55 protein-coding genes and 2 pseudogenes (2 of these 57 only partly in view) are annotated in these 54,774 nt (G+C 70.9%); 34 read left to right on the top strand and 23 right to left on the bottom strand.

Annotated features, from left to right (window positions below):
* Together ACZ7L4_RS40520 and ACZ7L4_RS40525 are read right to left on the bottom strand one after the other, a co-directional pair.
* Positions 1-635, bottom strand: the 5' portion of a protein-coding gene (locus tag ACZ7L4_RS40520; RefSeq protein WP_472110081.1) for a hypothetical protein. The gene continues 127 nt to the left of window position 1, outside the view; the window shows 635 of its 762 coding nt (coding positions 1-635); its start codon is at positions 633-635; the stop codon falls past the left edge of the window.
* The gene (locus ACZ7L4_RS40525) at positions 632-1,204 is read right to left on the bottom strand and encodes an RNA polymerase sigma factor (protein ID WP_472110082.1); all 573 of its coding nucleotides are present in this window, start codon (positions 1,202-1,204) and stop codon (positions 632-634) included. The genes ACZ7L4_RS40520 and ACZ7L4_RS40525 overlap by 4 nt, the downstream gene beginning before the upstream one ends.
* 392 nt (positions 1,205-1,596) lie before the next feature.
* On the opposite strand from ACZ7L4_RS40525, the gene ACZ7L4_RS40530 reads away from it, so the two are divergent.
* A complete protein-coding gene (locus ACZ7L4_RS40530) occupies positions 1,597-2,745 on the top strand; it encodes a serine/threonine-protein kinase (RefSeq protein ID WP_472110083.1) in 1,149 nt (382 codons plus the stop codon).
* On the opposite strand, the gene ACZ7L4_RS40535 is transcribed toward ACZ7L4_RS40530, so the two are convergent.
* Together ACZ7L4_RS40535 and ACZ7L4_RS40540 are read right to left on the bottom strand one after the other, a co-directional pair.
* Positions 2,729-3,037, bottom strand: coding sequence for a hypothetical protein (locus tag ACZ7L4_RS40535; protein ID WP_472110084.1), 309 nt, complete (start codon positions 3,035-3,037; stop codon positions 2,729-2,731). The two genes, ACZ7L4_RS40530 and ACZ7L4_RS40535, sit on opposite strands and share 17 nt — an antisense overlap.
* A gap of 142 nt (positions 3,038-3,179) precedes the next feature.
* Positions 3,180-4,301, bottom strand: a complete 1,122-nt coding sequence (locus tag ACZ7L4_RS40540) for an LCP family protein (RefSeq protein WP_472110085.1) — start codon at positions 4,299-4,301, stop codon at positions 3,180-3,182.
* Positions 4,302-4,547: 246 nt separating this feature from the next.
* Between ACZ7L4_RS40540 and ACZ7L4_RS40545 the strand changes: the two genes are divergently transcribed.
* Positions 4,548-4,880 (top strand): glyoxalase superfamily protein, encoded by a 333-nt coding sequence (locus tag ACZ7L4_RS40545; protein ID WP_472110086.1) that lies wholly within the window; start codon positions 4,548-4,550, stop codon positions 4,878-4,880.
* A gap of 167 nt (positions 4,881-5,047) precedes the next feature.
* On the opposite strand, the gene ACZ7L4_RS40550 is transcribed toward ACZ7L4_RS40545, so the two are convergent.
* Entirely contained in the window at positions 5,048-5,251 is a 204-nt protein-coding gene (locus ACZ7L4_RS40550; protein WP_472110087.1) for a DUF1214 domain-containing protein, read from the bottom strand.
* A 182-nt stretch (positions 5,252-5,433) separates the two neighbouring features.
* Here ACZ7L4_RS40550 and ACZ7L4_RS40555 point away from each other — a divergent pair, with 182 nt between their 5' ends.
* Positions 5,434-5,574 (top strand): hypothetical protein, encoded by a 141-nt coding sequence (locus tag ACZ7L4_RS40555; RefSeq protein ID WP_472110088.1) that lies wholly within the window; start codon positions 5,434-5,436, stop codon positions 5,572-5,574.
* Between the two features lie 114 nt (positions 5,575-5,688).
* On the opposite strand, the gene ACZ7L4_RS40560 is transcribed toward ACZ7L4_RS40555, so the two are convergent.
* Complete coding sequence (locus ACZ7L4_RS40560) at positions 5,689-6,264, bottom strand: DUF4352 domain-containing protein (protein ID WP_472110089.1); 576 nt, start codon at positions 6,262-6,264, stop codon at positions 5,689-5,691.
* A gap of 735 nt (positions 6,265-6,999) precedes the next feature.
* On the opposite strand from ACZ7L4_RS40560, the gene ACZ7L4_RS40565 reads away from it, so the two are divergent.
* The 6 genes and pseudogenes from ACZ7L4_RS40565 to ACZ7L4_RS40590 all read left to right on the top strand — a co-directional run bounded on the left by ACZ7L4_RS40565 (position 7,000) and on the right by ACZ7L4_RS40590 (position 11,538).
* On the top strand, positions 7,000-8,190 hold the full coding sequence (locus ACZ7L4_RS40565) for a hypothetical protein (protein WP_472110090.1): 1,191 nt from the start codon (positions 7,000-7,002) through the stop codon (positions 8,188-8,190).
* Positions 8,191-8,241: 51 nt separating this feature from the next.
* The gene (locus ACZ7L4_RS40570) at positions 8,242-8,640 is read left to right on the top strand and encodes a hypothetical protein (protein ID WP_472110091.1); all 399 of its coding nucleotides are present in this window, start codon (positions 8,242-8,244) and stop codon (positions 8,638-8,640) included.
* Between the two features lie 526 nt (positions 8,641-9,166).
* Positions 9,167-10,060, top strand: a complete 894-nt coding sequence (locus ACZ7L4_RS40575; protein ID WP_472110092.1) for a hypothetical protein — start codon at positions 9,167-9,169, stop codon at positions 10,058-10,060.
* A gap of 290 nt (positions 10,061-10,350) precedes the next feature.
* Positions 10,351-10,734 (top strand): annotated as a pseudogene (locus ACZ7L4_RS40580) (SDR family NAD(P)-dependent oxidoreductase); the annotation flags it as partial.
* Positions 10,735-10,852: 118 nt separating this feature from the next.
* Positions 10,853-11,164 (top strand): annotated as a pseudogene (locus tag ACZ7L4_RS40585) (hypothetical protein); the annotation flags it as partial.
* Positions 11,165-11,232: 68 nt separating this feature from the next.
* Positions 11,233-11,538, top strand: coding sequence for a hypothetical protein (locus tag ACZ7L4_RS40590; protein ID WP_472110093.1), 306 nt, complete (start codon positions 11,233-11,235; stop codon positions 11,536-11,538).
* 96 nt (positions 11,539-11,634) lie between these two features.
* Here the strand turns inward: ACZ7L4_RS40590 and ACZ7L4_RS40595 are convergent, their stop codons facing one another.
* From ACZ7L4_RS40595 to ACZ7L4_RS40615, 5 genes are all read right to left on the bottom strand, one after another.
* Entirely contained in the window at positions 11,635-12,795 is a 1,161-nt protein-coding gene (locus ACZ7L4_RS40595) for an FAD-dependent monooxygenase (protein WP_472110094.1), read from the bottom strand.
* Between the two features lie 46 nt (positions 12,796-12,841).
* Positions 12,842-13,885 carry an MBL fold metallo-hydrolase gene (locus ACZ7L4_RS40600; RefSeq protein ID WP_472110095.1) on the bottom strand — a complete coding sequence of 348 codons (1,044 nt, stop codon included), beginning with the start codon at positions 13,883-13,885 and terminating at the stop codon, positions 12,842-12,844.
* Positions 13,882-15,276: an MFS transporter gene (locus ACZ7L4_RS40605; RefSeq protein WP_472110096.1), complete on the bottom strand. Its 1,395-nt coding sequence runs from the start codon at positions 15,274-15,276 to the stop codon at positions 13,882-13,884. Before ACZ7L4_RS40605 ends, ACZ7L4_RS40600 begins: the two co-directional genes overlap by 4 nt.
* A gap of 182 nt (positions 15,277-15,458) precedes the next feature.
* Positions 15,459-16,013, bottom strand: a complete 555-nt coding sequence (locus ACZ7L4_RS40610; protein WP_472110097.1) for a MarR family winged helix-turn-helix transcriptional regulator — start codon at positions 16,011-16,013, stop codon at positions 15,459-15,461.
* A 101-nt stretch (positions 16,014-16,114) separates the two neighbouring features.
* A complete protein-coding gene (locus ACZ7L4_RS40615; protein ID WP_472110098.1) occupies positions 16,115-17,029 on the bottom strand; it encodes an SDR family oxidoreductase in 915 nt (304 codons plus the stop codon).
* Between the two features lie 160 nt (positions 17,030-17,189).
* Between ACZ7L4_RS40615 and ACZ7L4_RS40620 the strand changes: the two genes are divergently transcribed.
* The 3 genes from ACZ7L4_RS40620 to ACZ7L4_RS40630 all read left to right on the top strand — a co-directional run bounded on the left by ACZ7L4_RS40620 (position 17,190) and on the right by ACZ7L4_RS40630 (position 19,176).
* Entirely contained in the window at positions 17,190-17,516 is a 327-nt protein-coding gene (locus tag ACZ7L4_RS40620) for a plasmid stabilization protein (protein ID WP_472110099.1), read from the top strand.
* A gap of 270 nt (positions 17,517-17,786) precedes the next feature.
* Positions 17,787-18,110: a hypothetical protein gene (locus ACZ7L4_RS40625; protein WP_472110100.1), complete on the top strand. Its 324-nt coding sequence runs from the start codon at positions 17,787-17,789 to the stop codon at positions 18,108-18,110.
* Between the two features lie 562 nt (positions 18,111-18,672).
* Positions 18,673-19,176: an NUDIX hydrolase gene (locus ACZ7L4_RS40630; protein WP_472110101.1), complete on the top strand. Its 504-nt coding sequence runs from the start codon at positions 18,673-18,675 to the stop codon at positions 19,174-19,176.
* Here the strand turns inward: ACZ7L4_RS40630 and ACZ7L4_RS40635 are convergent.
* Positions 19,173-19,385 carry a hypothetical protein gene (locus ACZ7L4_RS40635; RefSeq protein WP_472110102.1) on the bottom strand — a complete coding sequence of 71 codons (213 nt, stop codon included), beginning with the start codon at positions 19,383-19,385 and terminating at the stop codon, positions 19,173-19,175. The genes ACZ7L4_RS40630 and ACZ7L4_RS40635 overlap by 4 nt on opposite strands.
* A 517-nt stretch (positions 19,386-19,902) precedes the next feature.
* Positions 19,903-20,208 (bottom strand): hypothetical protein, encoded by a 306-nt coding sequence (locus ACZ7L4_RS40640; protein WP_472110103.1) that lies wholly within the window; start codon positions 20,206-20,208, stop codon positions 19,903-19,905.
* 285 nt (positions 20,209-20,493) lie between these two features.
* Between ACZ7L4_RS40640 and ACZ7L4_RS40645 the strand changes: the two genes are divergently transcribed.
* From ACZ7L4_RS40645 to ACZ7L4_RS40695, 11 genes are all read left to right on the top strand, one after another.
* Positions 20,494-20,865, top strand: coding sequence for a VOC family protein (locus tag ACZ7L4_RS40645; protein ID WP_472110104.1), 372 nt, complete (start codon positions 20,494-20,496; stop codon positions 20,863-20,865).
* On the top strand, positions 20,853-21,026 hold the full coding sequence (locus ACZ7L4_RS40650; RefSeq protein WP_472110105.1) for a hypothetical protein: 174 nt from the start codon (positions 20,853-20,855) through the stop codon (positions 21,024-21,026). The genes ACZ7L4_RS40645 and ACZ7L4_RS40650 overlap by 13 nt, the downstream gene beginning before the upstream one ends.
* Complete coding sequence (locus tag ACZ7L4_RS40655; protein WP_472110106.1) at positions 21,023-21,484, top strand: monovalent cation/H+ antiporter complex subunit F; 462 nt, start codon at positions 21,023-21,025, stop codon at positions 21,482-21,484. Before ACZ7L4_RS40650 ends, ACZ7L4_RS40655 begins: the two co-directional genes overlap by 4 nt.
* Positions 21,485-21,549: 65 nt before the next feature.
* A complete protein-coding gene (locus tag ACZ7L4_RS40660) occupies positions 21,550-21,849 on the top strand; it encodes a Na(+)/H(+) antiporter subunit B (protein ID WP_472110107.1) in 300 nt (99 codons plus the stop codon).
* Complete coding sequence (locus ACZ7L4_RS40665) at positions 21,846-22,610, top strand: MnhB domain-containing protein (protein ID WP_472110108.1); 765 nt, start codon at positions 21,846-21,848, stop codon at positions 22,608-22,610. Before ACZ7L4_RS40660 ends, ACZ7L4_RS40665 begins: the two co-directional genes overlap by 4 nt.
* Positions 22,607-22,954, top strand: coding sequence for a sodium:proton antiporter (locus ACZ7L4_RS40670; protein ID WP_472110109.1), 348 nt, complete (start codon positions 22,607-22,609; stop codon positions 22,952-22,954). Before ACZ7L4_RS40665 ends, ACZ7L4_RS40670 begins: the two co-directional genes overlap by 4 nt.
* Positions 22,951-24,699 carry a complex I subunit 5 family protein gene (locus ACZ7L4_RS40675; protein ID WP_472110110.1) on the top strand — a complete coding sequence of 583 codons (1,749 nt, stop codon included), beginning with the start codon at positions 22,951-22,953 and terminating at the stop codon, positions 24,697-24,699. The genes ACZ7L4_RS40670 and ACZ7L4_RS40675 overlap by 4 nt, the downstream gene beginning before the upstream one ends.
* A gap of 116 nt (positions 24,700-24,815) precedes the next feature.
* Positions 24,816-28,061 carry a formate dehydrogenase gene (fdh, locus tag ACZ7L4_RS40680; RefSeq protein ID WP_472110262.1) on the top strand — a complete coding sequence of 1,082 codons (3,246 nt, stop codon included), beginning with the start codon at positions 24,816-24,818 and terminating at the stop codon, positions 28,059-28,061.
* On the top strand, positions 28,058-28,984 hold the full coding sequence (locus ACZ7L4_RS40685) for a 4Fe-4S dicluster domain-containing protein (protein ID WP_472110111.1): 927 nt from the start codon (positions 28,058-28,060) through the stop codon (positions 28,982-28,984). Before fdh ends, ACZ7L4_RS40685 begins: the two co-directional genes overlap by 4 nt.
* Before the next feature lie 83 nt (positions 28,985-29,067).
* On the top strand, positions 29,068-29,961 hold the full coding sequence (gene nrfD / locus ACZ7L4_RS40690) for an NrfD/PsrC family molybdoenzyme membrane anchor subunit (protein WP_472110263.1): 894 nt from the start codon (positions 29,068-29,070) through the stop codon (positions 29,959-29,961).
* A 12-nt stretch (positions 29,962-29,973) separates the two neighbouring features.
* Positions 29,974-30,612 carry a diguanylate cyclase gene (locus ACZ7L4_RS40695; protein ID WP_472110112.1) on the top strand — a complete coding sequence of 213 codons (639 nt, stop codon included), beginning with the start codon at positions 29,974-29,976 and terminating at the stop codon, positions 30,610-30,612.
* A gap of 5 nt (positions 30,613-30,617) precedes the next feature.
* Here the strand turns inward: ACZ7L4_RS40695 and ACZ7L4_RS40700 are convergent, their stop codons facing one another.
* Positions 30,618-31,139 carry a DUF6328 family protein gene (locus ACZ7L4_RS40700; RefSeq protein WP_472110264.1) on the bottom strand — a complete coding sequence of 174 codons (522 nt, stop codon included), beginning with the start codon at positions 31,137-31,139 and terminating at the stop codon, positions 30,618-30,620.
* A gap of 91 nt (positions 31,140-31,230) precedes the next feature.
* Here ACZ7L4_RS40700 and ACZ7L4_RS40705 point away from each other — a divergent pair, with 91 nt between their 5' ends.
* Together ACZ7L4_RS40705 and ACZ7L4_RS40710 are read left to right on the top strand one after the other, a co-directional pair.
* Complete coding sequence (locus ACZ7L4_RS40705; RefSeq protein ID WP_472110113.1) at positions 31,231-32,016, top strand: OBAP family protein; 786 nt, start codon at positions 31,231-31,233, stop codon at positions 32,014-32,016.
* 87 nt (positions 32,017-32,103) lie between these two features.
* Positions 32,104-33,192, top strand: a complete 1,089-nt coding sequence (locus ACZ7L4_RS40710) for a glutamate--cysteine ligase 2 (protein WP_472110114.1) — start codon at positions 32,104-32,106, stop codon at positions 33,190-33,192.
* Between the two features lie 30 nt (positions 33,193-33,222).
* Here the strand turns inward: ACZ7L4_RS40710 and ACZ7L4_RS40715 are convergent, their stop codons facing one another.
* Complete coding sequence (locus ACZ7L4_RS40715) at positions 33,223-34,746, bottom strand: MFS transporter (protein ID WP_472110115.1); 1,524 nt, start codon at positions 34,744-34,746, stop codon at positions 33,223-33,225.
* A 136-nt stretch (positions 34,747-34,882) separates the two neighbouring features.
* Between ACZ7L4_RS40715 and ACZ7L4_RS40720 the strand changes: the two genes are divergently transcribed.
* Positions 34,883-35,278, top strand: coding sequence for a VOC family protein (locus ACZ7L4_RS40720; protein ID WP_472110116.1), 396 nt, complete (start codon positions 34,883-34,885; stop codon positions 35,276-35,278).
* Between the two features lie 22 nt (positions 35,279-35,300).
* On the opposite strand, the gene ACZ7L4_RS40725 is transcribed toward ACZ7L4_RS40720, so the two are convergent.
* On the bottom strand, positions 35,301-35,870 hold the full coding sequence (locus tag ACZ7L4_RS40725) for a GNAT family N-acetyltransferase (protein ID WP_472110117.1): 570 nt from the start codon (positions 35,868-35,870) through the stop codon (positions 35,301-35,303).
* Between the two features lie 216 nt (positions 35,871-36,086).
* Between ACZ7L4_RS40725 and ACZ7L4_RS40730 the strand changes: the two genes are divergently transcribed.
* Positions 36,087-36,728 carry a hypothetical protein gene (locus tag ACZ7L4_RS40730; RefSeq protein WP_472110118.1) on the top strand — a complete coding sequence of 214 codons (642 nt, stop codon included), beginning with the start codon at positions 36,087-36,089 and terminating at the stop codon, positions 36,726-36,728.
* Between the two features lie 117 nt (positions 36,729-36,845).
* Here the strand turns inward: ACZ7L4_RS40730 and ACZ7L4_RS40735 are convergent, their stop codons facing one another.
* The gene (locus tag ACZ7L4_RS40735) at positions 36,846-37,439 is read right to left on the bottom strand and encodes a DUF6461 domain-containing protein (protein WP_472110119.1); all 594 of its coding nucleotides are present in this window, start codon (positions 37,437-37,439) and stop codon (positions 36,846-36,848) included.
* 138 nt (positions 37,440-37,577) lie between these two features.
* On the opposite strand from ACZ7L4_RS40735, the gene ACZ7L4_RS40740 reads away from it, so the two are divergent.
* Positions 37,578-38,246: a Type 1 glutamine amidotransferase-like domain-containing protein gene (locus ACZ7L4_RS40740; RefSeq protein ID WP_472110120.1), complete on the top strand. Its 669-nt coding sequence runs from the start codon at positions 37,578-37,580 to the stop codon at positions 38,244-38,246.
* Positions 38,247-38,325: 79 nt separating this feature from the next.
* On the opposite strand, the gene ACZ7L4_RS40745 is transcribed toward ACZ7L4_RS40740, so the two are convergent.
* On the bottom strand, positions 38,326-40,194 hold the full coding sequence (locus ACZ7L4_RS40745; RefSeq protein ID WP_472110121.1) for a M64 family metallopeptidase: 1,869 nt from the start codon (positions 40,192-40,194) through the stop codon (positions 38,326-38,328).
* A 226-nt stretch (positions 40,195-40,420) separates the two neighbouring features.
* On the opposite strand from ACZ7L4_RS40745, the gene ACZ7L4_RS40750 reads away from it, so the two are divergent.
* Entirely contained in the window at positions 40,421-42,220 is a 1,800-nt protein-coding gene (locus ACZ7L4_RS40750) for a hypothetical protein (protein ID WP_472110122.1), read from the top strand.
* 23 nt (positions 42,221-42,243) lie between these two features.
* Here the strand turns inward: ACZ7L4_RS40750 and ACZ7L4_RS40755 are convergent, their stop codons facing one another.
* Positions 42,244-44,604 carry a bifunctional serine/threonine protein kinase/MFS transporter gene (locus ACZ7L4_RS40755; protein WP_472110123.1) on the bottom strand — a complete coding sequence of 787 codons (2,361 nt, stop codon included), beginning with the start codon at positions 44,602-44,604 and terminating at the stop codon, positions 42,244-42,246.
* A 222-nt stretch (positions 44,605-44,826) separates the two neighbouring features.
* Entirely contained in the window at positions 44,827-45,402 is a 576-nt protein-coding gene (locus ACZ7L4_RS40760) for a tyrosine-type recombinase/integrase (RefSeq protein WP_472110124.1), read from the bottom strand.
* A gap of 208 nt (positions 45,403-45,610) precedes the next feature.
* Between ACZ7L4_RS40760 and ACZ7L4_RS40765 the strand changes: the two genes are divergently transcribed.
* Genes ACZ7L4_RS40765 through ACZ7L4_RS40775 form a run of 3 tightly spaced genes read left to right on the top strand, consistent with a single transcriptional unit; the run spans position 45,611 to position 48,881 of the window.
* A complete protein-coding gene (locus ACZ7L4_RS40765) occupies positions 45,611-46,177 on the top strand; it encodes a hypothetical protein (protein ID WP_472110125.1) in 567 nt (188 codons plus the stop codon).
* Positions 46,177-47,382, top strand: coding sequence for a DUF6236 family protein (locus tag ACZ7L4_RS40770; protein WP_472110126.1), 1,206 nt, complete (start codon positions 46,177-46,179; stop codon positions 47,380-47,382). Before ACZ7L4_RS40765 ends, ACZ7L4_RS40770 begins: the two co-directional genes overlap by 1 nt.
* Positions 47,370-48,881: a hypothetical protein gene (locus ACZ7L4_RS40775; protein ID WP_472110127.1), complete on the top strand. Its 1,512-nt coding sequence runs from the start codon at positions 47,370-47,372 to the stop codon at positions 48,879-48,881. The genes ACZ7L4_RS40770 and ACZ7L4_RS40775 overlap by 13 nt, the downstream gene beginning before the upstream one ends.
* A 41-nt stretch (positions 48,882-48,922) precedes the next feature.
* On the opposite strand, the gene ACZ7L4_RS40780 is transcribed toward ACZ7L4_RS40775, so the two are convergent.
* Together ACZ7L4_RS40780 and ACZ7L4_RS40785 are read right to left on the bottom strand one after the other, a co-directional pair.
* Positions 48,923-52,369: a WD40 repeat domain-containing serine/threonine protein kinase gene (locus ACZ7L4_RS40780; RefSeq protein ID WP_472110128.1), complete on the bottom strand. Its 3,447-nt coding sequence runs from the start codon at positions 52,367-52,369 to the stop codon at positions 48,923-48,925.
* A 188-nt stretch (positions 52,370-52,557) separates the two neighbouring features.
* Positions 52,558-53,010 (bottom strand): iron chaperone, encoded by a 453-nt coding sequence (locus ACZ7L4_RS40785; RefSeq protein ID WP_472110129.1) that lies wholly within the window; start codon positions 53,008-53,010, stop codon positions 52,558-52,560.
* 160 nt (positions 53,011-53,170) lie between these two features.
* Between ACZ7L4_RS40785 and ACZ7L4_RS40790 the strand changes: the two genes are divergently transcribed.
* Positions 53,171-53,776, top strand: a complete 606-nt coding sequence (locus tag ACZ7L4_RS40790; RefSeq protein WP_472110130.1) for a TetR/AcrR family transcriptional regulator — start codon at positions 53,171-53,173, stop codon at positions 53,774-53,776.
* A gap of 9 nt (positions 53,777-53,785) precedes the next feature.
* Here ACZ7L4_RS40790 and ACZ7L4_RS40795 read toward each other — a convergent pair whose 3' ends face one another.
* Positions 53,786-54,517 carry an alpha/beta fold hydrolase gene (locus ACZ7L4_RS40795; protein WP_472110131.1) on the bottom strand — a complete coding sequence of 244 codons (732 nt, stop codon included), beginning with the start codon at positions 54,515-54,517 and terminating at the stop codon, positions 53,786-53,788.
* Between the two features lie 75 nt (positions 54,518-54,592).
* Here ACZ7L4_RS40795 and ACZ7L4_RS40800 point away from each other — a divergent pair, with 75 nt between their 5' ends.
* On the top strand, positions 54,593-54,774 hold the 5' portion of the coding sequence (locus tag ACZ7L4_RS40800; protein ID WP_472110132.1) for a VOC family protein. 157 nt of this gene lie beyond the right edge of the window; only the first 182 of its 339 coding nucleotides appear in the window; its start codon is at positions 54,593-54,595; the stop codon falls past the right edge of the window.

Consider the following 54,774-nt stretch of genomic DNA (forward strand, 5'->3'; position numbering starts at 1 on the left):
CCGGCGGGCGCTGCCCGGTCGGCGCAGTAGGCCGAGACATGCTGTTCGCCCCCGGCGGCGCGCACCAGGCGTTGCCAGGCCTTCGAGTCCAGGGCGTGGCCCCGGTTCTCGATGTGCCGGTAGGCGCGGCAGTGCGCGGCGATGTTCTTCGCGGTCGTGGAGTGTTGCGCGGACAGCGACGGCGCCGTGCTGGGGCGGGCGGCGGCCGGTGTCGGGCGTTCGCCGGGTGAGCGGGTGGTGCTGTGGCCGGGACGTGGGGCCGGTCCGGCATCCTGCCGTGGTGTGTCCGACGTACGGATCGCGGCGACCGCGACGCCGCCCATGAGCGCGCCGGCCGCCAGGACGGCCGCTCCGCCGCGCGCCCATCGCCGCATCCGGGGTCGTGGGCGCCAGTCGTCCCTGCGCCGGGTGCGCAGCGATTCGCCGGGGGCCGTGCGGGCGGTTCGGAACGCGGCGACCGCGGCGTCCTGCGCAGCGCTGTCCACGGCTTCCTGCCTCAGGGCAACACCGATCCGCACGGCGGTCCGATCGGGCTCGAACGCTTCCGCGCCGTCGGCCGGGGCAGCGCTCGGTGCCGGGCGGCGCCCGGGCTCCCCGCCGCCCCGCAGGTCGGGCCCGTTCCGATCGGTGCTCATCTCGCGTCCTTCATCGCCCGCACGGCATCACACGTCGCATCGTCCGGCCCCAGCCCCTTCGCCAGGGCGCGCAGTCCGCGCCGGGCCAGTATCCGCACTGCCGCACGCGGCTTGCGCATCACGCGGGCCGCCGCCTGTTCCTCCAGGCACACGACATGGCGGAGCAGGACCGCTTCTGCCTGCGCTCGAGGGAGTTCGGCGAACAGGTCCAGGGCCTTGGCGACTTCGGCGGACGGAGTCCCTCGGGATGTTGCCCGGGGTGCGTGTGGCACCGGGGTGTCCTTGGCCCAACGAGCGGCCTGGCGCCGGGCGATACCCGCTGTCCAGCCGCGGAAGCCGGGGCCGTCGCCGCGGTACCGGGGCAGCTCACGTGCGATGTCCTGCCAGACCGCGGCGGCGACGTCCTCTGCCCGGTCGTGCACCATTCCGCGCAGGTAGCCGAGCAGTCCGGGCTGGATGCACCGGTACAGGACGGCGAACGCCTCCTCGTCCCCGGCCTGTGCCCGAGCAACGGCTCTGCCCAGCGCCGGGTCGTCCGTCGGCTCGGGATGCGCCTGGCCACGACCCACCAACACCCGCACCTCACCCTGGCCGAAATCAACGCCTCGGAGCGTATGTCACGTACTCGTCGGAATCCCAGCCAGTTGTTGATCTTCGACACCACGGCCGCGGCACAGGGTCGTCAGTCGCCGTGTCCACCGGTGAAACGGGGCGGGTACAACTTGAGGGCGCGTCTTCACGGTCGTGGCGACCTGGTGAGCATCCCCTTTCCCCCGTGACAGTTCCGACGTACGCCGCGCAGACAGAAATGACCCCCGAGCGGGTCACGGCGTCGACCCTCAGGTCGGAGGTACAGACGCCGACCTGCGGAGGCAGGCCGATTCTCCCCCCGACATCGGCCTGCCTCCGCGCCCTGAATCGAGGACTTCGTGGCCGACCGCGGGTGGGGAGTGTGAACGGCATGGCGAGCGGGACAGGGGTGCCGGGGCAGCTGGTGGGCCGGTACCGGCTCCAGAACCTGCTGGGGCGCGGTGCGATGGGAGAGGTGTGGCGGGCCGCGGACCAGTCCCTCGGGCGAGTCGTGGCGGTCAAGCTGCTGCGCGCCGCCGGGGCCTCCGACGTCGGCCGTTTCCACCTGGAGGGACAGACCGCGGCGAGCCTCAGCCACCCCAACCTCGTGAGCGTGTACGACTTCGGGGCACACGGCGAACAGCTCTACCTGGTCACGGAGTTCATCGACGGCTGGAGCCTGGCCGAGGAGCGCGCCCTGCGCGTCACCGTGCCACCGGCGGAGGCCGTCGCCATCGCCCGCCAGATCGCCTCCGGGCTCGCCGCGGCCCATCAGCACGGCGTCATCCACCGGGACATCAAGCCCGCCAACGTACTGCTGACCACCGGGCGCACGGCCAAGATCGCGGACTTCGGTATCGCCCGGTTCGCCGACGCGGCCGGCACCCTCGCCCCGACCGGCAAGATCCTCGGGACCGCCGACTACCTGGCCCCCGAGCGGGCCCAGGGGCTCGCCGCGCGGCCGGCCTCGGACGTCTACTCCCTCGGATGCCTGCTGTACCAACTCCTCGCCGCCCGGCCGCCGTTCACCGGCGCGACGTCCGTGGATGTGGTGAGGCAGCACGTCGATGCCGTACCGCGGCCACCCCATGAACTGCGTCCTGACATACCGCAGCCGCTGTCCGGATACGTGATGCGGCTGCTGGCCAAGGACCCTGCCCAGCGGCCGACCGCCGCGCAGGCGGCCGACTGGTTCGGCGCGTACCGACCGTCATCGCGGCCCGCGTCCCGCGACGCCACGCCGGAGAGCGCCACGGAGGCAGCCCGCAGACCTGACGGCCCCCGTGCCGGAGCGCACTCCCGCCCGCGCGGCTACCGCAAGAGCGCCTCCACGGCCGCCGTCTACGGCATCGGCCTCGCCCTGTTCGCCTCGGCCGCGGCCCTGGGGTCGACGCTGCACTCGCGCGACGACGAGCCGTCGAGGTCTCCCGCGCCCACCCCGTTCGCGGTCCCTTCGGTCCTCCCGGCCGCCACCGCGTCCGCGGACGGCCGCCGTGGCGAGGGAGGACCGAAGGAGCGTCGAGTCAGGCGGCCCGGTTGAGCCGGGCGGCGATCCCGTGGCCGATCAGGAGGTAGATGGCGGCCGGGAGGCCGTAGTTCAGGACGACGCGGATGCCCTCCGTGTCCATGGTGAATATGTCCTGGGCCCACCAGCCGAGCCAGTCGGCCGTTCCGTGCACGAAATCGACGAATACGTTCGCCTGGTTGGCACCGAGCAGGAAAAGCACGATCCACAGGACCAGGAAACCTGCCGCGACATCCGCGATGGTGCTGACGGTCAAAGCCGTCCGCCGCGCACCGTTTTGATGGCGCACCGCGCGCTCGGTATCCATGGGCTGATGGTGCGCGGGGTATCCCGAAACCGGGTCAGTGTTGCTCACGAGAATTCCGTTCTGACGAGTTGTGCGTCGACTGCTCTGCGTTCTGCGCCGCGGCGGCCGGAAAGTGTTACACCGGCCGCCCGGCACGCAATCCCTACCGGTCGCCGGTAACCGTTACGGGGGCGTCGCTCCGCAATTCCTTCACGAGCTGTTTCACCTTCGGCATGTCCCAGGCGAGGTTGCCGCCGACGCCGCCGGAGATCGGCATGTTCATGGACGTGCCCTGTCCGCTGTTGACGTCCTTCATGGCGAAGAACATCCGGCCGAGCTGGTAGGGGTTCATGTCCTTGTCGACCACGAGCGTGTCGAGGCCGGCACCCATGAGGGGGTAGAGCTTGAACGGGTTGAGGGCCGTGCTCGGCGACGCGGCCTGGTTGGAGAGGGTGGACAGGAACTTCTGCTGGTTCTTGGTGCGGTCCAGGTCGCTGCCGGTGAAGGCGTGCCGAGTGCGGACGTAGGCGAGGGCCTGCTTGCCGTCCAGGGTCTGCTCTCCGGCCTGGAAGTCGGCGCCCGACCACTTGTCCTGGAAGCCCTTGTCGAGCTTCATGTCGACGCCGCCCATGGCATCCACGACGTTGGCGAAGCCGGCGAACCCGATCTCCGCGTAGTGGTCGATGTGCAGGCCGGTGTTGTACTCGACGGTGCGCGTCAGCAGCTGCGGGCCGTCGAAGGCGTACGCGGCGTTGAGCTTGTTGGCGCCCATCGCGGGCCGCATCCGCCCGGACTCGGAGCCCCGGAACGAGGGGATGTTCACGTTCGAGTCGCGCGGCAGGGAGATGAGCGTCGGCTCGCCCTGGCCGACGTGCAGGATCATCATCGAGTCGGTGCGCTTACCCTCGGCCGCGCCCGTGTGCAGGTCCTTCTCCTGCTGCTTGGACATGCCCTCGCGGCTGTCGGAACCAACGATCAGGTAGTTGGTTCCTTCACCCCCGGCGGGCCGGTCGACGACCTTTCCGAGATCGACTTCCTTTCGAAGGTTGGAATCGATCCAGAAATAGGTGCCGCCCACAACCAGCAGCAGGAGCACGAGAACCGATATCAGAATCCTTCTGACTCGGCGCCCGCGGCGGGGATACGGCCGCCCGGAATCGTAGGGAACGCCACCGCCTTGCTGCGGCGGCACCATGCCCCGCATATCGTCCGGCCGAGGCGCGGCACACCCGCGCTCGAAGCGATCTTGGTAATCGACGTTCTGGACGCCGCGCCTCTGATTCATGCGGGGCAGTGTGCATTCCGCACCACCCTGGGGAGCAAATCACCGAAGACGCCGACACAAAACCGGCGTTGCCCTACAAGCCACCCCCGGAAATGGGGGTTCACGCCTCAATTCCGACAACGGGACACCGGCCTCTGGCGCTCGATGTCCACATCCCCTCCCCAACACTCACAGGGCCCCTCAGACACCAACTCGCCCACCAGATCGCCACCTGGCTGCGCCTGGGCGGTCTGCCACGATGGCACCATGGACGAGCAAGCCATTCCCATTCTTCGCGTCGAGGACGCTGCGGCGGCGGTCGCGTGGTACGAGCGACTCGGCTTCACCAAGCAGTGGGAACACCACTTCGAACCGGGCCTTCCCGCGTTCGTCGAGGTCGCCCGGGGCGCGATGCGGTTGTTCCTGTCGGAGCACAAGGGCGACGCCCGCCCCGACACGTTGGTCTACCTCCGTATCCGTGATGTCGACGCCGTCGCCTCCGAGTTCGGCGTGCAGGTGGAGGACGCTCCGTGGGCACGCGAGATCGAGCTGCGCGACCCCGACGGCAACCGGCTTCGGATCGGCACGCCGACGGAATGACACTGGCCGGCGGCGCTCGGCGGGGACGTTGTGCCGGCGGCTGAACGAGTACGCGTGTCCGCAGGTATGCGATAACCGCTCACGGCGGGCGCCGCGTTGCCCGGTATCAGCCGCCGACCGCGGGCCCCGGAGGCGCTCCACACACCCGGTCTCCGTTCAGTAGCCGCTCACTCCTCCACGTGCTCGAAGTCCCCCGGCCACCAGCTGCCGTCGAAGGCCGCCTCGCCGGGGCCGTAGATGCGGAAGTAGCCGAACCAGCCGCAGCCCGGCTCGGTCCGGATCCAGCGGTCCTCGTGGCCGACGGGCGCGGTGGGGCCGACGTACTGGTCGACCGTGCCGTCGGTGTTCGGGGGCAGCTTCTCGCTCGGCATGACGCTGCGCCGCTTTCCCCCACTATCTCTCCTCCGTCGGCCTCACGGTCCTCGCCTTCTGCGCCCTCAGCCTGCCCCTCGGCTTCCTCGTCCCGCGCGCGGTACGTGTCCCCCGCCCCCAGGCGATCGCCGCGTCCTTCGAGATCGGCGCCCACAAGGCGACGCTGGCCATCACCATCGCGGTGAGCGTCCTGGGCAGCAGCAAGCTCGCGGTACCCGCGGCGGTGTACGGCCTGGTGATGATCTCGGCGGCGGCCGCGTTCGGGCGGGCGCTGACCTGGCGTACGCGTCCGGCGTCGGCTGCGGCGGTGCAGCGGGGCTGAGCCGCCGTGGCGGACCCGGCCAGGCTTTCGACAGGGGCACGGCATGGCCGTTGATCTTGTCATTGTGCAGCCGCTCGTGGGTCGGCACCAAGCTCCGACCAGACGTCCCCCTCCTCACGCTTTGGGGACAGTCCACTGTGTGGCGCTCACGGTCTGCCCTTCCGGTGCATAGTCGAGGGTGGTCGGACGCTTCGAGACGTGGACCGGGAAGGCGACCTTGCCACGGGCGCACTGGCCGGCTCGAAGGGTCTTGTCCATGGGAAACTCCGGCTTGGGCATGTCGCCGCCGGACAGTCCGGTGGTCTCCATGCTGGTGCCGTCCGCGTACGACAGCGACCACGCCGTCTGGCCCACGCCGATCTCCACACCTCTGACGTTGCACACCTTGACGTCGGCGGTGGCCCAAGAGTCGCCGCCGAGTTCCTCACCGGGAGCCTCGGGCCCCTTCTCGGTGTGCGTGTAGCCGAGGACCTGAACAGAGGCATGCACATCGTCGTCGGCGTCGTCGAACGCCTTCTTGTCTCCGAGGGAGAGCGGCCCCTCCTTCTTCGGCGCAGCCTGCTCCTTGGGCTGCTGGGTGACGGTCTCGGTGATGGTGACACGAATGGTTCCGGGTTCGTCGTTGGTGCCACATGCAGTGAGGGCAGCGGTGAGCAGGGCGGTTGCAGCCAGGGCGGCGCGGGCGTTCATGGTTCCCCCGTGGTTGTGTGGTGAAGGGGAATCATGCGTTGGATGAGACGGCGGACGGGTGGTTCCATCGAAGTAAATGGGCCTCGCGTGGAGTCAATGAGCGAGGCTTCGTCCCCGTGGATGGGCGACGCGTTTCGGTCATTGTTCGATCAGGACGATCGCGTGCTCCACTTGTACGGGTTTGCGCTATGGCTCAGTTGATGGGCAAGAGGCACGATCTCCCCTCAGCGCCTTGACCGGTGACTTCGGCGCGCGCGCATTCACGGACACGGGGGTGGCCACTTGTCGTACCCGGAGCATCAGTCGGTCTTCTCCATGCCGGCCGTTCCACTGGGAGAAGCCGGCGGAGAACCGCTGATCAAGCATGGGGCGTACACCGAAGGGGTCACCCGACAGCTGAGTGCGACCGCCTACGTTCGCAGCGACTGGATCAAAGTGGTTCACCTTTGGTGGTACGAGATACGCAAGCGGTTGAAGTCGGCTGTTCGCCGAAACCTTCGGTGGCTCCTCCCCCCGGCCGAAGACAGGTCGAACCCGGCGGACGACAGCGAGCAGAGGCCACCTGCTGTCGTACTCGGCGACGACTACGCGCTTTGGGTGCGCAGGCGAATCAAAAGGGCCAGACGGCCTCTACCCGTATATGCGTTTGACCAGGCACCCGTGATACACGCATGTGATCGCGCGATCGGCCACCGCCGCAGACGGCTAGCGGTTCTCCTGGCTCTGGTAGGCGTCGTGGCCTGGCAGTTGATTGCGGGTTCGTTGACGATCGGCTGGGCGGCTCTGACGGTCCTCGGCGGATCGTGGGCAGTGTCCCTTGCGGATCGCTACATGGCGCAGAAGCGGGTGAACAGTCTGCTCTCGGGGGAGCTTCCCGCATATCCGGAACGCTCTCAGGCCCACGCACTGCCCTATCTACGTGAGCAGAAGCGCACAGGGAAGCGTGACCGGTTTGTCGGCGCTGGGCTGGACGCGTGGCAGGAGGCCGTCATCGGTATCGATGTCGAGCCGGCGCCCGAAGGCCAAGGCGATGATGAGGGCGAATACGCAGCCTTTGCTTCTCCAAGAGCTCCCGGCATTTCCGAGCCGAACCTGCATGCGGTGGCCAAGGCAGTACTGGACGCACTCCAGCAGCACGGAAGGCAGTCGCCGCCCAGGAAGTCCCTCAAGCACTTCACCGCAGCCGACTTGCAGGCCCACGTAGCCAAGCGTCTCGGTGATCCGGCACCGAATCACCACCGTGATCATCCGCAGCCGCGCATGCACGTTGAGGGCATCGCAGGTATCCACCACAAACGCTGGGATGGCGTCGACGAGGAGACGTGGCAGCAACTTCACGCGCTGGCCATTGGGAACGGTTCGGCCAAGCCTGCTGAGGAGGTGGCCCGTCGCTATGTCTGGTCTCGGGTCACCGCGTGGAATGGAGGACTGGTCGCAGCTGTGCTGGTGCACTTCGCCTACCAGGGCGGATTCCTACGGGTTACGGTGCGTCCACACATCATGGGCCCTCTCAACCCGGCTGTTGCCGGGATCCGGGCCGTGGATCCGAACGGATGGCGCTGGTGCGGCCGAGCAATGCTCAATGCGGTCGGCGACATCCCGGCTGGTCTGATCCGTCTTGGCCGCCGCCAGGCACGCCCGTGCCCTGAACTGGACAACGGGACGGAGCCGATCAGCCTGCGTGAGACGTACAGCACCCGCTCGATCGACGACATGCACATGCGCGACGACGCTCGCTACTACGTCCAGATGATGCAACGCCGAGTATTCGACTCCACGGAGATCTTCCTTCGTGACCACAACGTTGACATTGCGGCCTACCGCCAACAGTCCACGGCCATCTACAACTTCGGCGTCATGAACGGGGGCACGATGTCCGGCCCGGTCCAGGCAGCCCCCTTCTCTGAGACTCCGTCCATGAGCTAGCGAGCCGACCCGCGCAACGTTAAGACCTCGACCCCGTATTCAGGAGCCTTCATGACCAGCCGTCGCGATCGTCAAAGCCCGGCGCCCAGTGGTGCGAACTTCGGGATCATCAACTCGGGCACCATGAACAGCCCGGCCCAGGCTGCTCCGTTCTCGCAGAATGCCAGCCAGGTCAACAACATCAGTTCCGGTGCCTCAGACGCGGCGCGCAACAGCATCGAAGATCTTCGGCACCGGCTGGAAGCACTCCGTGGACAGCATCCTGCCGTGGACGAAGCGCTGCGCGACCTGGGTGAGATAACTCCGCGCATCGATGAACCAGATCGCGACCCCGGAGCGTTGCGCTTCATGCTCCGTACTCTCGTCGAACGCTGCGGAGGCATACCAGGGGTCCTGGCAGCTGCTCAGCTCGTGCAGTCAACTGTGACTGCACTGCTGCCTTCTGCCTGACGCACAGGCCGTGGCAGGAAGGCCTGAGAACCCGCGAGGCGACTCGCACGGTCGGGAACTATGCATCGTTCGCCTGATCGTGTTCGACGCTGCGGAGCAGAACCTGGAGTACGTGCCAGGACCGGGTTCGGCGTCCGGCGTTTCCAGACCAGACGTAAACCGCGCTGAGGACCACCACAAGCAGACAGACCGCAGCCAGACCGACCAGGGGCAGCAGAACGAATGACGTCATGGGCTGAACTCTCCAAGGAACGTGTGAAGGTTGCCGGGGCTCCCCCGGTGCTTCAACGATCCGGCGGTGTGCGGCGCTTGGTACGGAAGTGGACGGGGCCTGCCGAACTTGGCCCCGAGAATTACGAGGTGTGACGCTCCTCGACGCAGGCTTACACAAGTTGACAGGACCTTCCGGACGAGGCGCCGGAAACTCTACGTGGCGGAGACAACGCCCTACGATGATCGGGGCGACAGCGAGACAGTAGGGGGAGCAATGGCCTCGGCAGCCTCCCGGCCAGTGCCGGGACCGGCCTTGCAGCAGCTCAAGTACCGCTTGAAGCGGCTCCATCGCGAGAGTGGCGAGCCAAGTTTCCGGGTCATATCACAGCGCACGGGAAAGGCGATCAGCCACACGACCGTAGGAACGGTGCTGAGCTGTGCGGGCCTACCCGGATGGGGCCCGCTGGAACTCGTCGTGGAAGCGCTGGGCGGCGACTTGGACGACTTCCGGATGTTGTGGATCGCCGTACGCGACGAGACGTCACCGTTGGCCCTTCCCGAGCCCGTGGCTTGGGAGGACGAAGCGAACCCCCCGTCCGCTGCCGTAGATCTGAACATCCCCGACCTTGACGCTGCGGAGGAGGACCTCCAAGACCAGGCAGCCAAACGCAGCCATCGTGAGGGAGAGGCCCGCAAAGAGCTCCTGATGGCTCTGGAGGCTCGAGCAGACCTCACCGACCGGCTGCTCGAACTGCACGAACAGTTGGGCCGCGAGCGCGGGCGCAACGACGAGCTTCGCCGACGCGTTGCTGCCCTAGAAGCTGAGCTGGATGAGTACAGCGAACGCATTGAGGCGCTGCAGGACGAGTTGCGAACAGCTCAGGACGAGCGGTTGGTTCTCCTGGAGAAGCTGAACGGCCTGCACACCAGGCGAGCCGAGCTGTACTTCACTTGGGCCCGCGAAGAAGAGAGCCAAAGACACGCTGTGGAGGCTGGGCGCGAGGGCGTTCTTCGCGAGCACGATCTGGAAGTTCAGGACCTTCGCGGGCGGCTCAGCGCAGCCGAAGGCTTGCTGAATTCCATCATGAAGGCACAGCCCCAGGGCGAACAGGTCGACGACTGCAGCGACACGGATAGCGACAGCCTCGAAGCGGAGAACGCCCGCTTGGACTGGAGTCGTTGGCGTCGCCCTCGCCGTTCCCGGTAAGAAGCCCGGCTTCGGAAACTCGTCACCCCATATAGGCGGTTCGCGAACCCGGCGACTCAAGGGCCACGGGTGGCAGGACGTCGCGGTAGGGACATCGAAGCGAACTGGAGTACAGCTAGGGAAACGTGTACTCCCAAGGCTCTTATGCACAGCCCATCTGCCCGACGCTCGCCGTCTCGCATCCCGACGGCCGAGAACGCCTTGACTGGCACGAAGCCGTCAGCCGAACCCACCGCAGGCAGGGCGAGGGCGCGATGCGCCACCAAGCAGCCGTACACAAAGAGGCCTTCATGCAGATACCCGTACCCGATGTCTCGGCCCGATCCGTCGCCGAGCTGATCTCGCTGGCCGACCGGCACGCTCTCGTGACCGGAGCGGGGCGCGGGCTCGGCCTCGCCATCGTCCAGCGGCTGTCCGAGGCGGGCGCGGACGTGGCGGTCACGGATGTCGACGAACAACTCGCCTTGAAGGCAGCGGAGATACTGCCGGGGCGTGCGTTACCCACGCAGCTCGACGTCATCGACCCGGACAGCGTGTCCATCGGCGCCGACCGCGTGGTAGGCGCGTGGGGCGGCATCGACATCTGGGTCAACAACGCGGGGATCTTCCCCGCTACGCCCGCCCTGGAGACGCCCATGCAGACCTGGGACGAGGTTTTCGCCGTGAACGCGCGGGGCGTCTTCCTCGGCACCCGGGAGGCCGCGCGCCGAATGAGCGAGGTGGGGCACGGCCTCGGAACTCGCCGCCTACGTCGCGTCGAAGCACGCGGCGCGCGGACTCACCTGGCAACTCGCCCTGGAGTTCGCACCATTGGACATCCGCGTGCTCGGCGTCGCGCCGACGTTCGTGCCCACCGAGGGAAGCCTCGCGGTCGCCGGGGCCTCCGATCCCGAGACGGCCGAGCACCTCATGTCCGTGATGCAGCCGAGCACACTGGGTTCAACTCGGTGTCCCCGACGACATCGCCCGCATCGTGCTGTTCTGCGCGGGCGATCTGGCGGCCTTCATGACGGGCAGCACGCTCCTCGCGGACGCAGGCGACACGGCATGACAGGCGTTCGGGCATCACCTCTCGATCGGGTGAAATGGGCCAGACCAAGTTGATTGTGGCGTTTCGTGCGCGATACCCCTGAGGGCAACCCGCACTCGGCGGGGGAATACCTGTGTGAAGGATGAGCGTGCGAGCAAAAGCAATGTGGGTGTCCCTGGCCGCAGCCGGATCCGTGCTGGGCCTGGCGGGGTCGGCCCAGGCCTCCGAGGGGCAGATCGCGGTCTTCTCCAACGAGCTGACTCCGCTGAACACCTACCAGAACCCGGTCGGTTGCCAAACGATGCCCCCGGCCGCCCATGAAATGGCGAACCTCACCGACCAGCCCGTCAAGGTCTACGGAGACCCCTTCTGCATGGGACCGTCGACGACCGTGGCTCCTGGCTACGGGAGCCACGTCACGGGCGCAGGCTCCTTCTCCGCGGAGTAACGAATGCGCGGTCCGTGCAGGGGCGCACGGACCGCCAGGCCCCGCCCCCTCCCTGGTGAGCCACGGAGGGGGCGAGCCGTGGCCCGGCACACTCTCTCAGCCCAAGGCCACCGCCCACGCGTCGTACGCGTACACCCAGTCCCCGTTGCCCGAGGTGCGCAGCCAGTCGTTGCCGCGGGAGCCGATCTGGACGCGGGCGGTGCGGTTCTGGCGGGTTGCCTCGTACGACTTCAGGGACGGCTCCGGGCAGCGGGGGTCCGCGGTGGTCAGGGCGCGGGCGAGGACGACGGCGTCCTCGATGGCCATGGCGGCGCCCTGGGCCATGAAGGGTGTCATCGGGTGGCAGGCGTCGCCGAGCAGGGTGCGGCGGGCCGACGACCACGAGGGCAGGGGGTCACGGACGTACAGGGCGGACTTGAGGACCTCGTCGCAGGCGTCGAGGACTGCACGGGCCTCGGGGTGGAAGTCCCGGTAGTGGGAGCGGAGTTCGGCGGCGTCGCCCGGGGTGGTCCAGGACTCGTGCTGCCAGCTCTCCTGGGCGGTGGTCGCGAAGACGAAGAGGTCCCGGCCCCGGTTGAGGGGGAAGGTGACCAGCTGGGTGGCCGGGTCGGGGCCCCACCACTTGGTGAAGGCGTCCATGCCGGGGACGTCGAGACGTCCGGCCGGGACCACGGCACGATAGGCGACGAGACCGGTGAACCGGGGCGTCTCCGGGCCGAACAGATCGGTGCGTACGACGGAGTGGATGCCGTCCGCGCCGACCAGGATGTCGACCTCCGCCTCGGTTCCGTCCTCGAACGTCGCGGTGACACCGTCGGCGTGCTCGGTGGTGTGTGTCAGCCGGCTGCCGAAGCGGACCGTGCCGGGCGGCAGTGCGTCCTCCAGTGCGGCGAGCAAGTCCGCGCGGTGCATGGTGAGTTGCGGGGAGCCGTAGCGGGTCTGGGCCTCGTCGCCCATCTCGATGCGGGAGGTCTCCTCGCCGGTGTCCCAGTCGCGGCTGAGGCGGTGGGTGGGGCGGGCCGCCGTGCGCCGCAGTGTGTCGCCGATGCCCAGGCCGTCGAGGGCCTTGACCGCGTTGGGCGTGAGGTTGATGTCGGCGCCGACGCGGCCGAAGTGTGCCGTCTGTTCGAAGACGACCGCATCAAGGCCCGCCTGACGCAGGGCGATCGCGGCCGCGAGCCCGCCGACGCCGCCGCCCACGATGCCGACGGTGGGCGTCTTGCGGGTCGGGGCGTGCTGGGTGTTCTTCTCGTGCATGGTGCGGTTCTCCGTGGAACTCGAGGGAGGGAAGGGGTGGTTCGGCTCAGCGAACGGGGACGAGGTGGGTCAGGTCGTGACCGACGACGACCGGGCCGGAGTAGGTGGCTGCCACCTTGCGGACCCAGTCGTCGTCACCGACCTCACGCGGGTCCGGCGGGCCGATGTGGCTGAGGGCGACACGGCGCGCTCCGGCCGCGGCGGCGAGCCGGCCGATGTCGCCGGGCGCGGTGTGGGAGGCGGTGAGGAAGTCGAGGAGGCGGTCGGAGTAGCCGAGGCCGCGGTAGAAGTCGGGCTCCATGGCCTCGTGGACCAACAGGTCGGCGTCCGCTGCGAGTTCGCCGACGCTGTCGCTGTACGCGGTGTCGCCGGAGAAGGCGATGACGCCCTCCTCGGTCTCGAAGCGGTAGCCGAAGCTCTGGTGCAGCGGCGGGTGCGGAACCTCGCGGGCGGTGACCCGCACCCGGTCGTCCTCGTACACGAGCAGGTCCTTGCCGGGTGGCGGGGAGCCCAGTTCGTGCGGTCGGACGAGGTCCGCGAGCGGGGTGCGCGCGCTGGTGCGCAGGCGTACGGCGACGTCCTGGCCGAAGGCGGCGAGGAGATGGGTGAGCAGGCCCTCGGTGCCGGGTTGCGGATGGTCGGGCAGGGTGCGGTCGGGGCCGGGGCCCGCGATGTGGACGGGCTGGTTCACACCGTGGTTGGCCGGGCCCCAGCCGAGGAGGAACAGGTTGAACAGGCCGGCGGTGTGGTCGGAGTGCAGGTGGGTGAGGAAGACCGCGCGCAGGTCGCTGAGGCGCAGCCCGGCCTGCGCGTACTTGCGCAGCGCGCCGTATCCGGCGTCCACCAGGTACGTACGGTCCCCGACGACGACCGCGGTGGAGGCGCCCTGTCGGCCGGGCGCCGGATAGGGGCCCGCGCCGGTGCCGAGGAGGATGACGCTCAGCGCGGTCGGGCCGTCGGGCCGCGCGTCGCCGGTGACCTGGACCGCGTCGGGCGGGACGGCGAGGGACGGGAATTCGGAGGGCGGGGCCGCGCCGCCACAGGTGCACAGGTCCGCGGCAGGCTGCCCGTCGTACGTCGGAGCGTTCACGGCGAGACCTCCTCCAGGGTGCGGCCGGCGGTCTCCTCGGCGAAGAGGCCCGCCACCACGGCCCCGGCCAGCGTGAAGACGGAGAGCAGGAGGAAGACCGCCGACAGCTGCGTGCCGCCGCCGTAGACCAGCCCCACGAGCAGCGGGCCGACGATCAGTCCGAGGCGGTTCATGACGCCGCCCATGCTGCAGCCCAGGGCGCGGGCCCGGGTCGGGTAGAGCTCGGGGGTGTAGAGGTAGAGGCTGATGTTGACCGCGAAGTTGAACATCGCAGCCAGCGAGGACCACACGGCGAGCTGCCAGGGCGCTCCGGCGCCGAGCACGGCCAGGACGACGAGCATCGCGGTCGTCCCGCCGAGGCCGCCCACGACGATGCCGCGCCGTCCGACCCGGTCCACCAGCAGTGCCGCGAGGACGCAGCCGACGAGTCCGGCGACCGAGGCCATGGTGCTGTACCAGAGCGCGGAGCTCAGCGACATCCCGTAGACGCCCTTGTAGATCGTGGGCAGCCAGGACGTGATGCCGTAGTTGGCGAGGTAGCCGACGAACCAGATCGTCCAGATGACCAGGGTGCGGCGGCGGTAGCGGCCGGTGAACAGGTCGCGCAGTGAGCCGCGGGCGGGGGCCGGAGCCGGTGCTTCCCGCACGGGCGGAACGGTCGGGACGGTCGGCTCGGGCAGCTCCGCACCGCTCGCGCGGCGTACGCGTTCCTCGATGAGGTCCATCGTCGCCCGCGCCTTCTCGTGCCGGCCGCGGGAGGCCAGCCAGCGGGGCGACTCCGGGATGCGGCGCTGCAGGAGCACGGCGGCCAGGCCGGGGACGGCGGCGAACAGGTAGAGCGCGCGCCAGCCCCAGTGCGGGATGACCCAGGCGGCGAGCAGCGCACCGGCCGCGAGTCCGGCCGGGAAGACGATCTCGTAGAAGAGGACGAAGCGGCCTCGCCGGTGTGCCCGGCTGATCTCGCTGATGTACGCGGCGGCGGTCGGCACCTCGCCCCCGATGGCGAAGCCCTGCACGAACCGGAGGACCAGGAACGGCAGCAGCGAGGTGCAGCCGGCCATCAGCAGGCTGCACGCGGCGGTGAGGGCGACGCAGATCGAGATGACCTTGACCCGGCCGACCCGGTCGGCGGCCCAGCCGGAGACGTAGGCGCCGAGCAGCATGCCGATGGAGCCGATGGTGAGGGTGAGCGTGGTGCCCGCCACTGAGATGTCCCACTCCTTGGTGATGACGGGCAGCGTGTAGGCGATCAGCAGCTGGTCGAAGGCCTCGAAGAAGGTGACCACGCCGATGGCGAGGCGCACCATGACCTGCCAGCGGGACATCGGCAGCCGTTCGAGGCGCGCCGCGATGTCCTGCTGCGCGGCGTCGGGCGTGAGGCTGGTACTCATTCGGCCCTCCTGGGGGCCTGGCGGCCCTGACGGATATGACTTAGCGCTAAATGATTTAGCGCTAAGGTTTCTAGCAGGCCGAAAGAAGCGGCCACAACCCCTTCATGCCAAGAGATTGCGACCGCTTCACATGTGTTGCGCCGTCAGGTGGCGTGCCCTCAGGCCCGAGAGGAGACGGGACGCTATGCGTCGCCGCCCGCCCCTGCCTCGCCCCTCCCCCGCGCCGCCGCCCGGTCGAGGGAGGACTCGAGGCGGGCCAACAGGCCCGCCAGTTCGGTGCGTTCCGGGTCCGTGAGGTCGGCGAGCATGTCCGCCTCGTGGGCGAAGTGGGCGCCGATGATCTCCTCCGCGAGCGCGAGCCCCTGGTCGGTGAGCTGGATGTGCACGATCCGGCGGTCGTCCGGGTCCCGCACGCGCAGGGCGAGCCCGGCGGCCTCCAGCTTGTCGACCCGCTGCGTGATGCCACCACTGGTCAGCAGGTTGGCGTCGGCCAGTTCGCTGACGGTGCGCCGGTAGGGGGCGCCGGCGCGGCGCAGCGCGGCCAGCACACCGAAGGCGGGAACGGTGAGGTCGTAGGTCTCGAAGAACGCGTTCAGCTGGGCCTGGTACCGGTTGAAGCTGCGGTGCAGCCGGCCGAACACACCCAACGCGGTGGCGTCCACCTCGGGGAACTCGCGCTGCCACTGCTCCAGCATGGTGGCCACGGCGTCCTGGTGCCCAGCCCGGCGTTCACTCATCGCTCCTCATCCCGCCCCGCCCGAGAGATGGACCGAGCCCCGAACGGGAATTCTACGGCGGGGTGGTGGTCGGCGGCGCGCAGCCCGGGCCACGGCCCCGCTCAACGGCTGTCGGTCATCCCGCCCGTCACCGCGATCGTCTCGCCGATCGTGTAGCTGGAATCGGGTTCCGACGCGAGGTACACGTACGCCGGAGCGAGCTCCTCCGGCTGGGCCGCGCGGCCCATCGGGTCCGCCGCGGCGAGGTTCTCCTTCAGGTAGTCGTCGGGGAACCGCTGGCCGGCGAGGTTGAGGACCGTCCAGGTCGGGCCGGGTGCCACCACGTTGGCCCGCACGCCGCGCTTGGCCAGGTGAGAGGCGATCGACTTCGTGAACATGATCTGCGCGGCCTTCGACGCCGCGTAGTCCATCATCATGTCGCTGCCCTTGAGCCCCTCCTCCGACGCCGTCGCGATGATCGCGTCGCCGCGCGTCAGGTGGGGCAGGGCGGCCTGGACGAGATGGAAGTACGCGTAGACGTTCGTCTTGAAGGCCAGATCGAAGTCCTCGAAGTTCAGGTCGTCGAGCGAGTTCTGGCTGTTGAGACGGGCCGCGTTGCTCACCAGGACGTTGAGCCCGCCCAGGGTGTCCACCGTCGTGTCGACCGCGCGTCGGCAGAAGTCCGGCTCGCACAGGTCACCCGGTATCAGCAGACACCGGCGCCCTTCCGCCTCGACCACCTTTTGGGTCTGCTCGGCGTCCTCCTGTTCCTCGGGCAGGTACACGATCGCCACATCGGCGCCCTCGCGCGCGTACAGCACGGCCACTGCCCTGCCGATGCCCGAGTCACCACCCGTGATCAGCGCGACCTTGTCCCGCAGCTTGTCCGACCCGCGATAGCGCGGAGCCATGTAGCGGGGCGGCGTCGACATCCTCGCCTCCAGACCCGGCCGCTGCTGCCGCTCGAACCGGTACGGCGGCTCCGGCTCGTCGGCCTCGTGCGGACGGGCGGAAGGAACGTCCTGCGCGTCAGCCATCAGACAAACCTCCGGCTCACAGACATCAATGGATGTGCCCCGCGTATCCAGCATCGCGGCCGGTGAAACCGGGCCGAGAAGCGCGATGGCCGGGAACGGGGAAGCATGGAGGCGCGAGCGAGGGCTCGCGGCGGGGGGCTCGGACCAAAAGGAGAGTTCCATGCCCAGTGGCTCCAACGCCAAGCGCGAGCGCCAGTACGAGCACATCAAGGAGGGCGCCGAGAAGCGCGGCGCCTCCAAGGGACGGGCGAAGGAGATCGCGGCGCGCACCGTCAACAAGCAGCGGGCCCGCTCCGGGGAGTCCTCGACCGCGAGCAAGGCGTCCACGCGGGACAAGAAGTCGGCCCAGCAGCGCGGCGGCGAGCGCTCGCACAGCGGTTCGCAGGGGCCCACGAAGGACCAGCTGTACGAGGAGGCGAAGAAGCGCAACATCGAAGGCCGCTCCTCGATGAACAAGCAGCAACTCGCCAAGGCCCTGGGCCGCTGACCGCGCTGCGCCGCGTCGTACGCGGCCCCGGCCGCCACCGGCCCGGCGGCCTCCCCCACCCGCATACGTGCGGGGCGCGAGTGAGTCGGTAGCGGTTGGCCTGGCAGCGGTTCCCAGTGTTGCCCGAACGCGGGTGCTGAGACAGGGGCGCAGGCACGCGAAGGCCCCGCGACGACGGGGGATGCATCGCGGGGCTCTGGCCCCATTCTGGCACGGCGCCTACTCACAGGTAAGTGGTCGGGACAGGGCGAGCCGTACCCTCGCCGAATCATGATCGTTGGATGGGGCATGCACCCCACGAAGCGCATTGCCGCTGCCCTGTTCCTGGCCGCTTCTGCGGCGTCCCTCGCCACTCCGGCCATGGCTGACGACGGCCCTGACTTCAGCGCGAGCGTCGTGGCCCCCGGTGTGGCCTATCCCGAACCACTGAGCATGCATGCGACGGATGCCGCAACTGGCGCGACTGCCGCAGATGGCCCCTTCTCCGACCCGGACGCGGGTTATGACCCCGGCTCTATTACGACGACTGGAACGATCACTTCGACAAGCACGCCGATTACGTTTTCGGGCACGGCGGCCCCCATCGTGATGTAGCCCCCGACACTTCCTCTCGCCCGGACGGGGATCTGGGGGCGGGGCGCCACGCGCCCCCGACCCGTACCCCGCCCCTGCCGCGATGTAGGCGCTCGGCTGCTCCGTATGATCGCGCGGTGATCAGTCGCCTCACGCTACGCCTCGTCAGAAGCTCATAGCTCTATCGCTCTTGGCTGCCCTCGTTGGCGCCTTCGGCTGGTACGCCTCTCGACCAGTCCATCCGTCGTCGTGTGTCGTCTTCTCCGGGACTTACGTGCCGTTCGACGCCTCCCCGGAGGAGCTGGACGCGGCGAATAGGCGGGCACACGACAAGGCCGTGGCCGACGGGGCCTGCGGGCCGGCGCGCGCCCGATTCCGGGGCTGGTTCAACTGATCAGGTGCGGCGGTAGCCACGACGACGTAGGCGCTGTGGCAGCCGCGTGTGCCAACGGGACGATGAGAGAAACTGGCCCAACTCCCCAAAGAGCCAGACCAGCCAGGGGCGAGGACTTGTCCGGGCTTTCACGACCGACGCCATGCGACGAGACCCGCGACGGTGAAGGCTCGCTCCTACAGTGAGGGCATGGCAGCCAATCAGCACCACGTGGCAGTGGACGACGGCGTCGAGATACCCGCGCCCGCCGACGGCGAGGTCTGGGCCGTTGGGGCCGTCATCCTCAATCAAGACGACAAGGCCTTCGCCCAGAAACGGAGCCCCGACCGGCGGCTCTTCCCCGACTGTTGGGACATCGTTGGCGGCCATGTGGAGCCAGGCGAGTCCCTGCTGGAAGCCCTCGCTCGTGAGGTCGAAGAGGAAACCGGCTGGCGCCTGCGCCGGGTGCGCAGCCTCCTCGGGGTCACCACGTGGACCGGCGACGACGGGGGCGGGAGGCGGCATGAGGCCGACTACCTGGTTGAGGTCGACGGCGATCTGGACCACCCCGCTCTGGAATGGTCCAAGCACACCGCCTACGACTGGTTCGCACCCGACGATCTCCCCCGCCTCAAGGAGAACCGGGCCCCCGGCGAGTACCTCATCCACGACCTCATCGCGAAGGCCCTACGAGACCGCCCGGGCAAGCTCTAGCCCGCCAATCGCCACCCCGACAGCCGGTCATCCGCACCCACTACAGCCGTCAGCCTGCGCCCCGGCAACTCCCCCGGCTCCAGCCCCACCGCCTCCGCGATCTCCGAAGCCGGATACCGCACCGGGTCCAACGCATCCTCCGCGTCCGCAGCCACCTCGGCCTGATCGCCGAACAGCAACACGACCCAGACCCGCACTCGCTCGCTCATCAGCCAGTCCTCTCCACTGCGCGCACGCCCACCCTGCAACTGCTCAACTGCCATGATGGGTCCGGGGGTTCAGAGAGGGGGCAGTGATCGAGTGGGAGCATTTGTTCGTCCAGATATCGGGCGAAGCGAAACTGATCAACCGGAAGCTCACCGAGTGGGGCGAGCAGGGGCGGGAAGTTGTCGGCTTCGCACCCGCGCGCCAGCGACATCAAGTCACAGTGTCGGAGTGGGCGTTCACCCTGAAGCGCCCTAAGCACCAGTAAGCCCTCGGGGTGTTGCCCTGCTGTCACGATGGTCTGCTCCTGCTTCTTCGTGAAGGGGCCGGAGAAGTTCAGACAGCACATGGCCGACCATGCGTGCCCAATGTGTGGCCACGACTTTGAGGCCACAGACATCGGCCGAGGCCTGCTGGTACGCAATGGCGCCGTCAGCAACGCGCACCTTGCCGTCTAGGACTGCCTCCAACAGGGCCCACAGCCACCCCGGCATGACAGCCATTCTTCTGGGCGCGGCATCTTCATCGGACGTTCCGGCGGCGCTCGCGCATCCGGCGGCCCCAGGACGCGGCCTTGGCGTTGACGCGGCGCTGGACCATGTACAGGAAGCCACCGACGACGATGGCGGCGAGGACGAGCGCCCAGTCACCCAGGCTGTGGATGTCCCCGGCGTAGGCGCGGCCGTGGTCACGGCGCGAGATCCACGCGGAGACCGGCTTCACCCCGAACGCGTCCATGGCGAACACCGCGCCGGCGAGCACCGTTCCGGCGACGGAGGTGACCCGTTTGGGTACGGACGCCTCGCGCCATGCGTCGATCCACTTCACTGCCCTGCTCCGCTCGAAATAGCCCCCCGGCTGTCGATGTGTCCGGGGGACGCTAGGCGGCGGAGTGGAGCGGAAGAAAGTTGATCACGGGGATTCGTTGCATGTCTCACACGGTTCGGGACCCGCCATGTCGATACCGGCATTGAGCGACGCAAAGTGGTCTATTTGAGCAGCGGTCGCGTCCGCCGCGCCCCGCGGCGCGGCGTGGCATGTCCGCACGCCTCCGAGGTACCCGTCTGCGCACGTCCCATCGACCACATGGACCCGTGAGAGCAGGAGAACGTCATGGCCGTTGCCGAGTACAGCCTCGTCGCCGTCGACTGTCCTGATCCCGCCGCGCTCGCCGGCTTCTACGCCGCGCTGCTCGGCGGCGAGATCAAGCAGGACGACGAGGACTGGTACGACCTGTACGTCCCCGGCGGCCACCGCATCGCCTTCCAGCGGGCCCCCGGACACCGCCCGCCCCGCTGGCCGCACGCCGAGGACAACTCGCAGCAGCTGCACCTGGACTTCGACGTCACGGACATGGCCGCGGCGGAGTCCGAGGCGCTGGCGCTCGGCGCGATGCCGCTGGACCTCGACGACGAGGACGGCCGGCGCGGTTTCCGGGTGTACGCGGACCCGGCCGGGCACCCGTTCTGCCTGTGTCGCGCCTGATCCGCGGCGCGGAGTTCGCCGCCTGGTGGGTCGGGCTCACCGTCTTGTGGCTGGTGCTCGTCACCTCCATCGACCTGCTGACGTCGGTCGTGGGGGTGTGCTGCGCGGCGGCCGGTGCCTGGGCCGCGACCGCGGCGCGGCGTGCGGCGGGCTCCCGGTGAACGGGTGGCTCGCGAGCGCCGCCGCCCTCCTCGGCATCGGGGCACCGCTGGCCCTGTGGGGCGTGGTCTCCGGTTCGACGGACCGGCGGATCCTCGCGCAGAACGCGGGCGGCACCGTGGTCGCGCTGGCTCTGCTGCTCATGGCGCAGGGGTACGCCCGTCCCTCCTACGTCGACCTCGCGCTGGTCCTGGCGCTGCTCGGGCCCGCGGGCACGCTGGTGTGCGTCCGGCTGCTGGCCGACGACCTGGGGCCGGGCGCGCCGCGCGGTTCCACCGTCGTCACCTGCGTGTGCGTGGCCGCGAGCGCCGCGGTGACCGTCGCCGTGTGCGCGGCGGCGACGCCGGGCCGGTCGACCGTCAAGTCGGCCGTCATCGGGGTGCTGGTCGCCGCCGGGAACGTGGTCGCCTCCCGTGGCCTGTCGGTGGGGGTGGTGGACGAGGCGGATGCGGACGAGTGAGTGGACCGAAATTCCGAAGTCGACGGTTACGAGGTCAACAGTGACGAGCCGGGAGTGAGGCGTCGTTGAACGACGAGGTGCTGATCGCCGTGTCTTTGCTGCTGGTCGCCGCGGCGGCCACCGCGGCCGTCGTGGTGCGTGATCCCGCCCGGCAGGCCCTGGTCCTCGCCGTCCTCGGCCTGTTGCTCGCCGCGCTGTTCACCGTCCTGCAGGCGCCCGACGTGGCGCTGTCCCAGCTCGCCGTGGGCTCGGTCCTCACCCCGCTGCTCATCCTGCTGTCGGTGCGCAAGGTCCGCCGCCGCAAGCAGACGACGGACGGCAGAGCAGCGGACGAGAAGACGAGCGGCAAGGAGGCCGGCCGATGAGTGTCCGGTTCCGCCTGTGGGTGCTCGGCGTCGGCACCCTGGGACTCGCCGCCCTGCTGACCGCCGCGTTCCTGGCGCTCCCGGAGTTCGGGAACACATGGCATCCCTACGGGGAGCGGGCCACCGGGGCCGCGCTCGCCCGGCACACCGCGAACGTCGTCGCCTCGGTCAACTTCGACCAGCGGGCCTTCGACACCCTCGGCGAGGAGACGATCCTGCTCACCGCGGTGCTCGGCACCGTCGTCCTGCTCCGGCAGACCCGCGACGAGGACCGCGTCCCGCCCCGCGCCGCGCGCGTCGATCCCTGGGTCAAGCGGTACGCCCTGGTCCTGCTGCCGATCGCCCTGGTGGTCGGCCTGTACGTCGTCTCCAGCGGGCAGCTCAGCCCCGGCGGCGGCTTCCAGGGCGGCGTCGTCGTGGCCACCTCGGTCCACCTTCTGTACATCGGCGCCGACTACCGGGCCCTGGAACGGATCCGGCCCATCACCCCGTACGAGATCGGGGACGCGGTGGGCGAGGCGGCGTATCTGCTCGTCGGGGTGGCCGGGCTGATCGGCGGCGGGTCGTTCCTCGCCAACACCCTCCCGTACGGCACCTTCAACACGCTCGCCTCCGGAGGCATCGTGCCCCTGCTGAACTTCGCGGTCGGCATCGAAGTGGCCTGCGCGGTCGTGGTGCTGGTGAGCCGCTTCCTGGACCAGGCCGTCGAGATCACGGGCGCTTCGCGCGGCGGCGGGGTGAAGCAGGGAGCCCCGTCATGAGCGTCCTCGCGTACCTGGTGTCCGGCTGGATCTTCCTGGTGGGCTGTTACGGGCTGGCCACCAGCCGGCATCTGGTGCACGCCGTCGGCTGCCTGGCGGTGTGTCAGTCGGCGACGTACGTGCTGCTGCTCGCCGTCGGATACCGCTCGGGCGGCACCGCTCCCCTGCACTCCGACCTGAAGCCCGGCACCCGCCCGCTCGTCGACCCCGTGGTCCAGGCCCTGGCGCTGACCGACGTCGTCGTGGGCGCGACGGTGACGGCGCTGTTGCTGGCCCTGGTGATCCAGGTGGCCAAGCGGCACGGCACCGCCGACCCCGACGAACTGTCCGAGCTGCGCGGATGAGCCAACTGCTGCCTCTCGTCGTGGTCCTGCCGCTGCTGGGCGCCGCGCTGCTCGTCGCGCTGGGCCGGGTGCTGCCGTGCGTCGCGGCCGACGCGATCGCCGCCGCCGTGGCCGTCGCGACGACCGTGCTGGCGGCCGTCCTGCTCGGGCACGCGGCGCCGGACGCCGTGGAGTGGGTGGGCGGCTGGGAGCCGGCGGGCGGCCGGAGCGTGGGCATCGTGCTGAGCGGTGATGCGCCGGGCACCGGGCTCGCCACGCTCGTCTCGCTGCTGACCGTCGCCGTCCTCGTCTACTCCTGGCGGTACTTCGACGAGGTGCCGCACGGCACCGCGGCCTCGTTCCCCGCGCTGGTGCTGCTGTTCCAGGCGGGCATGTGCGGGTTCGTGCTGACCGGGGACCTGTTCAACGCGTTCGTCTTCTTCGAGCTGATGAGCGTCGCCGCCTACGCGCTGACGGGTCACCGCGTCGAGGAACCGAAGGCCGTCCAGGGCGCGTTGACCTTCGGGCTGGTCAACTCCCTTGGCGCGTATGCGACGTTGATGGGCATCGCCCTGCTGTACGCGCGGACCGGCGAGCTGGGCATGGCGCGGATCGGGGCTGCGCTCAATGCCGACGGGCCGCCCGACGCCCTGGTCCTGGGCGCCTTCGTCCTCGTCGCGACGGGCCTGTTGGTGAAGGCGGCCGCCGTCCCCTTCCACTTCTGGCTGCCCGACGCGCATGCCGTCGCGCCGACGCCGGTGTGCATGCTGATGTCCGGGGTGATGGTCGAGCTCGGGGTGTACGGGGTGTGGCGCGTGCACGAGCGCGTGTTCGGCGGCCCCGGCGGGCTGCCCTCCCAGGACATCACCCGGTGCCTCGTCCTGCTCGGCGCGCTCACCGCCCTCCTGGGCGCCCTGATGTGCTGGCAGCAGCGCCACCTCAAGCGGCTGCTCGCCTACTCGACCATCGCGCACACCGGCCTGTTCCTCGTCGGCATCGGCCTGCTGCGCCCGGAGTCGACGGCGGGTGTCGCGCTGTACGTGCTGGGCCATGCGGGGGCCAAGGCGGCGCTGTTCGCGTGCACCGGCGTCCTCCTGGACCGGTACGGCAGCGTCGACGAGCACGAGCTGCACGGACGCGCCGGGGAGCTGCGCCCGGTCGCCGTGCTCTACACCGTGGCGGCGCTCGTCCTGGCGGGGCTGCCGCCGTTCGGCACGGCGCTGGGCAAGGGCACGACGGAGGAGGCGGCGGGCGTCGCGGGCACCGTGCTGTTCCTGGCCGTGTCCGCGGTCACCGGCGGCGCCGTGCTGCGGGTGGCCGCGCGGGTCTTCTGGGGGGTTGGGCCGCGCCCGAAGCGGGCCGGGTCGGCGACGACGAGCGGCGGCGACGAGGAGCCGGAGACCCGCGAACGGCTGCGGCGGGTGCCGCTGCCGATGGTGGCCGTGCCCGCGCTGCTGCTCGCCGGGGCGCTCGCGGCCGGGCTCGTCCCCGCCTTCGCCGAGGGCGTCGGCCGGGCGTTCGACGCGCCGGCCGCCCTCGCCCCGCACTGGACCGCGGCCTCCGTGGTGACCGGCCTGCTGTCCACGGTGTGCGCGGCGGGGTGCGCAGCCCTGTCGCTGCGCCGGGGCGCCCCGGCCGAGCCGTACGCCTGGACGGCCCCGCTGCGCCGCCTGCACTCGGGGCACATCGGGGACTACGTGGCCTGGTTCGTGCTGGGCACGGCGCTCCTGGGCGCGCTGGCGCTGCCCGGCGTCCTCGGCGGCTGAGCGGCGTTTCACCGGCGTGCGGCGCGGTACTCACGTGGCGGGCGGCGGAGCGTTGGCGCCGGGCGGGGGGCCGTTCAAGAATGGTTGGCGCCACGATCGACCTCAAGGAGCCCCTGATGGGCGCGATGGACGAGCTGCGCAAATGGCCCGTGTACCGGCAGCTGACCGGGCAGGACCGCAGCGGGCGCGGCGACGCGGTGACCTCCGGCCGCACCCGGCAGCTGCGCCCCCGCACCGACACCGCCGAACGGGTGACGCAGTCCGTCTGTCCGTACTGCGCGGTGGGCTGCGGTCAGCAGGTGTACGTGAAGGACGACGAGGTCGTCCAGATCGAGGGCGACCCCGACTCCCCGGTCAGCCGCGGCCGGCTGTGCCCGAAGGGCTCGGCGACCCTCCAGCTGACGACCGGTCCCGCCCGCCGCCACCAGGTGCTGCGCCGCCGCCCGTACGCCACCGAGTGGGAGCCGATCGACCTGGACACGGCGATGGACACGATCGCCGAGCGGGTCATCGCGACGCGCCGCGAGACCTGGGAGTGGGAGCGGGACGGCCGGCGCACCGCCCGCACCATGGGCATCGCCTCGCTGGGCGGCGCGACGCTCGACAACGAGGAGAACTACCTCATCAAGAAGCTGCTGACCGGCCTCGGCGTGGTCCAGGTGGAGAACCAGGCGCGGGTGTGCCACAGCTCCACCGTGGCCGGTCTGGGCACCTCGTTCGGCCGCGGCGGCGCCACGACGTTCATGCAGGACCTGCAGCACTCGGACTGCATCGTCATCCAGGGCTCGAACTTCGCCGAGGCGCACCCGGTCGGCTTCCAGTGGGTGATGGAGGCCAAGGCGCGCGGCGCGACGGTCATCCATGTGGACCCGCGCTTCACCCGCACCAGCGCGGTCGCCGACCTGCACGTGCCGCTGCGCGCGGGCACCGACATCGCGTTCCTGGGCGGCATCATCAACCACGTTTTGAGCGAGGAGAAGGACTTCCGCGAGTACGTCCTGCACTACACGAACGCGGCCACGCTGGTGAGCGAGGACTTCCGCGACACGGAGGACCTCGACGGCGTCTTCTCCGGGCTCGACGAGACCAAGGGCCATTACGACCAGCACAGTTGGGCTTACGAGGGCGAGCAGGTCCAGCAGCCGATCGGCGACGTCGACGAACAGTACGAGGACCGGGTGCACCCCTCCGGCGGCGCGGAGACCCACGGCTCCGGCGGCCCGCAGAGCACCCCGCACGCCCCCACCGATCCGACGCTGACCCACCCCCGCTGCGTGTACCAGGTGCTGAAGCGGCACTTCGCCCGCTACACCCCGGAGCTGGTCGAGGAGGTGTGCGGGGTGCCTGCCGCGACGTTCGCCCGGGTCTGCGACGCGCTGACCTCCAACTCCGGCCGGGAGCGCACCAGTGCGTTCGCCTACGCGGTCGGCTGGACGCAGCACTCGGTGGGCGCGCAGTACATCCGCTGCGCGAGCATCCTCCAGCTGCTGCTCGGCAACATCGGGCGGCCCGGCGGCGGCATCCAGGCGCTGCGCGGGCACGCCTCGATCCAGGGGTCGAGCGACATCCCGACCCTGTTCAACCTGCTGCCCGGCTATCTGCCGATGCCGCACGCGCACCAGCACATGGACCTCGACGACTTCGTCACCGCGTCCCGCACCGACAAGGGTTTCTGGGCGGACATGCGGTCCTACTTCGTCAGCCTGCTCAAGGCCTACTACGGCGACGCGGCCACGGCCGACAACGACTTCTGCTTCGACCACCTGCCGCGCCTGACCGGCGACCACTCCACGTACGAGACGGTGATGGCCCAGCTCGACGGCTCCTGCAAGGGCTACTTCCTGATGGGCGAGAACCCCGCGGTCGGCTCGGCGAACACCCGGCTGCAGCGGCTCGGCATGGCGCAGCTGGAGTGGCTCGTCGTGCGGGACTTCTCGCTGATCGAGTCCGCGACCTGGTGGCAGGACGGCCCGGAGATCGAGAGCGGCGAGCTGCGCACGGAGGACATCGGCACGGAGGTGTTCTTCTTCCCGGCGGCCGCGCACACCGAGAAGTCGGGCTCGTTCACCAACACCAACCGGTGGGTGCAGTGGCATCACGCGGCCGTCGAGCCGTCCGGTGACGCGCGCAGCGACCTGTGGTTCATGTACCACCTGGGGCGCCGCATCAAGGAGAAGCTGGCCGGTTCCACGGATCCGATGGACCGCGCCGTCCTCGACCTGACGTGGGACTACCCGGTGGAAGGGCCGCTCCAGGAGCCGGTGGCCGACGCCGTCCTCGCGGAGGTCAACGGCCATGGCCCGGACGGCGCTCCGCTGTCCGCGTACACCGAGCTGAAGGACGACGGCTCGACCCGGTGCGGCTGCTGGATCTACTGCGGTGTGTACGCCGACGGCGTCAACCAGGCCGCCCGCAAGAAGCCCGCGGCCGAGCAGGACTGGGTCGCCGCCGAGTGGGCCTGGGCCTGGCCCGCCAACCGGCGCATCCTCTACAACCGCGCCTCCGCCGCGCCGGACGGCACGCCGTGGAGCGAGCGCAAGGCGTACGTGTGGTGGGACGCGGACACCGGCCGCTGGACGGGCCACGACAACCCCGACTTCGTCCCGGACCGCGCCCCAGGACACGTACCCGCCGAGGACGCCACGGGACCCGACGCCCTGCGCGGCGACGACCCGTTCGTCATGCAGGCCGACGGCAAGGGCTGGCTGTACGCACCCGCGGGCCTGGAGGACGGGCCGCTGCCCACGCACTACGAGCCGCAGGACTCGCCGTTCCCCAACGCCGTGTACCCGGCCACTCCGCGCTCGCCCGCCCGCCGGCTGCTGCCGCGCGAGGGCAACCGCTACCACCCCAGCGGCACCGAGCCGGGCGCGGACGTGTACCCGTACGTCGTCACCACCCACCGCCTGACCGAGCACTTCACCGCGGGCGGGATGAGCCGTTGGTCCTCCTATCTGTCGGAGCTGCAGCCGGAGATGTTCTGCGAGGTCTCCCCCGGCCTCGCCGCCGAGCGCGGCCTGGAGCACGGCGGCTGGGCGACCGTCATCACCGCGCGCAACGCCATCGAGGCGCGGGTCCTGGTCACCGACCGCATCCGGTCCCTGACCGTGCAGGGGCGCACGCTGCACCAGATCGGGCTGCCCTTCCACTGGGGCCCCAACGGGACGGCCACCGGGGACGCCGCCAACGAGCTCGTCGCCATCGCCCTCGACCCGAACGCGCACATCCAGGAGGACAAGGCCCTCACCGCCGACATCCGCCCGGGCCGCCGCCCGCGCGGCGCCGACCTGCCCCGCCTCGTCGCCGAGTACCGGCGCCGCGCGGGCATCACCGAGACCACCGGAACGGAGAACCGCGCATGAGCGAGGAGCGGGTCGGCTTCTTCACCGACACATCCGTGTGCATCGGCTGCAAGGCCTGCGAAGTGGCCTGCAAGGAGTGGAACGCCATCCCGGAGGACGGCCTGAGCCTGACCGGCATGTCGTACGACAACACGCAGGCGCTGGGGGCCTCGACGTGGCGCCATGTCGCCTTCGTCGAGCAGCCGAGGAGCGAGCCGTCGCAGGCACCGCAGCCGTCTCAGCCGCCGGGGACCGATCCGCCGCGACCTGAGGGGCGGACCGAACTGCCGCTGGCTCAGGGGGAGTCGGCCGCCCCGGCGCTGCCCGAGCTGCCCGAGCTGCCCGCGCCGTCGGGCGACGGGGCGCCGGAGATGCGCTGGCTGATGTCCTCGGACGTCTGCAAGCACTGCACCCACGCCGCGTGTCTCGACGTGTGCCCGACCGGCGCGCTGTTCCGGACCGAGTTCGGCACCGTGGTCGTCCAGGAGGACGTCTGCAACGGCTGCGGGTACTGCGTGCCCGCCTGCCCGTACGGCGTGATCGAGCAACGCCCCAGCGACGGGCGGGTGTTCAAGTGCACCCTGTGCTACGACCGGCTCGGCGCGGGCCAGGAGCCCGCGTGCGCCAAGGCCTGCCCGACGGAGTCCATCCAGTTCGGGCCGCTCGACGAACTGCGGGAGCGGGCGGCGCTGCGCGTCGACGAGCTGCACAAGGCGGGCGTGCCGGAAGCGCAGTTGTACGGCCACGACCCGGACGACGGCGTGGGCGGCGACGGCGCGTTCTTCCTGCTGCTCGACCGCCCCGAGGTCTACGGGCTCCCGCCCGACCCGGTCGTCACCACCCGCGACCTGCCCACCATGTGGAAGCACGCGGGAGCCGCCGCACTGACGCTGCTCGGTGGCGCCGTGCTCTCGTTCGCCGCGGCGGGACGGAGGCGCACATGAGTGACACCGACCCGAACCACTCCGGCCGACATCGGCGCCAGGACCGTCGCGGACGTGGGCGCGGGCGGCGCGGCGAGCAACTCATGGTCCCCGACGCCGAGTTCGGCTCCTACTACGGCAAGCCGGTCATCAAGGCCCCGTCGTGGGCGGCGCGCGACATCGCCGGATACTTCTTCCTCGGCGGGCTCGCCGGGGCCGGGTCGGTGCTCGCGGCCGGCGCGCATGTGACCGGCCGCGGGCGCATGGCGACCGCGCTGAAGGTGTCCTCCCTCACCGCGGTCTCCCTGTCGGCCGCGGCTCTGGTGCACGACCTCGGGCGGCCCGCGCGGTTCGTCAACATGCTGCGCGTGATCAAGCCGACGTCCCCGATGAGCGTCGGCTCGTGGCTGCTGAGCGCGTACGGTCCGGCCGCGGGTGTCGCGGCCGCCTGCGCCGTCACCGGCCGGCTCCCCCGCATCGACACCGCCGCGACCTGCACGGCGGCCGCGCTCGGCCCGGCGGTCGCCGCCTACACCGGCGTCCTGGCCGCCGACACGGCCGTACCGGCGTGGCACGGCGTCCACCGGGAACTGCCCTATCTGTTCACGGCGTCCGCCACCGCAGCGGCCGCCGGGATGGCGCTGGTGACCGCGCCGGCGCGCGAGAACGGCCCGGCGCGCTGCGCGGCGGTCCTCGCGGCGGGCGCCGACGCGTACCTCATGAGGGCCGCGGAACAGCGCCTGGGCATCGTCGCGGAGACCTGGCGCGAGGGCCGGGCGGGCCGCCTGCTGCGTGCCTCGCGCGCCCTGGTGGCCTGCGGCGCCCTGACGGGTGCGTTCCTGGGACACCACCGGGCCGTGGCCGCGCTGTCGGGTCTCGCGCTGCTGGGCGGGTCGGCCTGCACCCGCTTCGGGGTGTTCGCCGCCGGCGTCGCGTCCGCCGAAGACCCCAAGTACACCGTGGTCCCGCAACGGCAGCGGGCACACCAGACCGCCTGACCGGAGGAGCCCATGACACCGCGCACCCCCACCCGCGCCCGCTCGTGGCGGCACTGGCGGCGCGGCCGCGACCAGCCGGTGCCGCTGCGCACCACGGACACGGAGGACGCCAACCGCCGGTTCCTGCTCTACGGGGTGCTGCCGCTGTGGGTGGTGCCCGCGGTCGCCGACTGGGCGATGCACCGCAGGACCCGGATCGAGGAGACCAGCGGCGCCAAGGAGTCCGCGGTGCACGCCCTGATGATGACCGAGGCCGGCATCCCCGTCACCATGGGGCTGCTCGCCCGCGTCAACCCGCTGGTCCTCACGGTCATGGGCGGCGCGGCGCTCGCCCACTCGGCGACCGCCCTGTGGGACGTCACCCTCGCCACCGGCGAGCGGGAGGTCCGCCCCGTGGAGCAGCACATCCACAGCTTCCTCGAGGTGCTCCCGCTGACGGCGATGGCGTTCACCGCGTGCCTGCACTCCGACGAGGTGCACGCGACGCTGCGCGGCGGCCGGGGCCGCGAGGACTGGCGGCTGCGCCCCAAGCAGCGCCCGCTGTCCGCCGGTTACCTCGCCGCCCTGGCCGCGGTCATCGGCGCCGGGGTGGCGCTGCCGTACGCGGAGGAGATGCGGCGGTGTCTGCGGGCGCGGCGAACCGCGATCTGAGGGGATCAGTGGCCCGGCGGCGCGCCGGCGTCGTCCGTCCCGTTCTCCGTGTAGCGGGACCGGGCCCACAGGGGCAGCAGGAACCAGCACAGCACGTACCAGAGGAGGATCCCCCCGACGAGGGCCGGCGCGAGCGCGTCATGCATCGCGACCCGCAGGATGAGCAGCAGGGCCGAGGTCAGCGTGCACAGGAGGAGGACGAGGCCGACCATGGTGAGTCGGGAGGCCCAGCGGACCGCCTGCGGTTTGATCCGCTGTCCGCTGACCAGCCGGTGGAACGCGACGGGCCCGATGAGCGCGCCCGTCGAGGCCGATCCGAGCAGGACCGTGACGATGTAGATCGCACGGTCGGTGTCGGACAGGTCCGGGAAGCGCGGGGTGAAGACCACGGTGAGCAGGAACCCGAAGAGGATCTGCACACCCGTGAGGGCCACCCGCATCTCCTGCACCAGGTCCATCCACTGCCGGTCCGCCCGCTGCTCGGCGGACTCGCCGCCGCGCCCATCGTGAGGAATCGGCCCCTCCATGTGTCTCCCTCGGCTCACGCGTCCCTTGACTCCTGCGTAGGTTCGCACCATCTGCCCGTTATCGCCGCCAGGCGCGGGGAACTCGCCGCACATGTCATTCACTCTGGGAAGCAGGACGCACCGCCGGGGCCGGGCGCCGGTCACGACCTTCGGCCTCGGCGCCGCGGCCGGTGTGACGGCCGCGCTCGGCGTTGTGTCCGGCCGCAAGGCGGCGACGATCAGCAAGATCGGCAAGGGGCATCCGCTCAAGCACCGCGCGCTGGACCTGGCGGCCGGGGCGATGCAGCCGAAGTACCCGATCGACGCCATGAGCACGTACCTCAACGGCTTCCACATGTACGCCGACGACATGGGCCGGCAGGTGGAGGCCACCCACTTCTGCATCCACCTCGAACACGACCTGCACCAGTGCGTGATCTTCGACCGCAACGCGCCCGACGCCCGCCTGATCGGCATCGAGTACATCATCGGCGAGGAGCGCTTCCGCGGTCTGCCCGAGGACGAGAAACGCTTGTGGCACAGCCACCACTACGAGGTGAAGTCCGGCATCCTCACCGCCCCCGGCATCCCCGACATGGCGGAGCACGCCTACTTCGAGGACCTCGTGACCACCTACGGCAAGACCTTCCACACCTGGCAGTACGACCGCGACGACTTCCCCTACGGGATCCCGCAGCTGATGATGGGCTTCACCGAGGACGGCCAGGCCGCGCAGGAGCTGATCCGGGCCAGGGACGAGCGGCTCGGCATCTCGACCACCCGCAAGCAGCGGAACCGGGCGGACATCCCCACACCGGACGTGGCGCCGGGCGCCAACGCATGGGAGAGCGGCCGCACCGTGCAGACCCGCGTCGACGAGACCGTCTTCAAGCGCTAGCCGGGCCGCCACACGGCGGGAGGACGGGCCCACCGCCTGCGCGACATTTCAGGCGAGGCTCCGGTGCACCGAAAGGGAACATGACCCATGCGCAGTGTCGGAGTGGAAGAGGAACTGCTGCTCGTCGACCGCGACAGCGGGGAACCGCGCTCGATGTCGAGCGCGGTCCTGGCGGTGGCCGCCCGCAGCGGCGACGAGGCCTTCGAGGCGGAACTCCACCGCGAGCAGCTGGAGTTCGCCACGCACCCGCACAAGGCGATGCCGGACCTCGCCGAGGACATCGCCCACTGGCGCAGGGCCGCCGCCGATCACGCGGAGCGGCTGGGCTGCGCGGCCGCCGCGCTCGCCACGTCGCCGCTCCCGGTGAGCCCCACCGTGGGCAGCGGTGCACGTCACCAGTGGCTGGCGGAGGAGTTCGGCCTGACCACGCAGGAGCAGCTCACCTGCGGCTGCCACGTGCACGTGTCCGTCGAGTCGGACGACGAGGGCGTCGCCGTGCTGAACCGGATCCGTCCCTGGCTGTCCGTGCTCGTCGCGCTGAGCGCCAACTCGCCGTTCTGGCAGGGCAAGGACTCCGGGTACGCGAGCTATCGCAGCCAGGTGTGGGGCCGGTGGCCGTCGGCGGGACCGGTGGAGCTCTTCGAGGACGCCGCCGCCTACCACCGCCAGGTCGAGGCCATGGTCGCCACCGGTGTCGTACGGGACAAGGGGATGGTCTATTTCGACGCCCGGTTGTCGGCCGCCCATCCGACCGTCGAGGTGCGCGTCGCCGATGTGTGCCTCGAACCGTTCACGACCGTCCTGCTCGCCATGCTGGTACGCGGCCTGGTCGAGACGGCGGCGCGCGCGTGGCGGTCCGGCGAGGCAGCCGCCGAGCACCCCGTGGCGCTGCTGCGCCTCGCGGCCTGGCGCGCAAGCCGCTCGGGCCTCGGCGCCCAGCTCGTGAGCCCCCGGCTGATGCGGCCCGTCCCGGCCCGCGCCGCCGCGGACGCGCTCCTCGACCATGTGCGGCCGGCGCTGGAGGACGCCGGTGACTTCGAGGAGGCCCGCACTCTCGTCTCCCGGCTGCTGCGCGACGGCAACGGCACCTGCCGGCAACGCGAGGCCTACCGGCGTACGGAGAGCCTGCCGGAGGTGGTCGCGGAGTGTGTGCGCAGGACCCACAGCGGCGTATGACGCACCCGCCTCCGGCCCGGTACGGCCGCGTCAGGTCTGCCGGGAGTGCACCGGATCGTTCTCCAGCTCCTGCGGGCATGTGCGAGGGGAGCCGCGGGCGAACCGGTCACGTCGCCAGTCGAACGCGGCGAGCACCAGCGATGCCATCATGCCGATCAGGGCGGCCCCCAGTGCGACGGTCAGCGCGCCCCGATAGTCCTCTCCCCCGGCGAGCACCAGGTAGAACAGGCCGGGCAGGGCCGCCGTTCCCACCGCCGCACCGAGCCGCTGCCCGGTCTGCAGGGCGCCGCCCGCCGCGCCCGCCATCCGCACCGGCACATCGCGCAGCGTCATCGTGATGTTCGGTGAGACCACGAAGCCACTGCCCGCCCCGCCGATGAAGAGGACCGGCGCGGCCACCCAGGGGGCGACGTCCAGCGGGGCGAAACGCAGCAGCAGAGCGGTGCCGCCGAGGCCGACGATCACGCAGGTCAGACCGCAGACCGTGAGCAGCCGTCCGAACCGGTCCACGAGACGCCCCGCGACCACCGCCGCGCTCGCGGAGCCCAGGGCGAACGGGGTCACGGCGAGCCCGGAGCGCAGCGGCGAAAAGCCGAGCCCGTGCTGGTAGAACAGCGCGAACACCAGCCACACGCCGCTGAACCCGACGAAGTAGAGGGTGCCGACCCCGGCGCCGACGGCATAGCCGCGCACGGTCGTGAACAGACGTGGATCGAGCAGCGGCTCGACGCCGCGAGCCACCAAGCGGCGCTGCCACATCGCGAACGCGATCAGCAGCACGGCACCGAGCGGGAACATCCACCACAGCCGGCCGAGGCCACCCGCGTCCGCCTGCACCAACGGGTACATCAGCGCGAGTACGCCGAGCCCGAGGAGCACGACGCCGACCACGTCCACATGACCGCGGCCGGAGCGCCGGACGCGCGGCAGCAGTCGCAGGCCGAGCAGGACGGCCACGACGCCGATGGGCACATTCACGTAGAAGATCCAGCGCCAGCCGTCCGGTCCTGAGGCGAGGGCGAGGATCGCGCCGCCGGCGAGGGGGCCGACGGCCGAGGAGATGCCGACGGTCGCGCCGAAGAGACCGAAGGCGCGTCCGCGTTCGGCGCCGCGGAACAACTGCTGGATGAACGCCGAGTTCTGCGGGGCCATGAACCCGGCGGCGAGGCCCTGCGCGAGGCGAGCCACCACCAGCAGACCGACGGTGGGGGCGGCCCCGCAGGCGGCGCTGCAGAGGACGAAGCCACCGAGCGCGAGCAGGAAGATGCGGCGCCGGTCCAGGGCGTCGCCGAGGCGGCCGGCGGTCACCAGCGCCAGGGCGAAGGCGAGGGCATAGCCGGAGACCACCCACTGCACCTGTGCCGGTGAGGCGCCGAGGTCGCGCTGGATGGTGGGCAGGGCCACCGCCACGATCGTCACGTCGAGCAGGCTCATGAATCCGGCCACCAAGGTGACCCACAGGGCCCTCCACCGGTGCGGGTCCGGTGTGGGTCCGGCGTCCTGCCCCGCCACCCGGCCGCCCTGGCCGTCGCCACCCGAAGGCGCCTTCGTCATACCGGGCTCCTTTCGTTCGTGGCGTACATCGGCTCACCCGTCCGAATAGATCGGTTGACCTCCTTGGCTCACGGCAAACTCCCGGTGCCGCTCCGCGTTGAACGCGCGGCAGCGCCATCGCCCTAGGATCAGCCGTATGTTGAGGCTCGGAATCCTGGTCATCGGTGTCACGGACATCCCCCGCGCCGTGGCCTTCTGGACGCAGGCGTTGGACCTCGTCGCCACCGAGGAGTGGCAGAACGACACGTGGCGCACGCTCAACCACGCCGACGGCTCCGGCCGCGCGCTCGGCCTGCTGCACAGCGCCTCACCGGCGGAGCCTCGCCCTCGCCTCCACCTGGACCTCTTCACGGACACCCGGGAGGAACAGCAGGCGGAGGTCGAGCGGCTGGTGTCGCTCGGGGCGCAGCGGGTCGACTGGCCCCTGTACCCGCCCGAGCCCGACTTCGTCGTCCTCGCCGACCCGGACGGCAACCTGTTCTGCGTGGTGGATCTGAGCCATGCGCCCAGCGGCGGCGGCCTTTCGACCTGACAGGCCGCGCGGTCCTGTCCGGTCAGGGCGAAGGGCTCAACCGCTCCGGCTGCCACTCCCGCCTGAGCAACCCGTACACCCACGAGTCGGACACCTCGCCGTCCACGACGCAGTCCTCCCGCAACGTCCCCTCACGCACGAACCCGACCTTCTCCAGCACCCGAGCGGACCCCGCGTTGCGCGTATCGGCCTCGGCCTGGACCCGATTCAGATCCAGCGTGTCGAACGCCCACCGCAGCAGGGCGTGCGCGGCCTCGGTCGCGTAGCCGCGCCCCCACATCGCCTCGCCGAGGCAGTAGCCCAACGACGCGCTGCGATACACCGAGTTCCATGCGCTCACCCCGCACCAGCCGACGAACACCCCGTCGGATGCACGGTCGATGGCCACCCGCGCCCCGGTGCCCTCCTGCGCCACCTCCCGGCACTTCGCGATGAAGCGCTCGGCGCGGGCCGGTTCGTCCCACGCCGGGGAGTCCCAGTAGCGCATCACGTGGGCACTGCTGTGCATCGCGAAGAGGTGCTCCGCGTCGGCGCCGGTGAAGGGACGCAGCCGTAGGCGAGCGGTGCGCAGCGTCGGCGTGGCCAGAGTCATGGGCCCCATCTTGCGACCGCACGGGGCGGGCAGGACACCGAATATCGCGTCCGGCGCGGCACCCTCCTCGCACAGCTGTCCACAAAGGCCCCCGAGAAGGGCGCACTGAGACACCTACGCGACCTGTTGCACACCAAACGCCCACACTCGCCTGACAAACTGCGCCGGACATCGCCGTCTCGGCGGACAGTTCACCAAATAGCGAGGGTCTTACACATGCGCAAGGCGCGTATCGCACTGACGGCCGCTCTGGTCACCACGCTCGGCCTCGGACTCACGGCCTGCGGCGGCGACAGCGAGGACGGAGCGAAGGAGAAGGAGTCGCCGACGGCGACGGTGCCCGCGCCGGACACGCAGAGCCCCAGCGCCGACGGCGACACGAGTGAGGGCGGCGACGCGCAGCCCGCGGGCGACGTCACCGCGCCGGGCAGCAAGCTCAAGGTCGGCGACAAGGCGGTCCTGCCCTTCGAGTACGCCAAGAAGAAGGGCACCCTCGCCATCACCGTCACGGCGATCGACAAGGGCGCCGAGGCGGACATGTCCCAGTTCGGCGCGCGGGCCAAGGGCCTGACGCCCTACTTCATCAAGATGAAGGTGGAGAACGTGGGCGGCACCGACCTCTCGCGCGCCTACGTGCAGCTGAGGGGCCTTCTCGCCAGCGGCCAGGGCACCGGCGTCTCGCTGATCGGCGACATCCCCGGCAAGTGCGACAAGGAGTCCGCGCCCGCCGAGTTCGGCAAGGGCGCCTCGTTCGAGACCTGCTCGCTCGCCGCGTCGCGGAGCGGCGACGTCACGGGCGCCGAATTCGACGAGGGCGACGCTTACAGCGACAAGCCGGCCGTCTGGACCGCCGGCTGATTCACCCCGACGTACCGCCGCCCTTGAGGAGCGCCCCCTTGGGCGCGCGGAGGGGTCCAGAGGCTCCCTGGCGCTGCCAAAGCCTCTGGACCCGTCGGCGCATGACCACGCCTCTGATCAGGAGGCGGCCTTGGACACACCCCCGGCCCACGGGCCCTCGAAGTCCGCTGCGGTGAGCGTGAGACCGGTCAGCACACGCACAGCGAGGACGAGAGCGCCTTCGGGTTCGTCGATGTCCGCCGCCTCGCCGGTCGGTGCGCAGGCGTCCGAGGCGTCGAAACCGGCCGCGGTGAGGGCGCCGATGACCGGGTGCGTGGTGTCCACGCTGCCCGAGGGACCGTCGAAGCAGCCGCCGGACAGCTCGAGGGCGCCGAGGACGGCGCCGTCGTGGGCGACGGTGGCCGTCCTCGTATCGGGGTCGCGACAGGCACTGAAGGCGATGCGGCCGCCGCCGGCGAGGGCGCGCAGGACCTCGTCATCGCAGCCGATCCCGCTCTCGAACTCGACGGCGAGCGTCCAGCCGCCCGGCATGTCGCGGCCGAGGACGAAGCAGCCCTCGCCCTGGCGCTCCCGGAGGACATCCGCGGCCTCGCCCACACTCCCGAGGCCGGCGACGGGGGCGTCGACGCCCATGAGGCGGAGGGTTTCGGCGAGCGGGTGGGCGGCGAGCGTCACACACCAGCCCTCGCCGAACATCTCGTCCAGGTCCACGGTTGTGAGGCCTTTCTGATCGCGGGTGCGCGGCCACCGTGTCCAGATGGCTGAGCCCAAAGAGTAGGCGGCACACCTGACATGGGAGACGGCAGACCCGCATTGCGCGGGCCCCGCCAGCCGTGCTTGGCTCGCCCGATGAACCTTCTGTTGACAGCCGCCGGCCTGCGCAACGAGACGCAGCGAGAAGCGCTGCGGGACATGCTGGGCAAGCCGTTCGGATCGGCGAACGTCGTGTACGTTCCCACCGCGTCCCTCGCCGAGTCCGGCGACCACGCGTGGTCCGTCGCGGACATCAACCGGCTGTACGCCCTCGGCTGGCAGGAGTTCGACATCCTGGAGCTGAACGGCCTCCCCCAGCAGATGGTGCTCGACCGGCTGCTCCACGCCGACGTCATCTACGTCGCGGGCGGCAACCACTACCACCTCGCACGCAGCATCACCGGCAACGGCCTGACCGACGGCTTCCTGGAGGCGCTGGAGAGCCGGGTCTACGTGGGGTTCAGCGCCGGATCAATGATCTTCAGCCGCCATCTCACCGGCCCCTCCGCCGACGTCATCGGGGACACCGCGGACCTCCACGCCCTCGGCGCGACGACCCTGGAGCCGCCGTTCGGCCTCTTCGACTGGTACCTCAAGCCCCACCTGAACTCACCGGACTTCCCCGAACGGGACGACGCCTGGGCCGAACGCATCGCCGCGCGCGCCGACTTCCCCATCTACTTCATCGACGACGAGACGGCCGTCCGCGTCAGGGACGGCAAGGTGGACGTCGTTTCGGAAGGCCGGTGGCGGTTCCATCCGTAACGCGGGCGGCATCGGGCCTCGCAACCCGCGTTCCCGGACGCCGTGGCGGTCCGTGCGGCGCGCGGGGGCGCGAACCGGGTCAGCCCTGCTTCTCGACCAGTGTGACCTCGAATTTCCTCGCCCCCGCGATGTTCCCGGCCGCGTCGATCGACCGGTACTCGATCGTGTGCGTGCCGTAGCGCGGCGTCGGGTCGTCCCAGGGCACCGCCCTGGCGTCCCCGAGCTTTCCGTACACGAGGTCGTCGATGACGGTCCCCTGCGGCGTGAACCGGAACGGCGCGTCCGCGTCCGTCGGCCAGCCGTAATACGTGTACCAGCCGTCGCCGTCCACCCGGAACTGACTGACGACCGCGCCCTCCCGGTCGTCCCGCCCGGTGAGCCTCATCGTGAACGGGCCGTCGTACACGAAACGCGTGGGCCGGCCGGGCTTCTTGACGGTCCGCAGCGGCGCGGACAGCTCGTAGGAGGTGGCCGCGGGCTTCGTGTCGACCGTCCACGTCAGGACGGAGTCGCCGGTGCGGGCCGTGACGGTGCGGGGTGTGCCGCGGAGTGCGCCGAGGTTCAGGTCGCGGTCGTTGCCCGGGTTCGCGACGTGCTTGCCGTCCACGGTCCAGCGCACGCGCGGGACTCCGGTGGCCGGATGGGTGGTGTCCGCGTGGATCACGGATCGCGCGCCGACCGGGGTGTCGGTCGCGGTGTGGTGGGTGAACTCGACCTTGGTCGCGTCCGGTTGGGTGGTGAGCGCCCCGTCCACGGTCCACTCGACGCTGCGGGTCAGCGCCTGGGACCCCCGGATCTCGGGATCGCGGACGAACGGCGTCGGATCGGTGACGGTCGCGGTCAGCTTGTGCTTGCCACGCCCGATGCCGAGCTTCTCGAGGTCCAGGCTGCGGACGCTGTTGGCGACCGACCTCCCGTCCAGCCGCCACACGGTGTCGAGTTCACCGCCGACCGGGTGCATGGTGTCGACGAAGACGGTCCGGTCCGCGCCCACCGGGGCCGAGACGGGGGTGTGGTCCTGGATCAGGTTCACCTTGCCCGAGATCGCCTTGACCATGACCTCGCGGCCGACCTGGTCGAAGGCGTAGCCGAGGGTCTTCATCATCGAGTGCCTGCTGGGCCGCCAGACACCCTTGGCGCTGTACATGCCGCCCTCGTACGTGCCGATCCGGCCGCCCGAGAGGCTCTCCTCGCCGAGCCAGCGCCACCACTTCTTCTTGCGGTCGGCCAGCTGCTCGGCGGTGAGGACGGTGTGGTGGGCCGAGGCGGGTTCGCCGCCCTCGTAGGCACCGCCGGGCTCGCCGCGGCCGTAGTAGTCGTACTCGTCCTGGAGCTTGCCGAGCGAGTGGCCGATCTCGTGCGGCGTGATCAGCGAGGACAGGGCGTTGCCGCCCGACGCGGTCGCGTACGTGCCGCCCGCGCCGCCGTAGGTGTCGCTGTTGCCGAGCGCCACGATCTGCCGGTTGCCCGTGGTGGTGCCCGCCACCAGGTCGGCCTGCTCGGTGGCGGCCGCGCTGTCGACGGTCAGCAGCCGCTGCACGCTGTCCGCGCTGCAGCCGCCCCAGAAGCCCATGCCGAGGCGGGTGTCCCGGCGGGGCGCGTCGAGGCCCGGATCGCAGTCGACGCCCGACTCCGCGGACGGTGCCTCGACGGCCCAGACGTTGATGTACGAGCGGTACGAGGCGAACGGCTCGATCGACCAGAGCACGTTCATGTGCCGCTCGACGTCCGCACGGAACTCGGGCATCTCGTCGGCCGTGTAACCGTCGCCGAGCACCACCATGTTGAAGCGCTTCTCGGCGGGCCCGGTCTGCTGGATCGGCACGACGGTCGCGTCCGCGGTCGCGCCGGCGGCGGACGCGGGCGTGGGCGTGGCACTCAGGGCGCAGGCGGCGAGGAGGGCGCCCGCGGCGGCCAGCGCCACGGGTCTCCATTGGATGATGGACATGGAACGGGAGCGTATGGGGGTGCCAACGAGCCGTAAAGGGACAGGGGTTGGAGTGCCGGGCCACCAACTCCACGCCGTCGGACGCCCGCTCGCCAGCGGGACCGGACAGCGTCACCGGGTACACGCCGTGGCCGCCCACACGCAGCCGCGATCTCGGTCGTTCCCTTCACCGCGATGGTCGCCTTGGGCTACCTTCGCCGTTGAGGTGGCGAAGGGAGCCGTGCTGATGACCCGCCATGTGTTGACCGCCGTCGGCGTCGAAGGCGAGCCGAATGCGCAGGAGGCCCGCACCACCCCGCCCTCGCTGGCAACGGTCGCCTCGTACGGCGATCTCCACGCGTGCGACTACGTCACCGTGACCCAGGACGCGTCCGTGAGCCTCTACGCCCGCGACCACGGCGGGACTTGGTGCGTCGTGTGCGTCGGCACCGACGCCGCAACCGTCGACGAGCTGCGCCTCTGGTTCGACCTCACCCACCACTACCCGGGCCCCGACGGGGCAGACGAGGGCCACCCGCTCGGCACGGCTCCCACGGCGGGCGCCGGCGTGCGTGTCGACGCGACGCGCGCCGTCGCCCTGGTGAAGGAACACATCAGCACCCGCGGTCTCGACTACCCGGTCCAGGGGTTGGAAGCGGACCGGTTCGCCGCCGGGTGGAGCGTGTACGCACCCGTCGACATCGACGACAGCGACCCCATGTCCTTCCTCGACCTGCCGCTCGATCGATCCGTGTTCCTCATCAGCGACATGGGGCGGATCAAGGAGGTCACCTCCGCGATCCCACCCGAACAGGTACGGGCCCTGTTCACCGCCGAAGAGGCGTTCGTGCGGCGCGCACCCCTTGAGGAGTCGTTCATGAACGACCTCAAGGAGGAGTTCGAGCGCCTCGACGCCCAGTCGGGACAGCCGAGCGCCGTCACGGAATTCTCCGTCGTCTCAGCCCCGCCCGAGGAATTGATCGCGGGCCGGGTCTCCGCGCTCGCTCACGAGACCGCGCAGCAACTGGCCCTGCTCGCACCGGCGCAATGGGACCGCATGACCGCGGCCTTCTCGTGCACCGTGTCCGCCGAGACGGCCGACGTGTCCTTCTGGGACCGCGAACGCCCCATGGACGTACGGGTCCCCGAGCAGATCGCGCTGCTCGTACGCCGCCAGCGGCACCTCGCGGCCGCCATGCCGGCCGGCCCGTGGCTGCGCCTGCTGCTCACCGTCACCAAGGCCGCGGACGGGCGTGCGCAGGTCTCCACCCAGTACGACTACGGTGACGAGCGCCTGCCCGACGGCCAGTTGCTCGCCCCGTCGCACTACCGCAACGACCTCGCCGCGTACCCGCGGAGCGAGGTGCCGACGTGGCTGACGGGCTATGCGGAAGCACAGGGCGCGGCGCGTGCCGAGCGCCCGCGTCCGGAACCCGCGCGTGTGGAACCCGCCCACGGGGAGCGCCCCCGCCCCGAACCGGCCGAACGCCCCTTCGTGGACAGCAAGGTCGGCTGGTCGACACATGTGATCGCCGACCGGCACCGCATCACCTACGGGCGGCACACACTGGACTGGGACGAGGTCGAGTGGGTCTGCTATCCCGTCTCCCGTACCAAGCACCAGGGCTTCCTGATTCCGTCCACCTACACCACCACGTACACCTTCGGCGTCGGCACGTACACGGACTCGCCGGAGGGCCTGCGCAATCTGAGCTGGAGCAGGGGCGGGAAGCGGCCCACCGATCCCGCGGAGTGGCTGGCCCTCGTCGACTTCGTCCAGCGCACCGTCGAACCCCGGCTCCTGGCGCGGTACGTGGACCTCATCCGCCGGGGCGGGTCTCTCACCATCGGCGAGCTGCGCGTGCACCGCGACGGGCTCACGCTGCGCGGGGTGATGGACGCCGGCTGGCGTTCGCTGACCGGTGTCGAGGTCGCGAACGGCCTGGTCTGGATAAGCGAGCAGGGCGGACGGGAGCCGGTGCGGGTCTCACTCGGCAGTGCCAACGCCGTACTTCTGCCACGCATCGTGGCGGCCATGACGCCGTGACCGGGTGAGGTGCACCCCCCTCCTTACGAGCTGACGTCGGCCGGGGCGGCGGTCCTGATCAGCGCCGCCGCGCAGAGTCCCGCGACGAAGGTGAGGCCGGCGGCGCCGTACAGGGCATCGGTGCCGAGGCCTTCCCCGGTGGGGCCCTCGGCGCCGCCGAACAAGACGGCGCCGAGGGCCGTGCCCAGCTGGAGGGCGGTGCTGGTCACCGCCGCGGCACCGCCGCCGCACCCGTCCACCGAGCCCGCCGTGGCCACGTGGAGCAGCGGCGCCATGGCCGTCCCCAGACCGAGGCCGGCCAGCACCGACCCGATCAGCACGAAGGCGAACGCCCCGCCGGATCCCAGACCGCCCAACGGCAGCAGCCCGACGGCGGCCACCACCAGGCCCGCCGCGATCAGAGTTCGCGGTGCCATCCGCCGCAGCAGGCCGGGGGCCGTCCGGGTGGCACCGATGACGAAGGCGACACCCGCGGGCAGCGCGACGACGCCGGCAGCTGTCGGCGACAAGCCCATGACCGCCCCCAGGACGAGCGACATCGCAGGAAAGAGCGCGAACAGGCCCGCCGCACCCAGGCACAGGACGACCAGACCGCCGATCCGGTCGCGATGCCGAGCGAATACCCCCGCGACGTGCGGAACGCCCGCAATCGCCAGCAGGACGACGCCGATACCGAGCATGACCAGGGGCGAGAGGGCTGCCCGGTTGTGCCAGGCCTCCCCGTACAACGCGAAGCCCGTGAGCAGGGCCCCCACGGAGCCGAACAGCAGGCTCCGCGGTGCGAGCCCGGGCCCGGTGGGCCCCTCGGGATCGTGCACCCGGATGGCCGCGACGACGAGAGCGGCAAGGATGAGGAGGACGTGGGCGTAGAGGGAGCCGCGCCAGCCCATGGACTCGGACATCAGCCCGCCCAAGGCCAACCCCAGGGGCCAGCCGCCGATCGTGACCGCGGCGTAGACACCGAAGGCCCGGACACGCTCCCCGGGTTCGACGACGTGGGCCGCCACCAGCGCGAGCGCGGCGGGGGCCACCAGCGCGGCGCCGGCGCCCTGCAGGGCGAGGGCCGCGATGAGCACGCCGGCAGTCGGAGCGAGCGCGCCGACGACGGCGGCCGCCGCGACTGCGGACAGCCCGGTCATCAGCGTCCGTTTGCGGCCCAGCCGGTCCGCGAGATGTCCGCCGAGCAACAGCAGTGCGACCAGCGCCACGCCGTAGGCAGTGAACAGCGAGTCCGTGGCGCGCATGGCGAGGTCGCGGGCGAGGAAGGGTGCCTCCGCGTGCAGACCGGCGACGCCGAGGACGACGACGAGTTGGGCGAACACCGTGGCGGCCAGGCCCCACCGGCGGCGTGGGTCCGGCGCACGGGCCGGGGCGGGGGACGGGCGTGCGGGGGCCTCGTCCGTGGCCGGGGGCGGCCCGAAGGCGCGCGGGGCCTCGGGGTGCGCCGCAGCGGTGGGGGTGTACAGAACCTGCGGAGAGACGGAGGGCTGCAGCCGCCCGGGCCGTGCGGATTGGGGTGAGGGCGGGTCCGACGGTGCCGCGGCCGACCCGGCCGACGTTCCGGGCGCGAAGTCCAGCAACTGGGCGGCGTGGCGTCCCAGTTGCGCCAGGATCGCGCTGGGCAGCCACACCTCATCGGCGCCCGACGCCGTCCGGTCGGCGACCTCCTGGAGGGTGGGGCGCTCGGCCGGGTCCTTGGCCAAGCACGCGCCGACGAGCTCCCGCAGCGACTCCTGGACCCCGGTCAGGTCCGCCGGGTCCTCGGCGACCCGGAACAGATGGGCGTTGAGCCCGGTGCCCCCGGCGCCGAACAGCAGCCGTCCCGTGGCGGCGTACACGAGGACCGCACCCAGACAGAACACGTCGCTGGCAGCGGTGAGTTCGAGTCCGCGCACCTGCTCGGGCGACATGAACCCCGGGGAACCGATCAGCATGCCGGTCCGCGTGAGCAGGCTGTCAGGGGCGAGTGTGTCCATGGCCCGCGCGATCCCGAAGTCGATCACGCGCGGCCCGTCCACCGTCACCAGCACATTGGACGGTTTGAGGTCCCGATGGATCAGGCCCGCGCCGTGCACCGCGGTCAGGGCGAGTGCGAGGCGATGAGCCAGCACCCGCACGGACTCCTCGGGCAAGGGCCCGAAGTCACGTCCCACCACACGGGTCAGGTCGGGCCCGGGCACGTACTGCGTCGCCACCCAGGGAACGGGGGCGTCGGTGTCGGCGTCGAGCACGGCCGTGGTCCAGGCCCCGCCCACCCGCCGGGCGGCCGCCACCTCGCGGGCGAACCGTCGACGGAATTCCGGATGCTGAGCGTGCTCCGCCTGGACGACCTTGACCGCGACGGTGCGCCCGGCATCGGATCGGCCCAGGTACACCAGTCCCATGCCTCCCTCACCCAGGCGGGACATCAGACGGTACGGGCCTATCCGGCCAGGGTCTTGGGGAGTCAACTGATCCACAGCGGCACGGTAGTTGACGTTGCCGGGTGCGTCATTGGCCTGGATGCCTTCCCTGCGCAAGGCTCACGAGTGGACCCTTCAGTTCCGGTGCTGCGAGGAGCCCCGGAAACAGGGCAACGCGCCGACCCAGCAACCCGAGACCTGCGTCTAACGGTGCTCGCGCGCCCACGCCCGCCGCATCTGCTCGAACCGGCGCGGCAACGGGAACCCGTCCTCCCCCACATGCCGCGCATTCAACCGGCCGACCAGCCGGTCCCACGACTGCTGCATGCCGCGCGGGTGAATCGGCATCCCCACGTGGTACAGGGTGCCGTCCGGCTTGTGCGCGGCCCGCACCGTCACGAACAACGCCCGCACCCGGTCGCCCTCGATCGGCCCGTGCATCACCCGCTTCCGGGCCTGAAGCCACCAGCCGAGCACCGTCAACGCATCGTCGTCCAGCGGGTACGTCCGCAGATAGCGGGAGCCGACCGCGGGCCCCGGCCGCGCGTGCCACACCCCGACCGTGCCCGCGCCCGGATCGACGTCGTCGACGGTGATCTGCTGCAACTCCCCCACCCGCGCCCGCCCGCCGGTCGCCCGGGCCAGCGTGAGCACACACGCCAGCCTCACCTGCTCCGGCCCCGCGCGCCCGCGATCGGCCTCGTCGACGACGAGACGCCAGACACGCTCAGCCGTCTCGAACCGGACAGGAGGGTGCGTCGGATTCGGGGTCGAGGCCACGGCTGGAAGCCTAGCTCTGCCGTCTGACATTCGGGACGACGTATCTCCCGCTCGCGGCTCGGCAGCGTAGCGTCTCGTGCCTGTTTTACGTGCCCGGACGGACGGGCACGGAGGGTTCCACCTCAGCGGCGGGGACCGTTCCGCCCCCAACTGCCGCCCCTATGTGGCAGTGTCATGAACCTGGTTCCGATCACCGTGGAGGGCCGTGGTGGCGCAGAGCCGATCCGAGTACGAGGCGTCCCTCGACGTGGGCACCTCCATGACCGACAGGGGACGCTTCCACGACGCCGTCGAGCCGCTGCTGCGGGCCGCCGCACTCGGCCGGACCGCGGCTCAGCGCCGGGAGGCGGCCACCGCCCTGCTGCGGCTCGGCATGGGGCTCGGTGAGCGGCACGGGTTCGTCGACGCGATGCGCGTCGACCGTCGGGCGGCCGCCATCTTCGCCGAACTCGGGGACGAGGAGGCGGAGTTGCAGAGCCGCTTCCTCATGGGCGTCTGCGAGTGGCAGCTCAAGGCGTTCGAGAGTGCGATCCAGATCTTCGAAGACGTCGCTGAGGGCCCGTCCCGGTCCAACAGGGGCGCGGGCAAAGCCGTGTTCAGGTCTCTGGCGGTGCTGAGCATCTCCTGCATCCTGGTCGACCATCTGCGCCAGTACCGGCGGGCGATCCCGTACGCGACCGAAGCCGCGCGGCTCTTCCGCGCGGCGGGCAACGAGGAGCAGGCCGCCCATGCGCTCCGGCATCTGGACGAGGCACGGCGCGGGGGGAATGTGTGATGGACCGGTTCGCTCTCTACTACCCGCACATCCACGTGCGCGACGACGACTGGCTCAAGTACGCCGCCCTGTACTGGCCCAAGATGGCCCGGATCCGGCCGCCCGGCTATCCGCTCCAGGACTCCCCCGCCGCGCAGCAACTCCACACCGCGCGCTGGCTGTTCGACCTCGAACCGCCCGCCTGGGCTGCCGACGAGGTCGCCGAGCCGTTCCTGGAACTGCTCCATGAACGCGGCGCCGCCCTGCGGGACCGCTGCGGCCTCGACCAGCTCGAGACCTGGGGCATGCCGGCCGCCGACGCCGCCTTCGGTAATGCGGGCGTGTTCTCGGCGGGCAGCCCGGACAGCGACGAGGACGACCCTGGCTGGCTCAACCCGCGGTTCGGGTACGTCCACACCAGCCGTATCAGCGGGCAGCTGATCGACTCGGCCGTTGATCAGGGGCTCGCGGCCGTCCGCTCCGGCCGCGGCGGAAACTGGGTGGCGATGCACCCCGAGCTGGCCGCCGTCCACGCGCTCGCGCTGGCCGAGCAGATGGCCACCGAGAACTGCCTGCACCCGATCACCGATCAGACGCTGCCGCACGCCGCCATGTCCGGGTGGACCGTCGAGCGGATCGCGGCGGCGCTCCTCGACGACCTCCCGGCGGAGGATGCGACGGCCCGGCCGGGGCCCGAGGAGGCGTTCGCGTTCCTGGCGTTCGCGACGGTGATCCCCGCCGACCTGGGGAACGTACCGGTCGAGAAGATCCTCGACATCCGCGCCGAGTTCGGCTCGGAGCTCGACGCGTTCCGGGAGTTCACGGCCGAGCGGGTCCAGGAGCTCGGCGCCATCGAGGACGTACGGGACGCGCGGCTGTACCAGGAGTACCTGCACACCGAGGTCGACCGCGAGGTCCGCGCGCGACTCGACGACCTGGACGAGCGCATGCGCGGCGCCGGTCTCGAAACCGCTCGGGCCCTGGCCAATGTCAGATCGGTGACCCTGCCGCCGCTGGCCGCCCTCGCGGCGGACGCGGTCGGTGTCACCCCGGCCCTGACCGTCCCCGCCGTGGTCGCCTGCTGCGTCGTCGGCGCGCCCCTTCAGTGGCGCCGCAAGCGCCGCGAGCTCACCCAGGAGTCGCCCGTCGGCTATCTGTTCCAGCTCCGGCGGGCCCTCGGCCCCGACACACTGATCGACAAACTGCGAAGGGCATGGCCGCGATGACGGACGACGACGCCTCGTTCTCGGATGCCTTTGACGAGGCGTTTCCGGAACGCGACTCCCACACCGACCACGCACCCGTGTCCGAGGACGGCGCCGGTCCGGACGTCGTCGACCTCGCGAACGCACAGACCCGGCGCCTCGCCGAGCGTCTCGCCGCCGAAGCCCCTTCCGGGTGGCGGCAGATCAGCGCCGTGTTCGCTCTGACGCTGCGCTCCGAGGCCTCGTACGTCCGCCACACCACCGACCGGGCTTCCACCAGCGCCGCACCGGGCCCCGACGCCCTCCGCCTGGCCCGGGAGCTGCGCCGGACCACCGCGCGGCTGCCGCGCGGGCCCTGGTGGCGCATGACGCTCGACCTGTACGTCGACGGCGACCTCGAGGTCGACTTCGACCACGGCGACGAGCCGTTCCCCGACGAGCACCTGTTCGCCCCCGAGGACTACCGCGCCGACCTCGACGCCTTCGACTGGTCGGCGGAGAAGCTGCCCACCTGGTTGTCCGCGTACGTCGGCCACGGCGGCAGGCAGCTGCGCAGCCCGCGCCAGGCCGCGGCGCCGGCCGGCCCGCACGGCGTCGGGCCCGCACGAGGTGTCTCGCCGAAGCAGATGCCCGGGCTCACCGAGACATGGGCGCGCTGGGCCGTCCTGTCGGCGGCGTTCGTCGCGGTGGGTTCCGAATGGGGGCCGCGGATGCAGCCGTCCCGCGCGCGGTTCGAGGGGGCGACGCGCAGCGGCTCGACGCTGTGGATGCTCTCGGGCGATCGCGCGGTCCTGTCCGGCGGTGTCTGGGATGCTTCCACCCTGGCCGAGGCCTGTCGCGGTGACGCGCCGCACCCCGAACTGTTCGCGGGGGCGCCTGCATGGGTCGCCGATCCGCTCCTCGACCAGCGGGCCGAGGTGGGTCTGCTGTCCTTCTGCTACTGGTGGGAGAGCGGACGCTGGCTGCGGGGCGAGTCACCGAAGGCGGACGAGCTGGCGACCGCGATCCCGGGTGTCTGGACCGGCTCCACGGTCGCCGATGTCATGTCGAACCTGATCCCGCACTTCACGCACGACACCGAAACGGCCGCGCTGCGCCTGATCACCGCCGCCGAAGGGGGATCCGCCGAACGCGGCATGCTGGCCGAGGTCTTCGAGACCGGCGAGGACATCGACATCGACATCGACGGCGCGTACCACCAGCTGGTGATGGCTGGTGTCACACGCCGCACCGACCTGCCGCAGTTGCCCCGCCACCGGGCGATCGCGACCGTGGCCCGCTACATGCGCGCCCACGACATGGACAGCCCCGACTACCGGATCGCGGACCTCGTGGCCGACCGGGTGGACTGCGGCTGGCAGGTCTTCGCGCCGGTCCCCGAGGGCGAGATGAGGATCGGCCGCGGGATCTTCTTCGTCGCCGACGACGAGGTCCTGGAGGTCACGGACACTCAGAGCTCGTACCCGCACCGGTACGCGGAGGAGTTCGCGGGCCGCTACCGCGAGCGATGGGGGCTGTGAGCAGGGCACGTCACGCCACACCACATTCATGTCACGTCGGATCAGGGCCGCGGTTTCGCCAACTCCCAGTCGAGCGTCCAGAAACGTACCCGCCCGTCGCTGTCTGCCGACACCGCGTAGGCGCCGTCCGATGTCACGGCGAGCTCCCCCAGCCGGCCGGGCTGTGCCTCCACCGTCCGCAGGCAGGTGCCGGCCGCCAGGTCCCACAGCCGCAGCTCCTCGCCGTCGTGGGTCGAGAGCAGGAAGCGGCCGTCCGGGGTGAAGTGCATTCTGCGCGCGTTGCCGCTCTGGCCTTCAAGTACCGCTGTGCAGACGCCGGTTGAGGTGTCCCACACGCGGATCGACAGGTCGTCGTAGCCGCCCGCGGAGGCCACCCGGCTTCCATCGGCGCTCATCGTGACGGCCATGACCCAACTCGAGTGGCCGCGCAGCACGGCATCGCAGCGGCCGGTCCCGAGGTCCCACAGGCGGACCGTGCCGTCGCTCGCGCCGGTGGCGGCGGTCCGGTCGCCCGGGCCGATCCACACCGCCCGGGGCATTCCCGTATGACCCTCGAACTCGCGCAGGAGGGTGCCGGACTCCAGGTCCCACAGCCGCAGCCGCCGGTCGCTGCCGTCGCCCGCGATGAGTGCGCGGCGCCCGTCGGCGGTGAAGCGGGCCGAGTCGGGGCTCATGGCCACGGGGATCATCCATCGGAGCGAGTCGGTCATGTCGGTGCCGATGAGCCGGGCGTCGGACATCGAGTGGCGTTCCGCGCCCGTTGCGGTCGACCAGGCCTTGGCCCAGCCGTTGCGGCCCCACGCCATCACGGTGTCGCCGTCGGGGCTGAGTTGCACTCGGTCGATGCCGTCGACGGGGCCGCTGCGCACGCTGTCCGCGGGGACGGGGATGGTCCGCAGGAGCGCGCCCGTGCCCGGATTCCAGAGCCGGATCTCGATGGCTCCGCTGGTGGCCATGACCTCCCCGTTCGCGCTGATGTCGAGCGAGCCGACGCCCGAGCGGTGCGCTGCGAAACTGTGGGAGAGCCAGACCGCACGAATGCCGGTGCGGTCCAGTGACTGGCTGATGCCTCGCCAGGCGGCCATCACATCGGAGGCGCGCTCGTACCCAGGGACTGCGCGTGCCTCCCTGAGGGCGTCGAGCGCGGAGGCGTGGTCGCCTGCCGTCTCCCGGGCCGCCGCGGTTTCCAGCAGCCCCTTCACCTTCTCCTCCAGCAGGTTGAGCACGCCGTGCCGGCGGGGCCAACTCACCTGGAGCGGAACGGCCGGAGAGCCCGGCATCCGCCACAGCCGCACGGTGTTGTCCTGCGACGCGGACAGTGCGAACCGGTCGCCCGCGCCCCAGCGGACGTGGCCCACCGCGCCTTGGTGTCCCCGGAACGTCCGCAGGCACCTGCCGGTTGCCAGGTCCCACAGCCGGACCGCGCCGTCGTGGGCACCGACCAGGAGTCTCGTGGCGTCGGCGCTGAGCGCGAGCGACCCACCTGGCGTGCGCACGGTGCGAACCCGTCGCCCGGCCCGCAGGTCCCAGATGTCGATGGCCTGGGCATGGCCCGCGATCGCCGCGACGCCGTTCACGGTGTCGAAGCGCAGAGCCTGCTGATTGATGCCTTGCCCGGCCAGGACCTGCGCGCACTGCCCGGTGCGCAGGTCCCAGAGGCGGGCGATGCAGTCCGCGTACCCGGCGACGAGGGCCCAGCGGCCGTCGAGGCTGAGCTCGGCCTTCGGGAACTGCGCCAGCGGGCCGTGCAGCCGCCAACGCACCTGGCGCCGGCGCAGATCCCACGCCACGAGGTCGACGCCGCTGACACCGTCCTTCCAGACGGATTCCGTGGCGACCGCGAGGCCCTCCTGCGGGCTGACCGCCGCCCAGTCGAAGGCCCTCGCCGCCCTGATGGTCCGCAGGCAGCTGCCGTCGGACAGGTCCCAGATGCGCAGGACGGCGTCGTACTCGACGGAGGCGCAGTACCTGCCGTCGGGGGTGATGCGGACCGACCGGAGCTTGGCCGTGTGTCCGCGCAGGGTGCGCAGGCAGCGGCCGGTGCGCACGTCCCACACGCGGACATGTTCGTCGAGACCACCGGTGACGGCGGTCCTGCCGTCCGCGGACAGGTCGATGCCGAGCGTCGCATAGGCCCCTTCGTCGGAGGGCGGGTTCCAGCGGACCTCGGTGCTCCCGACGCAGTCCGCGTCCGGCACGGCCCTGGAGCCGAGCGTGTCCAACGCCTCGGCCACGTCCCGCATCCCGGGCTGCTCGCGGTCGACGCGCTCGAGCAGCGGCCGGGCGGTGGTGAGGTCGCCGCGTTCGAGGTGGACGAGGCCGAGGGCGTGCCGTGCCGGCCAGGCGTCGTCGGTGTCGATGCGGACGGCGTCGAGGTCGGCGATCAGCTCTTCGTCGGTGATCCGGCCGCGGCGCCATCGCCACAGCCCGGAGTTCAGGGTCGCCTCGGCGTGCTGCGGGTCGGCCGCCAGCGCCGCGGTGAAGGCGTCGGCGGCCTCCTCGTCGCGGTCGAGGTCGAGCAGGGACAGCGCCCGGTTGTTGAGCTCGTCGGCGCGCAGGTCGGCGGCCCTCGGCTCCAGGCGCCGGTACCGCCCACCGGTCAACTCTCCGTATATCGCGGCCAGTTCCTCGGCGAGAGTCGCCATCGACCCCGGCCGCTTCTCGGGGTCCGGGTCGAGGCAGCGCTCCAGCAGCTCGGCCAGGTCCAGCGGCAGGGGCGGCAGACCGGGACCGTACGACGCGATGCCGTGCCGCTCCCTGAGCGTGTCGTTCGCGAACGGCCCGCGGCCCCAGCGCGGCCCGCCGGTGAACATCTCGAGGACCGTGACACCAAGGCTGAAGACGTCCGTCCGCTTCCCGACGGGCCGGTTCGAAAGCTGCTCGGGCGAGGCGTACGCGGGTGTCCGCCCGCCCGCCGAGACCGGCACGCTGCCCTCGGGCGAAGGCCCTCCGTCGTCCGCGACGGCGATCGGCCGGGCGCGCGCAAGACCGAAGTCGGTGACCTTGGCGACGAGGTCGCCGCCCTGGGCGTCGAGCAGTACGTTGGCGGGCTTGACGTCCCGGTGCACCAGGCCGGCGGCGTGCGCATGCCCGACACCCCAGGCCATCTGGACGGCCAGGTCCACGATGCGCACCACGGCCGCCGCCGGTCCGCCCGCGTACAGGCGGCGGCCGGCGATCCAGTCGTGCAGGCTGCCGTCACCGACGTACTCGGCGAAGAGGTAGGGGACGCCGTCGACGGCGCGCACGTAGTGGCACCCGCAGATGTTCGGATGCAGCCCGAGCGCGACCCACGCCTCGGCCTCCCCGACGAACCGCTCGCGCTGCTCGTCGGTCGCGAACATCTCCGGCTTGGGCGTCTTGACCGCCAGGTCGATCCCCCACTGCCGGTGCAGAACGCGCAGCACGCGCCCCATCCCGCCCTCGCCGGCGACCCCCTTCACCTCGTAGCGATCGTCGAGCACCTCCTGGGCCGCCCTGTCCCCCATGCACAACACGCCTTCGCCGAATCGACTGCACCGTGGTGCCCATTAGAGACCGGGCGATCGAGGCACATACGGTCAACGGGGCATCTCCGCAGGGGAATTGACGCCTCACGGCGGGCGGCCTCTGCGGCGCGCCGTCGCGGCCACTGTCGCGGTCGCTCACATTCCATGATCAGTTGGAATGCGGCCTCCTAGCCCACTGCCTGCTTCACCAGCGCACCGATCCGAGCCTCCGCCTCGGCCGTCACCTCGGTCAGGGCGAAACCGGCCGCCCACATCGTGCCCTCGTCCAGCTTCGCCTGGTCGCTGAACCCGAGCGTCGCGTAGCGCGCCTTGAACTTCTCCGCGCTCTGGAAGAAGCACACGATCTTGCCGTCGAGCGCGTAGGCGGGCATCCCGTACCAGAGCTTCGGCGCGAGGGCCGGGGCGCTCGCGGTGACGACGGCGTGAACGCGCTCAGCCATGGCCCGGTCGGAGTCCTGCATCTCGGCGATCTTCGCGAGTACGTCCCGCTTCGCCTCCGCTGCCTTGTCCGCACGCGAGCTGCGGCGTGCCGGCGCCTTCAGCTCGCGGGCGCGGTCTTTCATCGCGGCTCGTTCCTCGGCCGTAAATCCCTCGTGCGTACTGGATTCGGTGCTGCTCATGGGAGCTCCCCCTGCGAAGGCCAGACGTGCTGGAAGGTGATGGCGCGGGGGGCGACACGCCACCCCGCACTATCGGCACGGGCCGTGCCGATCGAGTGCGACTATTGCGCGCACCCCACGGCACTGTCAACGGCACGGCTCGTGCCGATAGGATGGCGGCATGACCAATACGCCCGCCACCCCGAGGCGCCGAGGCGCCGCGCGCACCGACGAGTTGCTGCAGGCGACACTCGATCTGGCCGCGGAGGTCGGCTACGGGGGGCTGAGCATCGAGGCGGTCGGCCGACGGGCCGGGGTCGGAAAGCACACGATCTACCGGCGCTGGCCCTCCATGCCCGCGTTGCTGCTCGACGCGCTCAGCCGTGTGTGGACCAGCGACTTGGACTATCGCGACACCGGGGATGTGCGTGCGGATCTGCGTGAGCAGTTCCTGCGCTCGGGTCGCGCCCTCTCCGGCCCGCCGATCGGCCCGGTCTACCGTGCCGTCATCGCCGAGGCTCAGGCCGATTCCGGGCTGCGCGCGACGTTGCACGAGCGGTTCCTGGCCACCGTGGAGCAGCGCACACTCGATCGCATCGTGCGTGCCCAGCGCGCCGGTGAACTGATCGCGGAAGCGAATCTGGAGTTCGCCGCCGAGGTGCTGTGCGGCGCGCTGTACTACCGCAGCCTGCTGTCGACCCGCCCCATCGACGAGGATGTGGTCGACGGATTGCTGGACATGTTCATGGCGGCCTACGGAACCGGCCGTGGTGCCTCGACCGCCTGAATCGGCCCCTCACACCCCATGGCTGTGAGCGTGGACCGGCAGTTGCTCCCCGGCTGCGTCGAGCAGGATCTGTGCCAGTTCGCGAGGCTGGGAGAACATCGGCCAGTGCCCGGTGTCCATCCGGACCAACCGCCAGTGCTCGCTGTTCAGCAGCTCGGCCACGTCGTCGTCGAGCTCGGCCCCGGCGAGCAGACACTGGATGTACGTCGCCGGGAGTTCACCCAGCGGCCCCGCGAGCAGGGCGGGCTCGGTCAACGTGGCGCCGGGGTGCGGCGTCGAGCCACCCACGAGGCGTGCGATCTGCTCATCGGTGAGCCCCTCGCCGTCGTAGTGCGCCGCGGGCGCGGGCGGCCAGAACCCTCCGTTCTCGGAGACCGATGCTTTCACCGCCGCCCCGCCGTCCGGACAGGCGGAGGCGAACGACTCGCCATCAGTGGGAACGTTCGAGTCGACGAATACCGCGCGCGCCAGTCGGCCGCCGATCCGCTCCGCGGCCTGACCGACCGGAATACCCGAGTAGCTGTGACCGACCAGGACGACGTCACGCAGAGCCTGGCGTTCGACCTCGTCGACGATGTCCTGGACGTGGGTCTGTTGCCCCGCCGGCACACCGCGCTTGTCAGCGAGACCGGACAACGTCAACGGGTAAACACCATGGCCGGCCACACGCAGATACGGCACCACGTCGTCCCACGCCCACGCCCCGAGCCGCGCACCTGCAACCAGCACGAAATTCCCCATGCCCGCACCGTAGCGGGGCAGTCTGACAATCACCCGGAAAATACGCTGCGGTCCGGTGCCTTGGCGGCGATAGGGGTGCCGGATCCCGGAGGCTTGGCGAGGTTCTACGCCGAACTCCTCGACTGGCACATCGGCCACGAGAAACCCGGCACCGCCATCGTCGCCCCCTCACCACAAGGACCGTACTTCGTCTTCCAGCAGACCGACGGGTACCGGGCTCCGGTCTGGCCACCGGTCGACGGCGAACAGCGCCCGAT

Source organism: Streptomyces sp. NPDC107575 (genome assembly GCF_055657265.1).

What these genes read in the sequence shown, in the direction of transcription:
- ACZ7L4_RS40560 (WP_472110089.1), bottom strand. Translation starts at nt 6,264, where the DNA reads ATGAACGCCCGCGCCGCCCTGGCTGCAACCGCCCTGCTCACCGCTGCC.
- ACZ7L4_RS40615 (WP_472110098.1), bottom strand. Translation starts at nt 17,029, where the DNA reads ATGGCTGACGCGCAGGACGTTCCTTCCGCCCGTCCGCACGAGGCCGAC.
- ACZ7L4_RS40635 (WP_472110102.1), bottom strand. Translation starts at nt 19,385, where the DNA reads ATGAGCGAGCGAGTGCGGGTCTGGGTCGTGTTGCTGTTCGGCGATCAG.
- ACZ7L4_RS40755 (WP_472110123.1), bottom strand. Translation starts at nt 44,604, where the DNA reads ATGGGACTGGTGTACCTGGGCCGATCCGATGCCGGGCGCACCGTCGCG.
- fdh (WP_472110262.1), top strand. Translation starts at nt 24,816, where the DNA reads ATGGGCGCGATGGACGAGCTGCGCAAATGGCCCGTGTACCGGCAGCTG.
- ACZ7L4_RS40670 (WP_472110109.1), top strand. Translation starts at nt 22,607, where the DNA reads ATGAGCGTCCTCGCGTACCTGGTGTCCGGCTGGATCTTCCTGGTGGGC.
- ACZ7L4_RS40695 (WP_472110112.1), top strand. Translation starts at nt 29,974, where the DNA reads ATGACACCGCGCACCCCCACCCGCGCCCGCTCGTGGCGGCACTGGCGG.
- ACZ7L4_RS40645 (WP_472110104.1), top strand. Translation starts at nt 20,494, where the DNA reads ATGGCCGTTGCCGAGTACAGCCTCGTCGCCGTCGACTGTCCTGATCCC.
- ACZ7L4_RS40535 (WP_472110084.1), bottom strand. Translation starts at nt 3,037, where the DNA reads ATGGATACCGAGCGCGCGGTGCGCCATCAAAACGGTGCGCGGCGGACG.
- ACZ7L4_RS40550 (WP_472110087.1), bottom strand. Translation starts at nt 5,251, where the DNA reads ATGCCGAGCGAGAAGCTGCCCCCGAACACCGACGGCACGGTCGACCAG.
- ACZ7L4_RS40545 (WP_472110086.1), top strand. Translation starts at nt 4,548, where the DNA reads ATGGACGAGCAAGCCATTCCCATTCTTCGCGTCGAGGACGCTGCGGCG.
- ACZ7L4_RS40685 (WP_472110111.1), top strand. Translation starts at nt 28,058, where the DNA reads ATGAGCGAGGAGCGGGTCGGCTTCTTCACCGACACATCCGTGTGCATC.
- ACZ7L4_RS40700 (WP_472110264.1), bottom strand. Translation starts at nt 31,139, where the DNA reads ATGGAGGGGCCGATTCCTCACGATGGGCGCGGCGGCGAGTCCGCCGAG.
- ACZ7L4_RS40590 (WP_472110093.1), top strand. Translation starts at nt 11,233, where the DNA reads ATGAGCGTGCGAGCAAAAGCAATGTGGGTGTCCCTGGCCGCAGCCGGA.
- ACZ7L4_RS40740 (WP_472110120.1), top strand. Translation starts at nt 37,578, where the DNA reads ATGAACCTTCTGTTGACAGCCGCCGGCCTGCGCAACGAGACGCAGCGA.
- ACZ7L4_RS40730 (WP_472110118.1), top strand. Translation starts at nt 36,087, where the DNA reads ATGCGCAAGGCGCGTATCGCACTGACGGCCGCTCTGGTCACCACGCTC.
- ACZ7L4_RS40715 (WP_472110115.1), bottom strand. Translation starts at nt 34,746, where the DNA reads ATGACGAAGGCGCCTTCGGGTGGCGACGGCCAGGGCGGCCGGGTGGCG.
- ACZ7L4_RS40530 (WP_472110083.1), top strand. Translation starts at nt 1,597, where the DNA reads ATGGCGAGCGGGACAGGGGTGCCGGGGCAGCTGGTGGGCCGGTACCGG.
- ACZ7L4_RS40705 (WP_472110113.1), top strand. Translation starts at nt 31,231, where the DNA reads ATGTCATTCACTCTGGGAAGCAGGACGCACCGCCGGGGCCGGGCGCCG.
- ACZ7L4_RS40710 (WP_472110114.1), top strand. Translation starts at nt 32,104, where the DNA reads ATGCGCAGTGTCGGAGTGGAAGAGGAACTGCTGCTCGTCGACCGCGAC.
- ACZ7L4_RS40785 (WP_472110129.1), bottom strand. Translation starts at nt 53,010, where the DNA reads ATGAGCAGCACCGAATCCAGTACGCACGAGGGATTTACGGCCGAGGAA.
- ACZ7L4_RS40665 (WP_472110108.1), top strand. Translation starts at nt 21,846, where the DNA reads ATGAGTGTCCGGTTCCGCCTGTGGGTGCTCGGCGTCGGCACCCTGGGA.
- ACZ7L4_RS40745 (WP_472110121.1), bottom strand. Translation starts at nt 40,194, where the DNA reads ATGTCCATCATCCAATGGAGACCCGTGGCGCTGGCCGCCGCGGGCGCC.
- ACZ7L4_RS40570 (WP_472110091.1), top strand. Translation starts at nt 8,242, where the DNA reads ATGACCAGCCGTCGCGATCGTCAAAGCCCGGCGCCCAGTGGTGCGAAC.
- nrfD (WP_472110263.1), top strand. Translation starts at nt 29,068, where the DNA reads ATGGTCCCCGACGCCGAGTTCGGCTCCTACTACGGCAAGCCGGTCATC.
- ACZ7L4_RS40775 (WP_472110127.1), top strand. Translation starts at nt 47,370, where the DNA reads ATGGCCGCGATGACGGACGACGACGCCTCGTTCTCGGATGCCTTTGAC.
- ACZ7L4_RS40595 (WP_472110094.1), bottom strand. Translation starts at nt 12,795, where the DNA reads ATGCACGAGAAGAACACCCAGCACGCCCCGACCCGCAAGACGCCCACC.
- ACZ7L4_RS40540 (WP_472110085.1), bottom strand. Translation starts at nt 4,301, where the DNA reads ATGAATCAGAGGCGCGGCGTCCAGAACGTCGATTACCAAGATCGCTTC.
- ACZ7L4_RS40675 (WP_472110110.1), top strand. Translation starts at nt 22,951, where the DNA reads ATGAGCCAACTGCTGCCTCTCGTCGTGGTCCTGCCGCTGCTGGGCGCC.
- ACZ7L4_RS40795 (WP_472110131.1), bottom strand. Translation starts at nt 54,517, where the DNA reads ATGGGGAATTTCGTGCTGGTTGCAGGTGCGCGGCTCGGGGCGTGGGCG.
- ACZ7L4_RS40605 (WP_472110096.1), bottom strand. Translation starts at nt 15,276, where the DNA reads ATGAGTACCAGCCTCACGCCCGACGCCGCGCAGCAGGACATCGCGGCG.
- ACZ7L4_RS40750 (WP_472110122.1), top strand. Translation starts at nt 40,421, where the DNA reads ATGACCCGCCATGTGTTGACCGCCGTCGGCGTCGAAGGCGAGCCGAAT.
- ACZ7L4_RS40610 (WP_472110097.1), bottom strand. Translation starts at nt 16,013, where the DNA reads ATGAGTGAACGCCGGGCTGGGCACCAGGACGCCGTGGCCACCATGCTG.
- ACZ7L4_RS40780 (WP_472110128.1), bottom strand. Translation starts at nt 52,369, where the DNA reads ATGGGGGACAGGGCGGCCCAGGAGGTGCTCGACGATCGCTACGAGGTG.
- ACZ7L4_RS40630 (WP_472110101.1), top strand. Translation starts at nt 18,673, where the DNA reads ATGGCAGCCAATCAGCACCACGTGGCAGTGGACGACGGCGTCGAGATA.
- ACZ7L4_RS40620 (WP_472110099.1), top strand. Translation starts at nt 17,190, where the DNA reads ATGCCCAGTGGCTCCAACGCCAAGCGCGAGCGCCAGTACGAGCACATC.
- ACZ7L4_RS40625 (WP_472110100.1), top strand. Translation starts at nt 17,787, where the DNA reads ATGATCGTTGGATGGGGCATGCACCCCACGAAGCGCATTGCCGCTGCC.
- ACZ7L4_RS40770 (WP_472110126.1), top strand. Translation starts at nt 46,177, where the DNA reads ATGGACCGGTTCGCTCTCTACTACCCGCACATCCACGTGCGCGACGAC.
- ACZ7L4_RS40790 (WP_472110130.1), top strand. Translation starts at nt 53,171, where the DNA reads ATGACCAATACGCCCGCCACCCCGAGGCGCCGAGGCGCCGCGCGCACC.
- ACZ7L4_RS40725 (WP_472110117.1), bottom strand. Translation starts at nt 35,870, where the DNA reads ATGACTCTGGCCACGCCGACGCTGCGCACCGCTCGCCTACGGCTGCGT.
- ACZ7L4_RS40720 (WP_472110116.1), top strand. Translation starts at nt 34,883, where the DNA reads ATGTTGAGGCTCGGAATCCTGGTCATCGGTGTCACGGACATCCCCCGC.